Origin of the sequence: Bacillus cereus group sp. MYBK30-2 (assembly GCF_051915945.1) — a bacterium.
GTDB lineage: Bacteria > Bacillota > Bacilli > Bacillales > Bacillaceae_G > Bacillus_A > Bacillus_A paramycoides.
Window position 1 is genome coordinate 1 of sequence record NZ_JBQAFR010000004.1, and the last position, 57,671, is coordinate 57,671.

A 57,671-nucleotide genomic window follows, 5' to 3' on the forward strand; every position below is an offset into this window, starting at 1 on the left:
AGCAAGCTCTTAATCCATTCGCTCGACTTGCATGTATTAGGCACGCCGCCAGCGTTCATCCTGAGCCAGGATCAAACTCTCCAATAAAGTTAGTTTGTCTAGCATCTAAAAATAAAAATTGACGTTTCACGTTGTTTGTTTCGTTCAGTTTTCAAAGAACTTGTCCGTCGCTCAGAAGCGACTTCATCATATTAACATCTTCATTTTTCGATGTCAACAATGTTTTTTAATTTCTTTTTTGTCGTTTTCTGCGTTTCCGCATCAGCGACGTTTATTAATATACCATCATGATTTTGAAATAACAAGTGCTTTTTATAAAAAACACAAAAAAAATTCCCTTTCCCTACTTTCCTCTATAGAAAGGACCATTATCCTTTCTACTTAAAATAATTATTTTGATTGTATACAAGTTACTATACACTACCATCACCCAAGCGGTATTTCACAATAAGTTCCTGACTTTTAATCCTCTTCCTTTTAAATTTCGTAATAACCACGACTCTACTTAAGATGGAAAAGTACACATTTAAACGTAAAATAACAAAACAAGTTAGTTACAAGAAACGAAACAACTATCCTAAAGCAAAACTTTAATTAGTGCTTTTTCTCGCCAATCAGAAATCTCTCTTCCACAAATAACGAAATCCCCCTCGAAATATTAACTTAAGATTATTGTTAGAATTTTTTTACATTTAATTAATGAAGATTTCCATTTTTTGTTATATAGTAAGGAAGTGTCAAAAAAACTATAAATAAACTAATGGAGGAATTATCTTATGGATAGGTTAACAAAATTTTCATTAAAAAACCGAGCCGCTATTATTATCATGGTTTTTCTCATTTCCATACTCGGCGTTTATTCCGGTTCTAAATTACCTATGGAATTTTTACCAAGCATCGATAACCCCGCAATAACTGTTACAACATTATCTCAAGGGCTCGATGCTGAAACAATGACCAAGGACGTAACTGATCCTCTCGAAAAACAATTTCGTAATTTAGAACATATCGATGGCATCACTTCTTCCACAAACGAAGGATTATCACGCATCGACATCGCATATACATCCAAGGCAAATATGAAAGACGCGGCACGCGAAGTTGAAAAAGCAATTAATACAGTTAAATTACCTAAAGATGTAACTAAGCCTGTAGTTAGCCAATTAAACACTTCTATGATCCCACTTGCTCAAATTACCATCCAAAAGCAAAACGGATTTTCAAAAGCTGACGAAAAACAAATCGAGGAAGAAATCGTACCACAACTCGAAAGTATTGATGGTGTTGCCAATGTCATGTATTTCGGAAAGTCAACTTCCGAATTATCCATCTTACTTGATCCTAACCAGCTAAAAGATAAAAACGTAACATCAGAGCAAGTATTAAAAGTTTTACAAGGAAAAGAAACTTCCACTCCCACTGGAGCAATTACGGTTAATAAGGAAGAATACAATCTTCGTGTCATCGGGGATATAAAAAATGTAAATGACATTAAAAATATCAACGTTACACCTCAAGTAAAATTACAAGATGTCGCTCAAGTTGAACTAAAACAACATTACGATACCATCTCGCACATAAACGGTGAAGAAGGAACAGGATTAGTCATAATGAAAGAGCCGAGTAAAAACGCGGTTGCAATTGGAAAAGAGATTGATAAAAAGATTAAAAATATAAGCAAGCAATATAAAGATCAGTTTTCTATTAAACTTCTAGCTTCAACTCATGAACAAGTTGAAAATGCTGTTACTAGCATGGGAAAAGAAGTAATCCTTGGGGCAATTGCTGCAACTCTAATTATCTTAATCTTTTTACGCAGCTTCCGAACAACACTCATAGCTGTCGTCAGTATTCCATTATCTATTTTATTAACACTGTTTTTACTTCACCAATCTAACATTACACTTAACATTCTAACTCTTGGTGGCTTAGCCGTTGCCGTGGGACGTCTCGTCGATGATAGTATCGTTGTAATCGAGAACATTTTCCGTCGTTTACAAAAAGAAACCTTCTCTAAAGATATTATTCTTGATGCAACGAAAGAGGTCGCTGTCGCAATCACCTCTTCCACTTTAACAACAGTCGCAGTTTTTTTACCTATCGGTCTCGTATCAGGAGTAATCGGTAAACTCATGTTACCTATGGTATTAGCAGTTGTATATTCTATTTTATCTTCCTTAATCGTTGCATTAACAGTTGTTCCACTTATGGCTTTTTTACTACTCAAAAAAACAAAGCATCGTAAGCCGAGTTCTTCACCACGATATGTCGCTACATTAAAATGGGCTCTTTCTCATAAATTTATCATTCTACTTACTTCTTTTTTATTATTCGCAGGATCAATCGCTGCCTACATACTACTACCGAAAGCGAACATAAAGTCTGAAGATGATACAATGCTATCCGTCAACATGACATTTCCAACCGATTATGAGTCTGAAGCTAAAAAACAAAAAGCCTTTGATTTCGAAAAGAAACTACTCTCTAATCCTGATGTAACAGATGTTATTTTACGAATGGGATCCAGCGCAGAAGATGCACAATGGGGACAGACAACTAAAAACAATCTTGCAACTATATTTGTAGTCTTTAAAAAAGGATCTGACATCGACCAATATATTAAAGAGTTAAAAAAAGAACATACAGCTTTCGAACCAGCTGAACTTGATTATATAAAAACGAGTTACTCTGACGCTGGCGGCGGAAACAACTTACAATTTAACGTAACAGCTACTAACGAAACAAATTTAAAAAAGGCCGCTAACATCGTCGAAACAAAACTAAAAAGCATGGACTCTCTCTCTAAGGTAAAAACAAATATAGAAGCATCTAAAAAAGAATGGCAAATTCATATCGATCAAACAAAGGCTGAGCAACTAGGTTTAACACCAGAATTAGCAGCACAACAAGTAGCATTCCTTATGAAGAAATCACCTATCGGGGAAATCTCAATTAATAATGAAAAAGCAACGATTATGATAGAACACAAGAAGGAAGCCATTAACAAGCAAACAGATATTCTAAACACAAACATACTATCACCTATTAATGGGCCAATCCCTTTAAAAGACGTTGCAACTATTTCAGAAAAACAACTTCAAACGGAAATCTTCCATAAAGATGGAAAAGAAACGATTCAAATTACTGCAGAAGCTTCAAGTGAAGATTTAAGCAAAGTAAGCGCAGAAGTAAACAAGACGATAACCGACTTAGATTTACCTAACGGAGCAAAAGTAAATATCGCAGGTGCTACTGAATCTATGCAAGAGAACTTCACAGACTTATTTAAAATTATGGGGATTGCAATTGGGATTGTATATTTAATTATGGTTATCACATTCGGGCAAGCACGTGCTCCTTTTGCAATTTTATTCTCTTTACCATTAGCTGCTGTCGGCGGTATTTTAGGATTAATTATTTCAAGAACACCTGTTGACGTAAATTCATTGATTGGCGCATTAATGTTAATCGGGATTGTCGTTACAAATGCTATTGTATTAATAGAAAGAGTTCAACAAAATCGGGAAAACGGTATAGAAACAAGAGAAGCTTTACTAGAAGCTGGTTCCACTCGATTACGCCCAATTATTATGACAGCCATAACAACAATCGTCGCTATGCTACCACTTCTCTTCGGGCAATCTCAAGCAGGAAGTATGGTATCAAAAAGTCTAGCCGTCGTTGTAATTGGTGGCTTAGCCGTTTCAACCGTCCTTACACTAGTCGTTGTTCCTGTTATGTATGAACTATTAGATAAAATCGGGAGAAAAAGACGCTCCCGCAGAAAAATAAGTACTTCTACAGAAACACCTGATATTTAAACCCAAAAGGCGTTATCTTCAATTATGAAGATAACGCCTTTTGATCCTCTACCTACCGATATAATCCAGCACTTTTTTACCATACTGCTCTAGCGGCTCTCCAGAATCTACAATAAGATATTCACCGTTTAAAGGCCTTTTACTGCCATCCAGCCATTTTTTAAACGCTACTTCTGATTCTACTTTTGTAATTTGACTTATCTTACGGTCACGTGTTTGTAACCTACGATTAATTTCTTCTATATTATTAAGATAACATTCAATATATTTATATGTAGCACCATGTTTCTGACATAAATCTATTCCTTTTTTAACCATCCCTTCATAGAGACATGGACTATCTAATATCACACTATGCTCTTGCTCCAACAAAAAATTGATCAGTTCCCACTCAATATCATAGGAGATTCCCCCAACCACGGTTGATTCAAAACCTTTTGTCACTAATGATTTTAATAAAGCTGATTTCACGACGTCATGATCTACAATAACAGCACCTGTTAACTTAGCAATATACTTAGAAAGTGTCGATTTCCCTGATCCAGGAAACCCTGACATTTGCAGAAAAAACACATATAAACCCCTCTCTAACTCGCATCCTAATATCTATGCACTCAGTTACGTATTCAACAATTGTTACGTCCATTCCTTCTACATAAAAAAGAACCCCCTGCTTATAAACAGAGAGTTCTTCTTTGTAACTTATGCTGCTTTTACCTTCTTCGTCGTTTTACGACTTTTTTTCGTTCCTGTAAAGCGCTTGTGTAATACAGATGCTACAAAACGTGAAATGATATTGAATAGTAATACCATAATAATTAATACAGCTGCAGATTTTGTCGCAATTAACTTCGCATCTGGGATAATCCCTTCCGAATTTAACTTCCAAATGTGAACCGCTAACGTTTCAGCTGGTCTAAATGGATTTAAAGGATGCGCCGGACTTGAGAAGTCCGCTGCTGAATTTAAAATCGGAGATGTTAAACCCGCTGTGTAAATTAATGCTGCCGCTTCACCGAATATACGACCTGCCGCTAAAATAATACCTGTAATGATTTGTGGTAGTGAAGACGGAATAATAATACGAACGATTGTTTGCCACTTTGTTGCACCTAATCCAAGACTCGCCTCTTTTACATTATGAGGAACTTCTGAAATCGCATTTTCACAAACACGTGTTAAACCTGGTAAGTTTAAAATAGTTAAAGCAAGAGCACCACCCATCACTGTGTATCCCCAGCCTGTCATTGTAACGAACACTAACAAACCGAATAAACCAACAACAATAGAAGGTAACGACGCCATTGTCTCAATACACAAACGAACAAAACTTAAAAAACGCCCTTGTTTTGCATACTCCGCTAAATATATTCCAGCACCTAACCCAAGAGGAATAGATATAATAAGTGTTATAACAAGCATATAGAAAGAATTGAATAACTGCGGACCAATTCCACCACCAGCTCTTGTATTACTCGGTTCTCCGAATAAGAAACTAGGATCCCAAAATCCCCATCCCTTTTGCAGAATTTCGTACATTAAAAAAGCAAGCAAAGCTACAACTAAAGCTGCAACCGCATAAAAGATACCTGTCCAAACTTTATTTACCGTTCTTGCATTCATTATTATCGCTCACCTCTTTGACCAATCGCTCGAATTACTAAAATAAACAGGAATGAAATAACAAGTAAGATCATCGCTAAAGTCCATAGCGCATTGTTCCAAGCAGTTCCATTCAATGTATTCGTCATATCCATTGTCAGAATACCCGTTAACGTTGCTGTTGGACTATATATTCCTTCTGGTAATTTAATCGTGTTCCCGATTACCATTTGAACCGCTAACGCTTCACCAAAAGCACGCGCTAACCCTAAAACAATCCCTGTTAAAATCCCTTGTTTTGCAGCAGGAACAATAACTCGGCTAATCGCTTGCCATTTCGTCGACCCTAGACCGTAAGAAGCTTCCAAGTAATCAAACGGAACAGAGCGTATTGCATCAGAGGCAATACTAGCAATAGTAGGTAAAATCATAATACTTAGGACGATAATACCGGCAATTAAACTAAATCCCACTCCCCCAAACGAATCACGTAATAAAGGAACTAAGATCGTAACCCCTAATAATCCGTATACAACCGACGGAATACCAACTAATAATTCTAAAACAGGCTTTAATACTTTATTCCCAAACTTCGGCGAAATTAAATTCATGAATATAGCAAGAGCTATAGCAATTGGCGCACTAATAACAACAGCACCTAACGACACAAGCGTCGAACCGACAATAAAGATTACAGCACCATACGTACCTTGATCAGCATTTGGATTCCATTTTGTCGAAGTTAGCACCTCAGATAATGAGATACCACTTTGCGTGAAGGATTGAATTCCTTTGCCGCAAATAAACGCAATAATAGCTAATGTAACAAAAACAATAAAGATACCACAAAACGTAACGAGTGTTCTTCCTATATATTCACTCTTTACGTAATTAATTTGTTTTTTCCCCTTCATCACAGGACAGACCCCACTTCATAGATTGAAATGAACAGGACTGGCCTTGCAGCCAGCCCCATAAAATTTTATTACTTATTTAATTTAGACATCGGAATGTAACCCATATCTTCTACTTGTTTTTCAAAATCTTTACCTTTTACATAGTCAATGTATGCTTTTGTCGCTTCTTTTGCCTCACCTTTAGTTACCATGTACTCGTAAGACCAGAATGGATATTTACCAGCAGAGATGTTTTCAACTTTCGGTTCAGCACCATCAATTTTCACAGTTTGCAATGCACCTTTTTTATCGCCAACCATGTAAGACATTGCTAAATAGCTGATTGAACCTGGAGTAGAGTTAATCGCTTGCTCTACTGCACCATTAGAATCTTGTGTAGTACCAGTTCCATCATTAATTTTCGCATCTTTCATAACTGTTTTTTCAAATGTAGCACGTGTACCAGATGAAGCTGGACGATTAATTACGTTGATTTTTTCATCTTTTCCGCCTAACTCTTTCCAGTTCGTTACTTTTCCAGTGAAGATATCTTGCACTTGTTTTACTGTTAAGTTATCAACTTTTACATCTTTATTTACGACAAGTGCGAATGCGATACCCGCTACCTTGTTATCTACTAATTCTTTCGCTTTTTCAGCATCTTTTATTTTATCTGAAGCTGGAACATCCGAATTACCAATTTGTACTGCACCAGACGCTACTTGGTTAATCCCTGTTCCACTACCGCCACCTTGAACTTGAATAGAAACTTTTGAATTTTTCTCCATGAATTTCTTTCCAGCTTCCTCCGCAAGAGGTTGAAGAGCTGTAGAGCCAGCCGCTGCAATCGTACCTGATAATTCTTGTTTTGCATTATCGCTTCCTTTAGCAGCTTCCTTATTATCCGTACTTTCTGCTTTTCCACATCCAACTAATGCACCTGCAACAACTAAAGCCGCTAAAGAAAATTTAATACCCTTTTTCATAACCATGTCTTGTACCCCCATTTGGATTATCACTTTTCGAATTCATCTTCTTTCGAACACAAATTCATTGTAGGACAACAATATTATGTGAGTGTTAAGCAATTTTTAAGTTTAAGTAAATAGAGATAACATCCCGCAAAAGCTAGACATTCCAACATTTACAGTTAAAAAAGCCAACAAAACCCACACTAACCACGCAGTATTGTAAATTTATTCTTAACAATGTAAAGCCAATGTAAATATTTTTCTTTATTTTGCCCTTTAAGTTAAAAATATATTTACAATTCCCCTATATTTTTTAACTTTTACACTCTTACCTTATTTACATTAAGAAGAATTTCAGTAATATTTTTCGGTACAACCAAATAAATTGGAACAATTCTAAAAATAAATGAATATTTTTAAAGTACTAATTGACAGCATCATCCAATGTAGTCTACTATATTAGTAGCAAAAAGTTTACCTAAGGAAACTTTTTAAACTTAAACTAAAAATATAGAGATGAGGTAACTTTTATGGTATCGGCTAACATAAAACCACTTTCCGAATTTACAACGGGAGAGTTTGTACAAATTGAGAAGATACAATTAGAAGGAACTATGAAACGACGTTTATTAGATTTAGGCTTTATTCCTGGGGCGACGATTAAAGTATTACAACGCAGTCCACTTGGAGACCCGGTCGCTTATCAAGTAAGCAACACAACTATTGCACTGCGTAAAGAAGAAAGTTCCCTTATTTTCGGGGTATTAATAGGAGATGATTTCAGATGAGTAACCATCGCATTGCTTTAGCTGGTAACCCGAATACCGGAAAAAGTACATTATTTAATACTTTAACAGGCTTAAAACAACATACTGGAAACTGGACGGGGAAAACTGTTTTAAAAGCTGAAGGGGAATATGAGCATAACGGAAATATATATACAATAATAGATTTACCTGGAACTTACTCACTGTATTCAAATTCGGCAGATGAAGAAGTCGCACGAGATTATATTATATTTGAAAAGCCAGAAGTAACTGTGGTTGTTATAGACGCAACTGCAATGGAAAGAAATTTAAATTTAGCACTCCAAGTGATGGAAATGACAAACGATGTAGTCATTTGTATTAACTTAATTGATGAAGCAGAGAAAAAGGGAATCGTTATTGATGAAAAAAAATTAGCAAAATCACTTGGTGTACCGGTAGTTAAAATTTCAGCACGAAACCGAGTTGGTATCGGACATTTACTAAGTGTCATTGCTAAAGTAGCAACAAAAAGGCTCATTCCGACACCAATTAAAATTACTTATAATGAAAAAATTGAAAATATGATTCAAGAATTAGAACCACAAATTTATAAAGTGTTCGGCGATACGTATCCAGCACGTTGGATTGCACTACGTATTTTAGATGGAGATAAAAATTTCTTAACTACACTCCAAAAACATCATAACGAACCACTTGTAAGGGAGGTCGTAATAAATGGAATCTCACTCAGCCAGTAAAGCTCTTCCATTAGACTATATTATCCAACATGCACAAACACTCTCAAAAGAAGATATACGAGATGATATTGTCGGAGATATTTATCGAACATCTGCAAACATATGTAAAGAATCTGTTCAATATACAAATACTGATAAATTGTATCGTTCCGAAAAACTAGATAAAATTTTCACATCTCCAATCTGGGGATTCCCAATTATGCTCGGTATTTTATCTATCATTTTTTATCTTACAATTGCAGGCGCTAACGTGCCCTCTGATATGCTTGCTGAGTTCTTCGGCTGGGCAGAAGGATATTTAACATCTTGGTTCCAAGCAATGCATGCACCTGAATGGTTACATGGCATTTTAATACTTGGTTTATTCCGTGGTATCGGTGCTGTTATTAGCGTTATGTTACCACCTATGGCCATTTTCTTCCCTATGTTCGCACTATTAGAAAACTACGGATACTTACCACGTGTCGCATTTAATATGGACCGCTTATTCAAGCGATCTGGTGCACATGGTAAACAATCTTTAACAATGGCAATGGGATTTGGTTGTAATGCAGCTGCCATTATGTCGACACGTATTATTGAATCACCACGTGAACGTATGCTTGCAATCTTAACAAACAACTTCGTTCCTTGTAACGGTCGCTGGCCTATGTTAATTTTAATGGCTTCACTATTTATGGCTGCTGGTTATACAGGTAGCATGCAAACATTTGTTACTGCAAGTGTCGTAGTTGGAATGGTTGTAATTGGTGTTATTATGACATTAACCGTTTCTTGGGTACTATCAAAAACAGCTTTAAAAGGCGTTCCAACTCACTACACACTTGAGTTACCACCATACCGCAAGCCAAAAATTTGGAATACAATTGTGCGTTCAACGCTCGATAAATCAATATATGTTTTAAAACGAGCTGTGATTGTAGCTGCACCTGCCGCTGTATTAACTTGGATACTTGCTAATATTTTCGTTGGTGACACTAGCTTACTTATGCACTTTGTAAACTTCCTAGATCCATTCGCTAAAATGTTAGGACTTGACGGTTTTATTCTAGCAGCGTTTATTCTTGGACTACCAGCTAATGAAATTGTTATTCCAATTTTATTAATGTCTTACTTATCAACTGGCGCTTTAACTGAAATAGATGATTTTAATCAAATCAAAAATCTATTCTTAGAACACGGTTGGACTTGGTTAACTGCGTTAAATACAATGTTGTTCTCACTTCTTCATTTCCCATGCGGGACAACACTGGTTAACATATATAAAGAAACAAAAAGTGCAAAGTGGACATTCTTATCGTTTGCAATCCCTACCGTTATCGCCATTGTTGTTACATTCCTCTCTACACAATTGGTACATTGGTTAGGGCTTGTATAAAAGCTAAGCATACATAGAAGGTATCCCCCTTCACCATATGCTTAGTGCATAAAAGAAACCTGAAACTTATTCAGGTTTCTTTTTTTCTTTCCACGGCTGCGCTCCATACGTTGTAATTTTTTTATGAATAAAGTATATAGCTCCTGGAAGAACCGCCATCAATATCGCGCAACTAATTCCTAATCCAGTAAACAACTTACATCACCTTATTTCACTTTCTTCGGTAAAGCTGATCCCGAATGTTCAATTATAGGATGAACATGAACAATTACTTCAGCGTTACTAAAATAATTTTCACCTTGATCCCAATTCTTACTTATTTTTTTCCACTCTTTATAATTATGTCGCTTATATACTTCACCTAATCCCAATACATCTACCTTATATTTTTTTTGAACAAGTTTTACTGATTTCTGGATACGTTTCTCCATTTCCTCCGCAATATTTTTCTTTAATCGATTTTCATTCATAATTTGTTTATTATCACTAAAATGCAACTCAGCCAAGGTCCCATCTAGAGATAAATGAATATCAAACTTCGGTTTTGTAGCATTTACCGTAGATACTTTAATCTTCCGGTGTATCTTATGAATTTCATATGTAATAAGCTGGCCCTTTTTACGGATAGTAAAAAAACCTCCAATTTTTTTACCTATTACATAGTTCATTCCTAACGTTTGTTCTCCACTCAGCATTCCAACACACTTATTATCCTTTCCACGAAATAAAGCAGCCCCTTCCATCTGGACACCTTGCTTCGTTAAGCCTAAAACAGGTAGCGCAAAACTTTGCTTTGAAATCATTTTCTCCTGTACTTCACCAATTCTTGCCGCCTCAATCATTTGAGCATTTTTCGGAGGATGATCAGCTAACATATCAATGTATTTCGACGGTAAATTTTCAGGCTTTGCACTTTGTTTTAAAATAGCTTCCGCATTTTTCTTCGAAACGAACAAACGAATATTCCTTCTCATTTCATGATCACGAATATATACATCTAACGTATTTTGCAAAACATACGGGCCTGAAAGTAATTCTTTAGAAAAAATTATCACTTGTATATGTGGAAAGAATAAGGAACGACTAATTTTTTTAGCAATAATTCGTATTTGCTCAAAAACACTATCAGCTTTTGCACTAACATTAATATAATTTTTACTCTCCCCATCGCCTTGAGCACCTTGTGGCGTTAACTTACTTGGGAGTACCATTTGGTATGTGCCCTTCATCACCGGATTAGATTTCTTTTCTTTCACAATATCATAAGCCGCCCCTACTACAAATCCTCTTTCTTCGATCTCTTCTAACTCAGAACACCCACTCATCAAACTAGCCAAAACAGCACATATCATAATTTTAAGAAGGTGCTTCATTTTTACCATTCCTTCTTTTTATTTTATATACAATTAAAACTAACAAAGGCGCTAATACAACAAACCCCATATCAATCCAAGCTAAATAAGTTCCATAATGTGATAAATCGTCTAAATTACCAGGCATCATATTCACAATAAAAATAATAGGGGCACTTACGAAAATGAAAATATGCTTCTTCACTTTCGGAAACATGGCACAAAATAATAAAGATGCGACGTCATAATACATTGCTGTAGTGTTATAAATAGTAATAATCCAAATAGTAAAAAAAATCGCGTCAAATCTTTCTAAAAATCCTCCGCCAATTGCAATTTCTTTCCCTAATTCAATCGTTGGATATGTCAGTCCCCTAGTTGTCATATAGGTAAAAACACTAATACAAGTTATATAAATTAAAATGTACGAAAGCACATTTACCATCACTGCTTTTGCAACTGCCAACGGTGCTTTTTTTGCTGTGTCATTTAACATCACCGCATAAAACAAAGCTACCTCAAATCCAATAAACGTAAAAACAGAGCTTTTAACTCCTACAGCATATTGCCTTACGTCCGTTTGAAAAGCCGGTAGTAAATTATCTATTTCCATTAAGTTCACATTCAATAAAGAAAGCAATACGATTGCAATAAAAACGATAGGTAAAAATAAAACGTTTAACCTTAATAAAGCTGCTCTCGATCCTGCTACTCCATAAACAACAACTAATAGGAAAAAGAAAGACAATAGTTGTATTGGTGTATCATTAAATAAATACGTTTGTGAAATAATTGCAATCATTCGCGATTCATATGCTGTCAAAGCAGCAAACGTTAATACTAAAATGGCACTAATCGTGTATGCCACAGGCTTTGTCAAATGCGCACTCGTATATTGAACAAAGTTTTGTTTCGGGAATAGAATTGCCACCCTCGTTACAAACCATCCAAAAAATGCACATATCAATCCTCCAGCAAGCAAAATAATCCAGCCATCTGAAAATAGAGTTTGCGTAGCGACGTCTCGTGGCATAGATAATGCCCCTATACCAATAATGACTGAAGATACCGCAAAACCAAGCTCCCGGGATCCAATTTCTTCATCTCCGTATTCAAATGGTTTCAATTATTCTCGCTCCTTTGGACTTAATGTAGAGTCTTTCGTTTGTAAATATTCCGGTCTCTCTTTCAACATTGACTTCGGCAAGCGGACAATCTCTTCTTTCCAATCTTTATAAAACGCAGGAGCAATAGGCGTTGTATACGGTACCCCAACACTCTTTAAATTCGTAATATGAACGGCAAGTGCAATAAGAGCTAAAATAATTCCATACAGCCCAAAAGCAGTCGCGGCTAATACAAAAACGAAAAGTAAAACCCTAAACGTAATCGTAATGCTATACACAGGCAGTGAAAATGTAGCAATTGCTGTAACCGCAATAATAATGACTAAAAACGGATTTACAATCCCCGCACTTACTGCTGCTTCTCCAATTACAAGGCCACCTACAATCCCAATGGTTTGTCCCATCTGTTTCGGTAATCTAATTCCAGCTTCTCTTATTAATTCCATCGTCAATGCCATCATTAATGTTTCAATATAAGCAGGAAACGGTACACCTTCCCTCGCACCTGCAATTGAATAAGCCAATTTAGAAGGAATAAGTCCTTGGTGATATGAAACTAGCGCTACATACATTGCCGGCATTAAAATCGCAATTATACCGGAAATCATTCGCAAAACCCTTAATAACGTACCAATTATCCAGCGCTCATAATGATCTTCTACCGATTGAAAAATATCAACAAATACTAATGGCGCAATAAGTGCAAATGGTGATCCATCTACTAAAATGGCCGCTTTTCCCTTCGCTAATGAGGCCACAATACTATCAGGCCTTTCTGTATTCAAAAACTGCGGAAATGGCGATAAATTATTATCTTGAATTAATTGTTCAATCGTACCTGTTTCCAAAACGACATCTGTCACTATCGATTGAAGACGACGATCTAACTCTTTTACAATGTAAGGATTAATAATATCTTCTATATATACTATGGTCACTTCTTTTTGCGATCTTTTTCCCATAATATAAGATTGAAATCGTAGCTTTGGATCACGTAAACTACGGCGAATTAACATTTTATTTACATTAATATCTTCATTTAGTCCAATCCTCGGTCCACGTATTAAATCTTCTGTCACAGGTGGTTCTAGACTTCTTTTCTCCCAGGCTCTACTATTAATAACAATAGCAGTTTGAATATTATCAATTAATATAACTGTGTCTCCCGCTAAAATTGCATTAATAATATTAGGAAATGTTTTTTCAACATTTACTTCTGCGATAGAAATAAAACGATCTAATAATGTTTGGACAACGGCCGATTGCTGGGGTATTTCTTCATATTGAAGCGGGCGAATAATATATTTATAAACATTATCCTTATCTGTTAATCCACATAAAAAAACAACCGCACAACGTGTAAAACTGCCAGCAAGAGCAACTTCTCTAATCGTTAAATCATTAGGTGAACCTAACTCATCCCTGATTTCCTTCATAACTTCAAACAAGGTACTTTTCAACTCTAACAATTTCCCCACCTAACTTCCTTTTTAACAAGTTTTTAGTTAGATTCCGCTAATAGAAGTAAATATATACAAAAAAGAGCTATCTCTTTTCAAAGATAGCTCTAACATGCGAATTACTTTTCTACTATTATATTGCCCGTCTTTATAGATACACTTTTCGTGAGTCCACTCACTACAAACATCACAACAATATTAATTAACAATGCAACTATACCTACATTCAAATCTTTTATATATTGCGGTACCCCTGGAAACATCGTAGCTATAGTAGAACCAGATAAGGTGATATATGCAACAACTAACAGCCCAATTCCCATCCCCGCAATCGCACCTTGTTTCGTAATAATTTGCCGAGGAAACAAACTACATACAAGTGCAGGGAAAAGTTGTGTCACTATACTGTATCCCATTAAAAGAAGCGCCCCTATTGTTTCTCCACCTTTAAAGGTGAACAAAACAGCTACAAGCGTTACTACAGGAACAAATAATTTCGCCACTTTAGCAACTTGTCTATCTGAAGCAGATGGGACCATTGTTCGGTAAATATTTTTTGCTAACAATGTAGAAGCTGCCATAACAAGCATGGAACCTGGAACTAATGCTGTTAAAACTCCAGCACTGCCAATAATCCCAATAAACCACGGGTCAAAGGTTTGTAAAGCCAGACGGAATAATGAAAGATCTACATCCGCTCCCTTTAATCCAGGAACTTGTAATATAGCAGCAAAACCTGCAAAGAACACGAAAAGCAAAACTAAAGAATAAAGAGGCATAATCGCCGCATTTTTCCTAAATACTTTTTCATTTTTTGCAGAGAAAGCAGAGGCGAATGTATGGGGCCACATATAGAAACCGAGGGCCGTTAATATAATAGTAGAAACAAACCAAGAAATACTCATTCCTTCATCAGGTAAAGATAAAAATCCTGGTTTTGCTGCTTCTACAGCTTCGAACATCGGCTGAAATCCTCCGTAATAATGATACGGTAAATATATACCTAAAAACATAACGATAAACAGTATCATAATATCCTTCAAAGCGGCTGTCCAAGCAGAGCCGTGTATACCTGAAACCATTACATATATAGTTATAACAATAGCACCAATCCATACTGCAATAACAGGTGACACTCTTCCATACGAAGCTTCTGAAACGATAATTCCTAGTCCCTTTAACTGTAAAACAAGATATGGAATAATAGAAATAACACCAACAATTGAAACTATTACCCCAAGCATCTTACTCCTATATTTCTTCGCAAAAAAATCCGGCTGTGAAACAAGGTTATGTTCTTTTGCATACTTCCAAATCGGTGGCAATAAAAAATACGATAAAATATAAGCTAGCGCGCCATAACCTAAAATATAAAATGTAGGCGCCCCTTTACTATACGCCCAGCCACTTCCTCCTAAAAATGTGAACGTCGTATAAATTTCGCCTGCCATAAGGAGAAAAACGAAAATAGTTCCAAACCCTCTTCCGCCAACCGACCATTGTTCTAAGTTCATATCTTTTCCATGTTGTGCCCGAATCCCTAAAAATAGTGCTAGAAATAAAAATAAAATAATGATAAGTAATGCTATCATCCTATATCCCCCTTATTAGCAGGATCAAATAAGTATACAAGCCCCATACATAGAGACGTAATGAGCACTGATAATAATACCCAGAATAATAAAAATGGCATCCCCAATACGTAAGGAGTGACTGAATTCGCAAATACTGGTCCAACTACTAAACAAAGAACTGGAATAAGCGCTAGCACATGTATTTTCTTCATCTCATTCTCCTTTATTTATAAAATTCATAATGGCTGATACAAAAACTTCCACTCCAATTGGTAATGCGTCTTCGTCAATTGTAAAACGAGGATGGTGATGCGGATATATAATTCCCTTCTCTTCATTTCCTGCTCCTATAAAAAAGAATGTCCCTGGTGCCTTTTGTAAAAAGGCTGAAAAATCTTCTCCTGCCATCGTTGGTTGTAAACGCACAACCCGTTCTCTTCCAAAAAGCTGTAATGCCGTATGTTCAATAAGTTCTGTAACTTCATAATCGTTCACAACTGGTCGATATCCATATTCATAAGAAAATGTATACTTAGCACCGTAGGATTCTGTAATATGTTGTACAATCCGTTCAAGCTTCTTCTTTGTTTCTCCTCTTAATTCATGCCTTAAACTTCTCACTGTCCCTTCAATCTCCGCTTGTTCCGGAATAACATTATGAGTTGTCCCAGAATGAAATTGCGTAACAGATACTACGAGAGAATCTAACGGATTCGTGAGGCGAGATACAATTTGCTGAATTTGCGATACAATTTGTGCACCGATTGCGATACTATCAACTGTTTCGTGCGGAATTCCAGCATGTCCACCTTTTCCCTCTATCGTAATTTTAAAAACATCCGGTGCCGCCATCGCTGGACCATAAATTACACCTACTTTTCCAACCTCTAATGAAGCCCAAAGGTGAGCACCAATAATGTAATCCACACCTTCCATTACTCCCGCTGCGACCATTTCCTCTGCACCACCCGGGAAATTCTCTTCTGCATGTTGAAATAGAAAACGAATTTCCCCTTTAACTTTCTCTCTTTCCTCCACCAACTTATGTACTACACCAAGCAATATCGCCATATGACCATCGTGACCACACGCATGCATCACACCTGGATATGTAGAAATATAATCAAACTTATTTTCTTCATGAATAGGAAGAGCATCCATATCAGCACGAACTGCGATTGTTTTACCAGGCTGTTTACCAATTAGCCTTGCCATTACACTATATTTAGTAGGGCGCGAAACTTCTAAATATGGGATTTCCCGAAGTATGTCGAATACAAATCGAGATGTTTTTTCTTCTTGAAAAGATAACTCCGGATACTTATGAAAGTGCCTTCTCCACTCAATCAACTGATTCTTTAATAAAACAAGTTCCTTTGCGACATCCATTTCTCTTCTCCCCTTCTTCACTAAGTTAACTGTTATTATAACGTGAATAGTTAACTTTTAAAAGAATCTTCTGAATTTTTCAATAATAAATATTTAAAAATAAAAAGCCACCATTAAGATGACTTTTCATTATTACAAAATAGTAATTGCTTGTTTCCCCATTTGCTCCCATGACTTTTCAAACTCCGCTCGCGGAACAGCTTTACGTGGGTTATTCGCAAGAGGATCATTCATATATACAAAATTTTGATCGTATCCAATTACGATTACACTATGCTCATAATATGTAATTTTTACTTCTCCTGAACTTGTATTCCACGTCTCAAAGCTATCTTCTGAAAGTGGTTTAAACGTCGTATTCGCAATTACCCATACAGGTGATCCCGAACTAATTACTTTATATAAATCTTGCACTTCTCTACCTGTTAAATTAATGACTTTTTCGGGAACATACTTTTCTGCTAATTTAAAGATTGGTTGATGATACACACCGTACCCTAGCTCAGATTTCGTATAAATATTCCCGACAAACCCTTCATAGGGATTCCCACGCAAACCATCTTGTTCAAATGGGACACGATGAATTTCACTAGCAAGTTGCATCTTATCTACTTGTACACCTTTATGTTGCAACAACATCGCTAAACTCGTCACTTCACACCCACGAGGTAATTCAGGTAATTGCTTTATAAATGGGACATCTTCAATCATTGCACTTTCTTTCACCTCAGAGAAAAGGTCTAACCGTAATTCGTGTGCCTTTTTCATAATTTTATCTTTCTCGATAAAAAACACGGCAGCAAATATAATACCGAAAATAAAAATATATTTTAACTTTTTCATCATAAACCGAACTCCATTATATCAATTATTTTAAAGATGCAACTTCTACCATTGTACCTTTCTTCTTACTAGTTTGCTAGAAAGATTCTGTGAATTATTATTTACATATACCATTTTTAAAATTCTAATTATTTTTAATAAAAAGAAAAAACAATATACTTTTTCTGAATATTTTGCTAAAATCAAAATTGTTAACATAGTGAATGAATCACAATTCCCTTCACTACGTTAACAAACATTCTAGGATATTTAGTCATAGTTAGTTTTTCTTTTACATACTCCATTCATTTCATAACAAAATAAATCGAGTATGTTTTTCATCCCCCACTAATGATTAAAATCCCAGAATGAAATCAAGTTAACACATACAAGAAAAATACGGGGTGAGGGGCATATGAATCAACAAGTAGAACAAACAGATTTAAAACGAACAATGAAAAGTAGACACTTATTCATGATTGCACTTGGTGGAGTCATTGGAACAGGATTATTTATGGGCTCTGGACAAATCGTCCATAATGCCGGACCAGGCGGAGCTATTCTTGCATTTTTAGTCGGTGGTTTCGTTATGTATTTAACGATGTTATGTCTTGGTGAATTATCAGTAGCTATGCCAGAAGCAGGTTCATTCCAAAGTTATGCAAGCAAATTTATTTCACCTGGTTTTGGATTTGTCGTCGGTTGGATGTATTGGTTAAATTGGGCTGTTACAGTTGGAGTAGAGTTAACGACTGTTAGTATTTTAATGAAACGTTGGTTTCCAGACGTTTCTTCGTGGATTTGGTGTGTTATATTTGCAGCAGCACTCTTTCTTGTGAACGCTTTATCAGCGAAAGCATATGCAGAGACTGAGTTTTGGTTCGCTAGCGTAAAGGTTGCAACAATTGTTGTCTTTATTGTACTTGGAGGCGCAGTTATGTTCGGTTTTCTCGACTTTAATGGAAAACCAGCTCCAATGCTTCATAATTTCACTGAAAATGGCGGACTATTTCCAAATGGTGCACTAGCAGTTCTTCTTACGATGATTACAGTAAATTACTCATTCCAAGGAACTGAACTTATTGGTATTGCTTCAGGTGAAAGCGAAAACCCTGAAAAAACGATCCCAAAAGCTATAAAAAACACAATTTGGCGAACTCTATTCTTTTTCGTCTTAGCAATCTCAGTTGTTGTAGGTTTACTCCCATGGCAAGAGGCTAATCTAGTTGAAAGTCCATTTGTACTTGTATTTGATGTAGCTGGTGTTCCATATGCAGCAGACATTATGAACTTTGTTATTATTACAGCTGTATTATCTGTAGCTAACTCTGGTCTATACGCAAATTCTCGTATGCTTTGGGCGATGGCAAAACAAGGCATGGCAAGTCCAGCTTTTACAAAGCTAACTAAAAAAGGTGTACCGCTAAACGCATTAATTTTCAGCCTAATTTTTGCAAGCCTTTCTTTATTAACAAGTGTATTTGCGGCAGATACTGTCTTTTTAGTTCTAACATCTATTGCAGCAATGGCAGCTGTTGTCGTTTGGATGTCGATCGCAGCTTCACAATTTTTCTTCCGTAGAGAATTCGTGAAAAATGGCGGTGACATAAAGGATTTAAAATATCGTACACCACTTTATCCAGTAGTTCCAATCGTAGCTTTTTCACTCAATTTCATTACATTTGTTAGTTTAGCTTTCATTCCAGATCAGAGAATTGCTCTTTTTTGCGGGATTCCATTTATGATTATCTGTTACATTTTATACCAAGTAAAATATAAAAAAGTTGTCACATTTGAACAGCAACAAAATGTAACTCGGAAAATAAACTAAATATACAAAATATTCAGCTATCTTTCTTATGATAAGATAGCTTTTTTCTATTTATTGGATATGTTGGTATAACTTTATTTAACTTAAAATTTTCACAATCACGTTTTTCTCTGGAAAATAGTTTACAATGTAATCAAGTTACAAATGATATTCACCTTAAAAAGCGTGCATTTGTGTCTATTTTTTAACAATATGACAAAAACTATTGCCTTCTATAAATTAATAGGTTTATATTGTTTTATTGGCATAGTTTCAATCCAAGGAGAAAGGAGATTTTCAATCGTGCAACTAAAGAAAGCGTTTTGGAAGTTGGCTTCACTTCTTCCGTTATCATTACTTCTGTTCCTCGGTGGCTGTGATAAGAAACTCGCAGTATTAAATCCGCAAGGACCTGTTGCAAAAGCACAGTATGATTTAATTGTTTGGTCATTCGTGCTTATGTCATTAATTATCGCAATTGTATTCATTTTGTTTACAGTCATCTTGATTCGTTATCGTGAAAAACCAGAGAATATGGACTATGAGCCACCTGATCAACACGGTAACACATTATTAGAAATTATTTGGACGCTTGTTCCTGTTATTATCGTTATCGCATTATCGATTCCAACAGTAAAAGCAACTTATGCTTCGGAAGAGGTTCCGAAAGAGTCCAAACATATTAAACCAGTTGAAATTTATGTTACATCTGCAAACTGGAAATGGTTATTTAGTTACCCAGAGGAAAAAATTGAAACCGTTAACTATTTAAACATCCCAGCTGGTGTACCTATTCAATTCAAACTGACTTCTGTAGGTCCAATGAATGCTTTCTGGGTTCCAGAACTTGGTGGTATGAAATACACTATGGATGGCATGATCATGGATTTATATTTACAAGCTGATAAACCTGGTTCTTACCTAGGTCGTAGTTCGAACTTCTCTGGTGAAGGATTCACTCATATGGAATTCGAACTTGAAGCAAAAACAAAAGAAAAGTATGACAAGTGGGTAAAAGAAGTACAACAAACTGCTCCTAAACTAACAGAAGATAAGTACAACGAAATTGTTAAACCTGGTGTAGTTGGTCGTATGACATTCTCTAGTCATCACTTAAGTTATGTAGATCCAAAATCACTTGAATATTGTGATTACAACTACTACAAAAACAAAAAATAATAGCTATTATTCCAACAGATTGGAGTGAACACAGTGAAGCTTGATGAATTTTTTGTCACAGGTGACCCAATTATTTACGGTGCTGACGCATCTATCGTTCTTGTGACATTAGCGATTCTTTTCGTACTAACAAAGTACAAAAAATGGAGATGGCTTTGGGATGAATGGTTAACAACTGTTGACCATAAAAAAATAGGGACCATGTACATTATCTCTGCCGTTATAATGTTATTCCGTGGTGGTATGGATGGTTTAATGATTCGTGCCCAGTTAACATTCCCAGATACAACATATTTAAACGCTGAACACTATAACGGAATCTTTACAACACATGGTACAGTTATGATTCTTTTCATGGCAATGCCATTCGTTCTAGGATTAATGAACGTCGTTGTACCATTACAAATTGGTGCTCGTGACGTTGCATATCCGTTCTTAAATGCTTTAAGTTTCTGGTTATTCTTTATCGGAGCAATGTTATTCAACATCGCTTTCGTTATCGGTGGTTCACCAGACGCTGGGTGGACTTCTTACTTCCCAATGGCGGGTACAGAGTTTACTCCTGGTGTAGGAAATAACTTCTACGCAATCGCCTTACAGATTTCAGGTATCGGTACGTTAATGACAGGTATTAACTTCCTAGTTACGATTTTAAAAATGCGTACACCTGGCATGAAATTAATGAAAATGCCAATGTTTACATGGTCTATTTTAATTACATGTGTAATCATTATTTTCGCTTTCCCAGTATTAACAGTAGCTCTTGCATTAATGACATTTGACCGTCTATTTGATGCTCACTTCTTTACGATGGCGAGCGGCGGTATGCCAATGCTCTGGGCCAACCTATTCTGGGTATGGGGTCACCCTGAAGTATATATCGTTATTTTACCGGCATTCGGTATTTTCTCTGAAATCATTAGTACATTCTCACGTAAACGTCTATTCGGTTACAGTGCAATGGTGTACTCAATGGTCGCAATTTCTTTACTAAGTTTCGTCGTATGGCTTCACCACTTCTTCACAATGGGTGCAGGTCCAGCGGTTAACTCGTTCTTCTCGATTTCGACAATGGCGATTTCGATTCCAACCGGGGTTAAGATCTTTAACTGGTTGTTTACACTGTATAAAGGACGTATTCGTTTTACAGTTCCAATGCTTTGGTCATTGGCATTTATTCCAAACTTCGTAGTTGGTGGAGTTACAGGGGTTATGCTTGGAATGGCAGCAGCTGATTATCAGTACCATAACAGCTACTTCCTAGTTGCTCACTTCCACTACGTATTAATCGCAGGTACAGTATTTGCTATGCTTGCTGGATTCACATTCTGGTATCCAAAAATGACAGGTCATATGCTAAATGAACGCCTAGGCAAATGGACATTCTGGATCTTTATGAGCGGATTTAACATCTGTTTCTTCCCAATGTACTTCTTAGGTTTAGACGGTATGACTCGTCGTATGTACACTTACTCTGAAAGTCTTGGATGGGGTTGGTTAAACCAAATCGCATCTGTCGGCGCAGTAATGATGGGTATCGGATTCGTACTTCTTTGTTACAACGTAATTTGGAGTGCACGTCACGGTGAACGTGACGTTACTGGAGATCCATGGGACGGCCGTACACTTGAATGGGCTACTCAATCTCCTGTACAACATTACAACTTCGCGAAACTTCCTGAAATTAAAGAAGCTGATGCTTTCTGGTTCATGAAACAACGCGGAGAAACAGTTACACCAGCTGCAGAAGAATTAAAACCAATTCACATGCCAAGTAACTCTGGTGTGCCTATTATTGCGTCTGCATTCTTCGGTCTTGCAGGTTTTGCATTAGTATTTAGCTGGTTCTGGCTTGCAGCAATCGGCGGCGTTGGTATTTTAGCTTGCTTAATCTATCGTTCATTCGATTACGATGACGGTTACTACGTAAGTGTTGATGAAATCAAAAAAACAGAACATGTAGCATGAGAGGTGAAATGATATGGCGGCTTTAGATAAAAGCTTACCTTTGGAATATCAATCCGAGCAAAGCAGATTGAACATCCTAGGATTCTGGATTTTTCTTGGGGCTGAAATTATGCTGTTCGCAACACTTTTCGCCTCTTATCTAGTACTTGCTGGTCGTACGGCAGATGGCCCAACACCAGCGCAATTGTTTGAAGTTAAAACACTTTTAATTCAAACACTACTACTTTTAACAAGTAGTTTCACATGTGGTATCGCAATTCATGAAATGCGTAAACACAACCAAAAAGCAATGCTTGGATGGTTCATCTTTACATTACTTTTAGGTGCAGGTTTCCTATTCTTCGAGATCGAAGAGTTCATTATGTACGTTGGTGAAGGCGCAACAATTCAAACAAGTGCTTTCTTATCTGGATTCTTCGTTCTTCTTGGAACGCACGGAGCCCACGTAACAGGTGGTATCATTTGGGCAACTTGTGTTATCATCCAAATTTTAAAACGAGGTTTAACACCAGTTACAGCTCGTAAAGTATTCATTATCAGCTTATACTGGCATTTCCTTGATCTTGTTTGGGTCTTTATTTACACACTAGTTTACTTGAACGGGATGGTGGCGTAAATGGCTCAAAATAACAATCAAGCAAACGGGCATGCGCATAGCGGATTCCCATGGTCACACGTTTTCGGATTTATTTTATCGCTTGCACTAACGTTTCTAGCGTTATACGTGGCACTTTACACAAGTCTGCCTCTTTCAACGATATTAACAACTATCATCATAATGGCAGTTGCGCAAGCATTATTACAATTAATTATGTTCATGCACTTAAAAGAAGGAGAAGGAAGAGTTCAAATTCTTACAATGATATACAGTTTCTTCGTTGCAACAGCAACAGTTGGTCTTACTGTATGGATTTTCTTCTCAATGTAATTTGCATGAAAAAGACTGCTGAGGAATCTCAGCAGTCTTTTTTTATTATCTCCCCTATTGCATCCACATTACGGAATTAACAACAGAATCATGAAAAATATACTTATTATGACAAATGTTAAGAAAACTCTTTCTTTATGAAATCGAACCCATATGCGTTGATTTTCTACCTATAATATGGCTAAATAGGTACTATATTTATTTGAAGGGAGAGAACGCAATGGAACATCATTCTTCTGTTCTATCACTTATGGTTGTCGTTGCAATCGCGTTTTTCGTTCCCCTTTTGTTACAACGCTTTAAATTAAAAGCACTTCCTGTCGTTGTCGCAGAAATTATCGCAGGAATCTTTGTAGGTAAAAGTGGATTTAACATCATTGAGCCAGATATGTGGCTTCAAGTCTTATCAACACTAGGTTTTATCTTCCTAATGTTTTTAAGTGGTTTAGAAATTGACTTTTCTATCTTTAAACAAAAAGGGAAAAAGAATACGACAAACGAACCGAACACATTCCAAGCAGCAAGCATTATCTTCTTATTTATTTTCATTTTATCTTATGCCCTATCGTTAATATTCGTATGGCTAGGATTCGTAGACAATGCAATGTTCATGACTTTAATTATCTCAACTATTTCCTTAGGTGTTGTCGTACCAACATTAAAAGAAAATAACTTAGGAAAAACCGCAATCGGGCAAATCATTTTATTAGTCGCTGTTATTGCAGACTTAGTTACAATGATTTTACTCGCTGTATTCGTCGGATTAAATTCCGAAAGTGGCCAAAGTATGTGGCTTCTACTTCTTCTATTCGGCGCTGGTATTATAATTTACTTTATCGCAAGACGCTTTAAAAATATTCCATACCTAGAAAGCTTAAAAGCCGGTAGTGTACAAATTGATACACGAGCTGTTTTTGCACTCATCTTAATATTAGTTGGATTATCTGAATCCGTTGGGGCAGAAAATATTTTAGGAGCCTTCTTAGCAGGTGTACTCGTATCTTTATTATCACCAAATGACGATATGGTTGAAAAACTCGATTCCATCGGATATGGTTTCTTCATCCCTATTTTCTTCGTAATGGTTGGTGTAAATTTAGAAGTATGGTCTATTTTTAAAGAGCCTTCTAGTATGCTAATGATTCCAATTTTAATCGTGGGACTCTTTATTTCAAAACTATTGCCATCACTCGTCTTACGAAAATGGTACCCACGCAATATCGTACTCGGAAGTGCTATTTTGTTAACATCAACACTTTCTTTAGTTATTGCGGCTGCACAAATCGGTGAAAAGCTAGGTATCATTAGCCCAAGTTTATCAGCATCCCTTATTTTAAGTGCAGTTATTACTTGTATTTTTGCACCTATATTATTTAAAAAGATGTTTCCAAAAGTGGAAACACCAAAACCGAAAGTATCTATTATTGGCGCGAGCAGAATTACCCTTCCGTTATCACTTGATTTGAAGCGCGAAGATTATGACGTAACGCTATATATGATACGCCAGAATAAAATAAATGATGAGGAAGTAAAATCTCATGACTTCCCTATCGTGAAACTAGATGAAATCACAATCGAATCATTAACTGAACAAACAGCATTTGATGCAGACCGTGTTGTTGTTGCGACAAGTGATGATGACCAAAACTTATTATTTGCAGAACACGCAAAAGAATTAGGTGTTGAACACGTCATCGCAAGTGTAGAAGATCCCCTTCTACAAGAAAAAGCAACGCAAGAACATATCGCTGTATTCTCAACTATTAACTCTACACGTATTTTATTACGTGCACTTATTGATAAACCAAGTCTCGTCCGCTTAATTACAACAGCGAATGAAACAGTGCGTGAGGTTGAACTACGTAGCAATAAATATAATGGCTTAGCACTTCGTCGCCTTCCGTTTTTAGGTGATGTACTTGTCATTCAAATTTACCGTGGTAATAAAGCATTAATACCACATGGTGATACGAAATTACAACACGGTGACATTTTACTTGTAACAGGTTCAAAAGAACATATTGATACAATGAAAAACATACTAGAGTAGAAAAATGCCCCTCACATAATTGAGGGGCATTTTTCCAATTTCATATGGTAAAATGTTACTATCACATATTATGGGGATGAATCACATTATGTCTATTTCAACTTTAGCTCTCTTATTATTAGCGGAAGTACTCGTCGCCATTATTCTCATCGGTATTAGCATTGAAATTTGTAGTTACGGATGGAAAAAATCAAATGGAGTCAAATACACTTGTCTCTTGCTTTCACTCCTTCTTGGAACCGCTAGCATACTCGGACTTTTCGCTGCACCTGCCTATTTCTTTATACAGCTAACAGAAAAAAGCTTATAAGAAAGGATGTTAATATGATTACCGTGAAAAATATTGATGGATCTGAAACTTACGTATTACGTCAAAAAATTTTGCGCCCTAATCAGCTATTAGCAGATTGTAAATATTCTTCCGACTACGAAGTAGACACCTTCCACTTGGGTGCCTTTGTAAACGATGAACTGATTAGTATCGCTTCCTTCTCTAAAGAAATACATCCTGATTTACAAACTGGTATCCACTATCGTCTACGAGGAATGGCAACATTACCTAACTTCCGAAACCAGCATGCTGGCGGCTCCTTAATCCATAAGGCTACACAAGTCCTCCGGGAACGTAAAGCAAACATTCTATGGTGTAATGGCCGAATTACTGTAACAGATTATTACAAACGAATAGGATTCCATGAGCATGGTGAAATATTCGAGATTGATCCACTTGGACTACATAAAGTAATGTATAAAGAAATATAAGAAAAGCTTCCTGCATATTGCAGAAAGCTTTTCTTATATTTCACGTTCATCTTTCACAATTTTCATCGAATCACTCCTCTTCCTCCCAAAACAAATCATTCAATGTTTTATTTACCGCATAACAAATTTTTAAACATAAATCGAGAGACGGATTATACTTCCCCTTCTCAATTAAACTAATCGTTTGCCTTGTAACGCCTACTTTTTCTGCTAATTGTTGCTGTGTTAAATCTAACTGAACACGCGCGACTTTTATTTTACTTACAGCCATTCATGTTCCTCCTTCACCCTTTTTGAAACATATATATTCCATTTAGTAATTTATAATTTACAAAACAAATTTAAATTTTACCTTATCCCGCATTAACGGGCAGTAAAACTCTCACCTCAAAATTCGGCTGGAGCAAAGAAATTAGGTGGGAGATTAACTGCCCGTAAACGCCCGATTGGTTCAACTAATAATAAGTGGGGGATGACCCCCCACTTATTATAGTTTCACTTTATTATACACAAAAAAGGAGCCTCTCATAAGAAGCCCCCTTTCCTATCCCTATATTATAAGAATAAATGACATCCAAATAAAATTGTAAATAAGTATAGTAACGGATGCACTTCCATCCCTTTCCCCTTCACGATTTTTAAGATTGGATACACTAAAAATCCGATTGCAATTCCATTCGCAATACTAGATGTTAACGGAATACCCACGAAAATTAAAAATGCTGGTAATGCATCTTCAAATTCATTCCAATTAATATCACGAATGCTTTGTGCCATTAAGCTACCTACTATAATTAATGAAGGAGCTGTAATAGCTGCTACACTTGATAAAGAGGCAATAACAGGGCTAAAGAATGCCGTTATAATCGTTAAACAAACGACTACAATACCTGTCAATCCAGTTTTACCACCTGCCGCAATTCCGGCTGATGATTCAATTGTCGCTGCTGTAGGGCTTGTCCCAAAGATGGAACCTGTCGTCCCGCCAATTGCATCTGCAATGAACGCCTTACCAAAGCGCTTTTCAGTGTTATCTGTATTTAAACCTGCCTGTTTAATTAAACCAAGCAAAGCCCCTGTTGTATCAAATAAAAGTACAAGTAAGAATGAAAAAATAACTCCATATAACCCGTATTGAATTACATCTGAAAATGCATTGATAGGGTTTGAAACAATAATTCCTTCTGGTAAATGTGGCATTGCCACAATCTTATCCTCAAACTTCAATTGCCCCGTAAAGAAAGCAATAATCCCTGTCACAATCATACTAATAAACAATGCACCACTAACGCGTAATACCATTAATACCGCCGCTAACACTAAACCAACTAATGTTAAGATAACAGCCGGTGAATGAAAGTCTCCGATTGTAACTAAGTTAGATGGATGGTCAACGATAATACCTGAAAGTCGCAATCCGATAAAAGCAATAAATAATCCGATTCCACCTGCAATTGCATGTTTTAAACTGTCAGGAATTGCGACAATTAGCTTTTGCCTAAACGAGGTGAAAGATAATAAAAGAAAAATAATACCTGTTACAAATACTGCCGAAAACGCAATGACATATGTAATCCCCTCTGCCTGTTGAACCACAGAATAAGCAAAATATGCATTCATTCCCATAGCTGGAGCAATAACAATTGGATAGTTAGCTAAAAACGCCATACATAGCGTCCCAACAACTGTCGCAATAATAGTTGCCGTAAATGCTTGATCAAATGGTACACCTGCATCCGATAATATTTTCGGATTGATGACAAGAATATACGCAAATGTAAAAAAAGTTGTGATGCCAGCTAAAATTTCTTGCTTCACAGAAGTGTTATACTTTTGTAATTGAAACATACTTATGTACCCTTCCTACACCTGAATTATTGTCACACATTCTTTTCTTATTAGTATGTGAGAAAATGTAACACTTAATCTTAACAATCAATAAAAAGAAGAGTCAATATATTCCCTAATAGTTAGAATTTTAAGTTTAAGTCTGACAAATACAGATATAGTACAGTGTATTATGATTATTTTTGTAGCATAACAGATAGAAATGTTTTATAATTTGAAATAGTTAAATATTTAGCAAACACATTCAATTATTGTTCACTCTACAGGGGGGATTCTTCTTATGCAGCAAACAAACAAATCTGGATCTTTAAACCGTGGCTTAAAAGAACGACATATTACTTTAATGTCTCTCGGTTCAGCTATTGGCGTTGGACTATTTTTAGGATCAGCTTCCGCTATTAAACTAGCTGGCCCATCCATTTTACTAGGCTATATGATCGCCGGGCTCGTTATTTTTTTCATTATGCGTGCACTCGGAGAAATGGCAATTGAACAACCGGTTGCTGGCTCTTTTAGTAAATATGCAAATGATTACATCAGCCCACTAGCTGGGTATATTACAGGCTGGAATTACTGGTTTTTATGGGTTGTTACTTGTATGGCGGAAATTACAGCTGCAGGAATTTACATGCAGTATTGGTTCCCAGATATCCCGCGCTGGATTTGGGCATTACTAGCTCTTTTATTAATGAGTGCTTTCAACTTCTTATCTGTAAAAGTATTTGGAGAACTTGAGTTTTGGTTTGCTCTCATTAAAATTGTCACAATTATCTGTATGATAGTAGTCGGCGCTGGTATTATTCTATTCGGATTTGGAAATGGTGGCGTTGCAACTGGTATTTCAAATCTTTGGGCACATGGCGGCTGGTTCCCAAATGGATTCTCTGGATTACTACTTTCCTTACAAATGGTATTATTCGCTTATTTAGGAGTCGAACTTATCGGTGTCACAGCTGGTGAAGCTCAAAATCCAAAAAAGACACTCGCAAAAGCAATCGATAACGTATTTTGGAGAATTTTACTGTTCTACGTTGGAGCTCTATTCGTTATGATGGCAATTTTCCCGTGGAACGAACTTGGCGAGAAAGGAAGTCCGTTTGTCTTAACGTTCCAACAAATCGGTATCGCAAAGGCAGCAGGTATTATTAACTTCGTTGTGTTAACAGCAGCCCTTTCATCTTGTAACGGTGGTTTGTTTAGTACAGGCCGTATGCTATTTACATTAGCACAACAAAAGAAAGCACCTGAACGATTCGGTCGTTTAAATAAGAACGGTATTCCGAGTCAAGGAATTGTAGCAACTGCAATCGTGTTGCTCCTTGGCGTTATATTAAACTATCTCGTTCCTGCAAAAGTATTTACTTGGTTAACTAGTATTTCAACTTTCGGTGCAATTTGGACTTGGGGGATTATATTAGTCGCTCAAATTAAATTCCGTAAAGGATTACCAGCGCAAAACAAGCAAAAGTTAACGTATAAAATGCCACTATACCCATTAAGTTCATATTTCTCACTCGGCTTCCTTGTGCTTGTACTAGGTATCATGGCCTATTCAGAAGATACACGAATCGCATTAATCGTCGGTCCAATTTGGCTTATCGGCTTAGCTATCGTGTATTATATGAAAGGTTTTCATAAGATTGATGAATCATCTAATTCAAAAATTAGTTAAGTCTAAATTCTCTTCCTATTTATTAGGGAGAGATTTTTCATTTTTCGAATAAATATTTCTCAATTAAATTAACGTTATCTTTACAAAATTTAATATTTTCTATCTTTATTTCTATAGAAAAATCGATTACATTATTAAAGCAAATATTTTTATTAGGGGGATTCTTCTATGAAGAATAAAAAATGGCTTACATTTTCTTTAGCAACAGCAATTACACTTAGTATAGGGAGTTCGTATATTCCATCTACTTATGCCGAGAGCTCAGTAGATCCTGCTCCTGAAATTGCAGCGAAAGTTGTAAATCAAAACAATGGGAAAAAAGTATTATTCGATAATACTCACGGTCAAACAGCTGGGACAGCTGACTGGGTTATTGACGGAGGATTTTCTGATTTCGGAAACGGTATTGCCCAAAACGGATATCATGTAAAGGAACTTCGTAAATCAACACCTATTACATACGACGATTTAAAAAATTACAATGTGTTTATCGTCCCGGAAGCAAATATTCCTTATAAAAAATCTGAACAAGACGCAATGTTACAATACGTAAAAAATGGCGGCAGTATTTTCTTCATTGCCGATCATTATAATGCAGATCGTAATAAAAACCGCTGGGACTCTTCAGAAGTATTTAATGGATATAGACGCGGGGCATGGGATAATCCAGCAAAGGGAATGTCTAGTGAAGAAACAAATTCACTAGCTATGCAAGGAGTAGAAAGCTCTGATTGGCTATCAGACAATTTCGGTATTCGCTTCCGTTACAATGCACTGGGTGATGTTTCTGCTAAAAATATTGTCTCTCCTGAGCAATCATTTGGAATTACAAATGGAGTTTCATCTGTAGCAATGCATGCCGGTTCTACTCTTGCGATTACAAATCCAAAACTAGCAAAAGGGCTTGTATACCTTCCAGAAAACCCATCAAAATGGAATAACGCTGTTGATAGCGGCGTTTACAACGGCGGTGGTGTTGCAGAGGGGCCTTATGCTGCCATTGCAAAAGTTGGTCTTGGAAAAGCAGCCTTTATTGGTGACTCTTCTCCTGTTGAAGATGCATCGCCAAAATATGTTCGTGAAGATTCAGGTCAATCCAAGAAAACTTATGATGGGTATAAAGAAGAAAACGATGCTGTTCTATTAGAAAACATCGTGAATTGGTTAGCGAAGCAAGAAACATTTACAAGCTTAGATCAAGTGAATGGTTTACAGCTTGATGCACCTACAGCTTTACAAACATTTGAACAACCAAGTTTGTCAACAGAACCACAACCAGAACCTTGGAGCGCGCCAAATCAAGGTTATCAATGGTTTAATACCAATACTTTTAAACCAGGTTCATACGGATACAACGGCGCAGTGACAGCGCGTGATTACGTAATTACGCATCCTAGTATTCTACCGAATACTGAATTATTTCAAATAAAAATTCAAGTAAATAACTTATTACCAAATACAACATATAATAATTATTCTTTAGGTATATTCACTTCTGGCGGGACACAAGTGGCAAAAGTTCAAAATACAAACGGCACTTGGCCATCTACTTTCGGATATAGCAGTGCATTCTCTTTCACAACAAATAGCTTAGGTTCTGCTGAAAAAATTGTAAATGTGCAACTTGATTCAAATACAACTGGACAAGCAACACTTCGTCTACGTCAAAATACAACAGCGAAATATAATGAAACTGTAACGATTAATAAGAAGTAAAAGAAAAGGCAATCCGTATACGGATTGCCTTCTTTTCACTTCTCTTCTTTTGAGAAAAACATTCTTGAAATAACGATACCTATACTACCAACGATTAAGAATAACACCGCTCTGATCATCATAGACACCTCTGGTAAGTCGAGAAGGAACAACTTCCCTACTGTTACTACTAATACGACTAAACCAGCATATAATATTTCATTCATATGTCTATTCCGGCCAAACCAAACTGCAAATAATGCATATACCATCCATAATAATGATACATATACGCTAATTATACTTCCATCTGTAGAAAGAACTTCACCGATTCTAGTAATTGTAATAAATACAATTACCATTAGCCAATAGAGCGCTATAGAATACACATATTTGCCAAAACTCGCTAACATATGTTTCGCCTTTATCATGCCGTAATAAAATGTCCCTATTAAAATAATATGAGCTACAAAACCTGCTGAAATGAAATGATCAAATGAACTAAAGATTGTCTGTATCATTCCGATTGCATAAATTGTTGCACTTATATACAATTTCATGTTCTGCTTTACTTTAATAGAAGTGGCCACACCTAGGAAACCTTGTAATAATAATACGATTGCTGCATTCACTAAACTGTACTCGTATAAAATCGCTAAACTAAATGATCCCATTGCAAAACCAAATAAAAGATTTGTAAATACAGAATGTCTATTCTTCCTATATTCAAGTACGAACATAGCGGTATGCACAAATGCACTAATAACTAGCCCCCACGTTGTAAATTCAGGTATTTTTGAAATGGCTAATATAAAGAAAACTGCGTTAGTACTAAATATTGCCAAGCGTGGTTCTGGTATAAAGCTTCTCTCCGTAAACGTATGCCAAAATAATAGTAAATGAATTATTCCGTATACAACCGTTAACTGCACTTGCAAATTCCCTACTAATATTGACATAACAGCAAAGAAAACAAATAGGACAATTGCAGCAACAACATAAGAAATCATATATAAGTACTTATAACGGTTTCTCAATGCATACCATAATAAACTGATTGTTAATATCGTCTCATAGCTAAAGAAAACATACGTATTAGGAGTCGTACTATTTAACAAGAAAGGAACGAAAAATGCCCCTACCGCTACGAAAATAGCAAGGTATTCCGATCTATATCTTTTCGCTAAATAAATCCCTAAAATGACCCATATAATGTTGCAGATAAACGCAATACTTGCGGGAATAAATTCATATAAATAATGTGCTGCAAACGTCGTTAAAACAATACCTGTAATACTTCCACCAGCTAATACTAACCCTAATGCTTGCCGCTCTCTTTTAATTTGTATATCTCCTACATAATACAAACCGATAGATAGTGCTATACCAAACACAATCCGTATCGCTGGTGTTAACAACCCAGCATCTACTCCCGATTTAAACAACCAAATAACCCCAAGTAACATAATACCGACAAATATGCGTGGTAACCATGTTTGGCAAAACTTTATAATATTAAATGGTTCTGGTTTAAATGCAGATATATCTACTTGTTTTACCTCAAGTTCTTGTACTGGCTCCCTTATCGTAACTGCATCCTCTTGTAGCTTTTCATCCGTTACCGTTTCAATATATTCTGGCTTTTCCTCACTAACATTTTGTTGAACTTTATCTACTTCTATTTTTCTTTGCTGCGCTTTCAATTCAGAAAGTGTCTCTTGCATTGTTTCAATTGCTATTTCAAGTGCTTCTATTTTCTTATTTAAATCCTCCTTCATACACTCCCACCTCATCATTCATTTCAAACCTATATATTTCCAATTATCTTTATCATACTCCTAGTCTATTCATTTTCAATACTATTTTTTCCAAAAAAGAAAGGTGTTTTCCGAAATAGGAAAACACCTTGTCACTTATTTATCCCGATTGGTGAGAGATAATAATCAGTGGGGGATGGACAAAACCCCCACTGATTAAAGTTTCACTTTATTCTTATTTATAGCAATACTAACGATTATACCGAGGCAAACACCTACAAACGCTGGAATAATCCAACCTACACCTTCTGTATAAAACGGAAGATTTTCTAGTAACGGTGTCCACTTATTCATCAATACACTTTTATTTAAAATATCCATTGCACTAAATAACGCTACAATCCCAATTGTTACCGAATATACGTAGACATACTTCCCCATATATTTATGAAACAACCCTAAAATAATGAGCGTTAATGCGATCGGATATATGAATCCAAGAATCGGTACCGATACTTTTAAAATTTGTGTTAATCCTAAATTAGCTAAAACCATACTAACAAAACTTAATATAAATGCCCAAACTTTATAAGATACTTTCGGAAATACACTAGCGAAAAACTGACTACAAGACGTAACAAGTCCAATTGAAACAGAAAGACAAGCGACAGTAAAAATAAGACCTAATAAAACTACCCCGCTCTGTCCAAATAATGTCGTCATAACTTGTGCCAACACTTTCGCACCGTTATCAAATGTACCTAATGAACCACTTATTGAACCAACATATCCAAGAATGACATAAATAATAGATAATAAAAGGCCTGCTCCAATACCAGCAATACTCATGTATTTCGCTATACCTTTATCATCTTCTACACCTTTTGCACGCAAAGCATTTGCAATAACAATCCCAAAGATTAAAGCCGCTAACGCATCCATCGTTAAATATCCATCTAAAAATCCTTGGAACATAGGAGCTTGTCCATAATTTCCAGCGGGCTCTTTCACACTACCTACCGGCGTAAACATACTCTTTATAAATATAAGGGCAATCATACATAATAATAAAGGCGTTAACACCTTTCCAAACAAGCCCATTAATTTAGATGGTGATAAACTTAACCAGTAAACAATACTAAAGAAAATAACCGTGTAAAATAATAAAGCTACGCTACCCATTTCTGGGAACAACTGACCTGGTCCCATTTCAAAAGCTAAACTTCCTGCACGTGGTATACCAAGCCCAGGTCCAATAAATAAATACACAATACATGGAAAAATAATTGCAAATGAGGAATGAACTCTACCTGCTAACGTTTGAAAGCTTCCTGCTTTCGCAATAGCAATAACACCTAATATTGGGAGACCTGTTGCTGATATAATAAAACCTAACAATGCAATCCACACATGTTCTCCCGCTTCGTATCCAAGGAAAGGCGGAAATATAAGATTACCCGCTCCAAAGAACATAGAGAATAACATAAGACTAATAAGTAAAATTTCTTTTTTCTGTAACAATTTCATTTCTTTCTCCTTCTTCAATTTCATCTCAAACGGAATCAATTTCACACATAAGAAAAACGCGATAATCCGCTTCCTTACAAAGAAAACATAGTCCATAGTCTACCACAAAAGAAACACCCATTCTATAGCTACTTCCCTTTTCCAATTTATTCTAAAAAATCAACCTTAATTGACTTTCAATAGTTAATAAAGTAAAATATTAAACAAATAAAACTATTAACTTTGTTTTTGTTTGTGTCAGGAGGAAAATAACATGGAATCAGCGATACAACTAGAAAAAGAACAACAAAGAAAAAAGAAACATCCTCCCGGTTTATACTTACTCTTCTTTACAGAAATGTGGGAAAGATTTAGTTACTATGGATTACGAGGATTATTAACATTATATTTAACAACAGCTTTAGTAAGTGGTGGTCTTGGGTTTAGTCCAGCGTGGGCACTCTCTATTTACGGATTTTATACTGGAGCTTGTTATTTCACTCCATTAATCGGTGGATACTTAACAGACCGTTTTCTAGGTAGACGAAAAGCCATCACAATTGGTGGTATAACAATGGCAATCGGTAACCTTACACTATTTGCCCTGCAAAACCAAGTCGGCCTATACCTCGGATTAGCGCTTATTATTATCGGTAATGGATTCTTCAAACCTAATATCTCTACACTTGTTGGAGAATTATACGAAGAGCACGATCCAAAACGTGATAGTGCATTTACAATTTTCTATATGGGTATTAACGTCGGTTCGTTTTTAGCTCCACTCGTTTGTGGGTTTTTGTCAGAAAATTTATTCAAAACAACAGTTGATGGTGTTGTTCATTACGGATTCCGTTACGGTTTCTTAGCAGCTTCAATCGGAATGATTATTGGACAAATCTTATTTACAACACTATCTAATCGCTTCCTTGGTGATATCGGTAAAAAACCAACTCGCGATTTACAAACAACAGATGGGCAACCAACAGTAGGAAATACACCATTAACAAAAAAAGAAAAACAACATACAGCAGTTATCGTCATTTTAACGTGCTTCGTTGTCTTCTTCTGGGCTGGTTTTGAACAAGCTGGTAGTTCGTTAACATTATATACAAATAAGTTCGTTGACCGCTCCATATTCGGATGGGAAGTACCAACGTCTTGGTTCCAATCGGTCAATCCATTATTTATTATTTTACTTGCACCAGCCATTTCAGCATTATGGGCAAAACTTGCAACTAGAAAAAGTGGTGACTTAAAAATCCCAACCAAAATGGGACTTGGTATGATCTTACTCGGTATCGGTTATATCATTCTCGTTATCGCTACATTAAAAACAGGCAGTGATGAACATAACATCACAGAAAAAGCAAACTTACTATTTATCGTCTTTACGTATCTTTTCCATACGTTAGGTGAGCTATTCTTATCACCTGTCGGGCTATCGATGGTTAGTGCTCTCGCTCCAGTAAAACTTGCTTCTTTACTAATGGGCGTATGGCTAGCGAGTTCAGGTATCGCCAACATTTTAGGCGGACAGCTTGCAAGCTTTACAACTTCACTTGGATATGCTGAAGTATTCACAGTTATTGGTGCTGTGGCGATTGTTTTAGGGTGTGTTTTATTATCAATTTCTAAAAAATTAGTAAAATGGATGGATTAAAAAAAGATGAGGGATTTCCCCTCATCTTTTTTATTTCTTCGCCTTTGTTCCGACCAAATCGCCTGTAACAACAAAACGCTTAGAATTATCCTTAACAGATACACATGTAATAAGCGTTATCTCATCTTTCCCATGATCCTCTACAACTTCCCACTTATCAGGAGTTACTTCAGATACACCTGTAACAGCATACTCATACTCATTTTCATTGTCATATAAATAAATTTTATCATTCTTCTTTAAAGTTGATACATCACTAAATAAAACACCCTTTTTTGACATATTATGTCCTGCTAATGCATAGTTTCCTTTTCCCATCACTTGATTCTCTTTTACAGTTGCCGCACCTGACAGTAAATTTTTCTCAGTAGATGATTTTAAAACAGGAAGCTCTAGCGAAAGGCTCGGAATAGAGATTCGACCGATTACTTGTTTTTTATCTAACGATGCGTTCGCTACTTCTGCCAAGTCTGGTTGATTAATTTTTGAAGCATCTACAAATTCCGTTTCATGCTTTTCATATGCCATCTTTTGAACAGCTTGTACATTCGCTGTCTGTTTCTTCTCTGCCTTATATCCATCATAAAATGGCTTTCCGATTAAAACACCACCTACAACAAATAGAAGGATTGCTACTATACTATAAATTCTTTGCTTGTTCATATACAATTCCTTTCCCTTACAAAATCTTACTCTATATAAAATGATAAAATAATATTGCCATATGTACAAGTATAAGCTAAAAGAAACCTTCTTGCTGATGCAAGAAGGCTTTTTTTTAAGCTAATTTATTTCTGTATAGTGATACGTGGAAGACTGTCATTTGAATAAAGAAAATAGAAAATATAATATACAGTGGGTATTCAGGAAGATATTCATTAATAATAGGCGAAAGAGTTAAAAATCCAACTGCACAAGGTAACACATACCATAACGAAACAAAAGTTGTTCGACAAGCTTTCTCCGTAATCGCTTTTTCACGTTCATCTTCTAGTGGAAATAGTAATGGATACATCCAAAAAGATAAATTCTTATATTTTTTCTTTTGAATTCTATAAAAAATAGTAACTATAATAGCTCCAATAAATAATAAAACGAATGGTACTCCATTAAACCATACTTCAAATGGGAACTTCTCGTTTTTTATTATATCTGCTAGCTCTGTAGTAACACTATAAAATTCAACAAATGTCCAGCATGCTAATGCAGTATAAAGTACGTTTACGATATAAGAAAAACCAATTCTATTCATCCTCTTCCCCCTCCTTATTTAAAACAAACACATCTTCCATCTTTAACTGGAACACATCACAAATCGTCAAGGCTAATAGCAACGAAGGAACGTAATCCCCTTTTTCAATTGCTGCAATTGTCTGTCTTGTCACTCCAACTTTTTCTGCTAATACACTTTGCGTAAAATTAAAGCGAGCTCTTAATTCCTTCACTCTATTTAAAATGGTCAAATTTACCACCTCTCACCATTATTGTATGCTATCCTTAACAAAATGTAAACTCAACTTAACATTATTTTCACAAAAAAATCCAACTTTACTTGTTGTAAAGTTGGATTTTGGTTTAATTTAAAATTGTAACTTTAACTGTTCTTCTGCCCCAATTATTAGCTGTTGCTGAATCTGGCATTAATAAATCGATAATATGACCTTTAATCGCACTACCAGTATCTCCAGCAATCGCTGTTCCATATCCTTCTACATATACAGTAGAACCTAACGGTATAACAGCTGGATCTACAGCAATTAATTTCATGTTTGGATTTGCAGTTAAATCATGTCCTAACTTAGATTTTACAGTTTCACCCGATTTATAGCCATTTTCAGATGGATCAGCTGTATACGCAGTTGCTGTTACATAAAATTCTTTTCCACCTTGAGCTGGTTTAGTGTCTGGCTTAGATTCTGGTGCTGTATTTTTTGCTACAGGCTCTGCCGGCTTAGCTGTCTGTTCCTCTTTTTGCTTAGCTGCTGCCTTCGCTTTTGCTAACTCTTCTTGCTCAGCCTTTGCAGCTGCTTCAGCTTTTGCACGCTCTTCTGCTGCAATTCTTGCTGCTTCTTGTTCACGAGCAATTGTTTCTTGTACTGCTTTCATATTTGCTTCAACTTTTGCTTTTTCTTCTGCTGCTAAATTAATTTGGTTTGCAATCTCATTATATTTAGCTTGAACTGTTTGTAAGTTATCTTGACGCTTTTTCAAGTTATCTTGCAAATCAGCTTGTGCTTTTGCTAATTTTTGCTTATCTACTACTAAAGATGCTTCTTTTTCGTCGATTGCTTTTTTATCTTCCTCAATTTGACGAAGATCTTGTTCTTGTAGACGTAAAATTTCTTTATCTGCATCTAAAATTGTAGATACTGCATTCATACGTTGTATGAAATCAGCAAAGTTTTTTGATTCCACAACAACTTCTACTACTAAACTCGTATTTGAGCTATTTTGAACAGAAACCATACGTTTTTTCATAATATCCTTACGAGCAAGGACTTTATCTTCTAAAACGACAATATCTGCCTTTTTTTGTTCAATCTGCTTATGTGTTTCATCGATTTTACGTTGAATAGCAGCTTGATCCTCTTTATTTTTTGCAATTGTATTATTTAAATTATGTAGTTCATTTTCGATACCTTGAATTTCTTTACTAACAGCTTGCTTCTCTTGCTCTTTCTTCTGCATATCTGCATTGTTTTGTTGCAATTGCTGTTGCATATTGTTAAGTTTTTCGTCGTTTGACTCTGCTTTTACAGCGACTGTACTAGAAAGACCGATAATTCCTGCTAATACTAGACTACTGATTCGCTTAAAATAGTTCATAATCCGACTCCCTTCTTATACAGTTATACATGATTTATTTTACAGTTTGTTTACAAAACCATTAAATACAGTTTATTTTTCATGACAAAAAAAGGGAATTACGAATAAAATGTAATAGATTCTTAAATATTTAACAATTCCTATATTTAAAGATTATAAAAAATGCTAAAATCCAAATATAAAGAAATTAAAAATCTTAAAGGCGGTTGAATGAAATAAAATGTTTACTCAAAAGAAATCACTCCAACATAAAATCGATCAACTAGAAACTCGTATACATGAACTAGAAACAGAATTAAAACAAAAAGATGTGGAAAAACAAGAAATTATATCTTCTATCCATAATCGTGTACAAAGCGTTATGCAAGAGCATGAACTTGTAAATAACCAACACCATACACTCCAAAACTTAATTCAGCAATTAAATGCATGCTTTGAGAATGTTTCGGCTCGTACTACACATTCCAATGAATTAAATAACGAAATGCTACAAAAAGAACAAAGCTTAATTCAATCTATTGAAGAAATTATTGATTGCTCTAATGAGGGAAAAGAATCCGTTCATCGCTTACTCATTGTAATTAATAAATTAGGTGAACAATCTCAACGCACTTCTAATAGTATGAATCATTTAAGCGAACGCTCTAAAGAAATTGAACAAATAGTAGAAGTAATTCAAAACATTGCAGCACAAACAAATTTATTAGCGTTAAATGCAAGTATTGAAGCTGCACGTGCTGGAGAGCATGGGAAAGGATTCGCTGTTGTTGCCAATGAAGTAAGAAAACTAGCAGAAAGCACAGCAGAGAGTACAAAAAATATTGGCAACTTAACGAAAAAAATTCAAGAAGAAATTGAAAAAGCGTACGAAAATACAAAAGATAATTTACATTTAGTTGATGAAGGTGTGGAAATGAGCGCCGATACTAACGCTAGAATTGAAAATATTTTAATGATGATTCAAACATTACAAAGTGGCGCTACAAATGTTATTAAAGCTATCGAGAACCAAAAATCTTGTAATGATGATATATTACGAGAATTTACAAATACACAGCAAATGTTCCAAAAGTTAAATACTACTATTATGAACCACATTCATGATGCGGAAAAAGTCGATGTCCAATTATCGAAAAGTATTCAAGAAATAGTAGTTTCTCAGTAGTGTTAAAAATCTCCTATAACGTAATAGGGGATTTTTATTATATTTTGAATATTATTTTCTTCTCAATATTCGTCCTCTCTTTTGTTATAATAAAACAATTGTTTCTTTCGACTAATAAACAAGGAGGATGTTATGGAACAATTTTATTACATTTTAAAATATTTAATTCTTGGCCTGTTCCAAGGACTAACAGAACCAATTCCGATTTCTTCAAGCGGTCACCTCGTTTTAGCACAACATTTGCTAGGACTAGAAATAGAAGGGTTTAGCTTCGAGCTACTTGTTAATTCAGCTTCATTATTAGCTGTATTACTTATTTATAGAAATGACTTAGTTCGTCTAACAAAAAATGGTCTATCTTATATATTTACAAGAGCAGAAGATGCAAAATCAGATTTCTTCTTTATTATTTACCTTATTATTGCAACCATTCCAGCAGGTGTAATTGGAGTTTTATTCAAAGATTATATCGATCAGTACTTAAAAGGTGTTAAAATGGTTGGGATTTCTCTCCTCATTACTGCTATCGGCCTTTGGATTATTAGAAACTTGCGTGGACGTAAAAATGATGGCGATCTTTCTATGAAAGATGCAATCATTGTCGGTCTAGCACAAGCTTGCGCACTAATTCCTGGCATAAGCCGATCTGGTGCTACAATCGTAGCAGCAATGTTACTTGGTATGAAGCAAGAAACCGCTCTTCGCTTCTCATTCTTACTATATATTCCTGTCAGCTTAGGTGGTTTATTGCTAAGTATTACAGATATTGCAAAAGATCCAAATTTAGATACATTATTTGTACCTTATCTTGTTGCGTTCATCGCGACATTTATCATGACATATATTTCATTAAAATGGTTTATGAACATTATGGCAAAAGGCAATTTAAAATATTTCTCTTTCTACTGTATTATCGTAGGTGTACTCACTATCATTTTCTTATAAAGTAAAACTTACACTCTTTAAAGCAAGTCATTCTATTAAAATAGGATGACTTGCTTTTTTTATATTTCAAATTAAAATAAGTTTCATTATTTACTTTGAATTTTCTGAATAGTATAATTTTAATTACCCTCACTACTTTCCCTTACATGTATAAAGAAAATTAAAGCTCTCTCTTGTTTTTTATTATTATCGAAAAAGAGGTGTTCGTATGTTTATTGTTACTAAACTTATTCATATTAAATATGGCTATGAAAATGAAATATTTCATTCGCTTAGACAGCATTATCCATCGTCTGGCACACAAGGTTTTATTAACATAGAATTTTCGCACGTGCATCGTACAGATGCTGGCGCTGAATATATGGTTCGTATGTTATGGAAAACACAACAAGATTATCATGAGTGGCTGCCTCAAAGAAAGAGCGGTGAAACGTGGAAGCACCAAGTGCAAAATTATATCCTTTCTTCAAAATCCAATGCTTCCTATATGAAATAGAAAACCTCTTACTGCCCTCATACAGTAAGAGGTTTCTCCTTATGCATAAACTTTCTTTTCCTGACAATACAAGCGAATAACATGTGTATTTTTTTGAAATAAATCATGTGTTAAGCGAATAATAATAAAGTTTCGTTTTGTATTATCATCATGGACAAAAATCTGTTCCCCCTCCTGAAAACGCCATGCGCTTTCAAAAGTCGTAATATGATCCCCACTTATAGAAAAAAGCTCATATTGCATATCATGTACCCTCTCTCAACTTATATTATCATAATATACTTATATTAAATTTATTATAACTTAATATAAGTATAATTTGTAATTTTTTCTATTTCAAACTATTTTAACTTTGTTACAAACCCCTTTTAGAGCTATAATGATAGACGGATTTTAATTGAAAGGAGTTTCATTTTGACGACATATTTATTCCCAATCAAAACAGCATTTATTTTATTTCCTATTTTAGCAATGTTTCTCTTAATCCCTTTTTTAATATTTAATTATCGAAAATACGGTTACTTAAATAAATGGCGCTCATTTATTTTATACTCTTTATTACTCTATTTATTAAATGCCTATTTTCTTGTTATTCTGCCATTACCACAAACGTATGATACTTGTAGCCTACAACCGGCCAATACACAACATATGCAGCTCTCACCATTTTATTTCGTACAAGAGATTCGTAATCATACATCGGCAATTTTAACGCAACCAACTACTTATTTCTATTTATTAAAAGAATCTGCATTCTTACAAGTAGCTTTTAATGTTCTACTAACCGTTCCATTCGGTATTTACTTACGTTATTATTTCCGACGTAGTTTCCTACAGACAATTTGCATCTCTTTTTGTCTTTCACTATTTTTTGAAATAACACAAGTAACTGGATTATACGGTATATATAATTGTGCATATCGCTTATTCGATATCGACGACCTGTTTTTAAACACATTAGGAGGATTAATTGGTTTTATTATTGCACCAATATTTACTTACTTCCTTCCTAAAGCAAGCGAATTAGATAGTTATATTAATTTGGAAACGAAACCAGTCGGATTCATTCGTCGTCTCATCGCTATGCAAATTGATTGGATTTTCTTATCTATCGTTGTACCTGTCATTAAAAACAAAGGAAACTCTCTCTTTATTTCTAGTATTCAATCTTACACAAATATATACGAACTTATTTTCATTACATGTTCGATCTTTATTTACTTTATTATCATTCCATACTTTACGAACGGAAAAACGATTGGAAAGGCTTTGCTTCGTATTTACATTAAAGGAAAAACGGAGCGTATTACAATGAAAGAACTATTCATTCGTTACGGTATATTCTACTTTGTTTTAGGAGGAATCAATTATATTCTTTCTAGCAGTTCTATTTTAAACCGCACAGAACCTTTAATATTAATGGTTATATTACTATTCCTATTCGTAATTAACGGTCTATTTATTATTCATGTTTTATTGCATGTATTTAGCCGTGATAAATTACTATTTTACGAGCGTATAAGTCATACAAGAAATGCAATTACACTTAAAAAAGCTGACAAATAATTATTTGTCAGCTTTTTTCATAATCGTGAATAACTTTTCTGCATAAGGATTAAAAAACATTCCCGTTTCGTCTAGTGACTTCCTCACCTTTAAAAACGAATGAAATTCTGGATATATATACTGTAATTGTTCATACGTTAATGTATGCATTTTCCCCCAATGTGGGCGCCCTTCATACTTTCGAAAGATTTGCTCCACCTCACCAAAATAAGCGGCATACTTCATACCTTTATACATATGAACAGCAATATATGCTGAATCTCTTCCGTACGCTGGACTGAGCCATATATCATCACCATGCACATAGCGACATTCAATTGGGAAATGCACTTTATACTTTTTCTTTTCAATAAGATTTGAAATCTCTTCGACAGCGGCCCTCATATACTTTGAAGGGACACTATACTCCATTTCATAAAAAGGAACTGTACGCGATGTAGCAAACACTTCATAGCTTGGTCCAATTATTTTTGTATTAGGTACAGCCTTGGCTGATAATTGACTTACTCCTTTACTAATAGAAGGAAACCACTTACACCCTTTAGATAGTAAAGAAAAGATCCTATTCTCAAGTAGTTCCACCTTGAGTTTATGCCACTTCAAATCAGTTCCTTTACTCGTTGTTTCATTTGTAAGTTTCACTTGAACTTCATCTGAATAAGGAAAAACGAAAAATTCAAAATGACGATTTCGTTTATATTCTTCCAGTTTATCCATTACTACAGAAAAAGACTGTTTTTCACTTTTGTAAACAAGTGAGTACGCTGGAATAACTTTCAGTTTAACCTTCACAATGATACCGAGCATTCCAAGTGATAACTGGAACGCTTTCCAATATTCGTAGTTCTCTCCTTCAGAGCAAACAATACTCTCACCTGTAGACAAAACTGCTGTAATTTCTATCACTTGTGTTGATAAACTTCCAAATGTAGCACCGGTCCCATGAGTTCCTGTACTAATTGCCCCTGCAATAGATTGCGAATCAATGTCCCCTAAGTTCTCTTGCCCATAACCTTTCTCCTCAAGTAATTTTCCTAAATCATGTAGTTTTGTTCCCGCCCACACTTCTACTGTCATCTTCTCTGAATCCACATTCGTAATCCCACTCAATTCATCTAAAGAAATTAAAATTTCTTCTGTTTGAACGAGGGGTGTAAAAGAATGTCCTGAACCAACAACCCGGATTTTCTTCCCCTTTTCTTGTGCAAGTCTCACCACTTCTACTACATCTTGTATACTTTCAGGATACATCGTATACTGCGGAGTTCCTTCTATATTACCTGTCCAATTTTTCCATTTTTGTCCCTTTACAGAAAGCATTGGTTATCCCCCCGATATGTTGAATACTCTCCAACAATTTCCCCTTGTTTAATACGATACAAAACAGGAAAGCGCTCACATAATTCCCCAGCCTTACTATGACGAAGCAATATAGTATCTCCTATATACAATTGTTCCTCACCGTTGTAATAAACCGGCGTTTGCACTTCGCCAGCGCCTTCTAACGCTAATAACTTTGCACCATCTGGTTTCCAAACCTCAGGCTCTTTATCCTTACCAACTGCACCTGAAGCAATATACCCTCCACCTAGGCAAGTATAAATATACCGGTCAGGTTTACGTACAACTTGTAAAGCAAATCCAACAGCTGGCTGAAATTTTACTTCTTTATAATAATCAAACAGTTTGGGCGAATAAAAAGCAGAGCCTACAGTAATCTCCGTAACTGAGTTATCTTGCTCGGTTGATTTTATACTTCCGGTTCCTCCTCCATTTACAAACCTTAGTTCAACACCAAGATTTTGTATTTCTTTTACGATATTTCCTCTTCTTTTATTAATTTCTAGTACTGATTTCCTCTTTAAATACGAAATAAGTTTATTTTGAAGCCATTGTTTTGGCATATCATCTCCAACCCCAGCGATTTGAGCTTCATAGCCCATTACACCATCTAAGATTAAATATGGTGATGCCTTCACCTTTTCTACTATTTTTAAAGCATTCTGGACTTCTTTTACCGGAGATCTTCTTACACCAAAATGAAATCGAAAAAAACGACTACTCATATCAATATCTAAACAAACTCGAAAACACCCACTAGACTTCTCAGCAATTTTTTCTAAATAAACAATATGTTCTTCGCAATCCACCATACAAGTAATAATAAAACCTTGCTTTGTAAGTAGACTAATTTCATATAAAGCCCTTTCATTATAAGCAGGATACCCTAGCAATAAATCATTAAATCCTTGTTCAATTAAAAATAAAGCTTCTCTAGGTGAAAAGCACATAATACCTTGAAAACAATCATTTGTAGCTAAAATCTTTTTCATAATTGAAACAGAACGTAATGATTTACTCGCTATACGAATCTTTTTATGACCACTTAACTTAATAATAGATTGAATATTTCTCTCTAAAGCCACTTCATCTAAAAATGCACACGGTAATGGAAGCTCTTTAAAAATACTTCTATCCACATCTTTCTCTCCTCTTCTATATATGTCTTATACATATTGGAAAGAAAGATTGATTTTCCTGTTTTCAAATAAAAAAAGTTTCTTCTTCACGAAGAAACTTTTTTGACTACTTCATAGAAATAGTCGCCTCTACTGGATAATGATCAGGGTAATCATTATACGTATATTTTTGGAACCATGATGTAACAGACCATTCTGGAGACTTTGGCTGCAACACTTTATTTTCTATACGTACTGGATTTGCATGGTCTTTACTAGAAACAATGTAATCTAAATATTCTGCTGGAGCATCTGGGAAATTATACTTTGCAATACTATTTGTCGTTGCATCCCAAGTTGCTGTATGTCCTGTATAAGATGGTACAGACGCATTTAATGTTTTAAACATAGATGCATACTCTGAATTGCTATTATTCTCAGCATTTATTTTATTCACATTCATATCGCCACCAATTAACACATACTCATTATTCGGTATATTTTTATTCTTAATAAACTCTTGAACTTCTTGTAGCTGTTTTGTACGTACAGATGCTGGCGAAGTTTTTCCACACATACTATCTTCAGCTTGTAAATGCGTCCCAATTACATGAACGAAACGATCATTTTTCTTAACTTTTGTGTATACGAATCCTTTATTTGATAAGTTATCTGGCCCGCATCCTTTTTCAAATACATATTGAATCTTTTCAACAATCGGCCATTTACTTACAATAGCTACACCGCCATCTTCAGGGGTCGAAGATGAATAGTTTCCTAACGTTTTATCCCATTCGTTTCCATTACTACGACCTAATACCGCTGTTTGGTTTGGATATTCTTTCTTTAAATTCCCTAACAAACGATCTGAAGCGCTATTATCAAATGCTTCATTTAATATAACAACATCTTGATTTTTCATATAATCCGCTGCCCCAATTAAATCAGCACGCTGGCTTTGTCCCCAGTTCGGATATAAATTCGTTGATAACATGTATACATTATGAGTCATCACTTTTAGTGTATCATTTTGATTTGTAGACATTTCCGCTTGAGCAGAAGATCCGCTATATAAAGCTCCTAGGCCAATTCCAAAGCTAAGTACACCTTTTAGCAACTTACTTTTCACGTTTCATAACCTCCATGTACTGTATATTGATAAAAAGGCCAAATACTCTATTCGGAGATTTGACCTTTTTCAAATACTTAACGATTTACATACGTATCAAACCAAAGCTGAATATATCCAGCAGTTACGCGTTGTGCATCCATTAAGCGCTTACCTGTCATCGGTGTAACTTCAGCGCGCCATTTATCTGCATATTCTTGTGATACAGCTGCTTTCACGAACCAATCTTTCGTATTATCATTTACAATACCAGAGTAATCTTGTTTCGCTACTACTGCCGCTCCATGAATCCAATCTTCAGGGTTCGTACCTTTCCAGTTCCAATATCCATTTCCATCCGTTACTTTATAATTATCTTTTATCGTATCTACAAAGTTTTCATATTTAGAATGGAATCCTTGTGGATACGAAAGATTTGTAAAGTTTGCCGCGTGCATCGGTTGATTTACATCTCCTAAATAATGAAGAGATAACCCTAAATAGAAGAATGCTTGTTTCATATCTTTATTTTTGTATGAATCACCAGCTAATGTAAAATACTTAGCCCCTGTTTCCTTTGCCTGTTTTGCAAATGGAATATACGTTTTCCCATTGTCAGGATCATAGAAGTGTGAAGCAAATGTACTATTATCATAATAAGGATTTTCATAGTCAGCAGCATAAATACCGTTCTCTAACTCCGTACGCCATTCATTTAATAGTGCAACTTGATCTTGTTTTACGAGTGTTGTATTACGAGACATAATATCAATTGCACGGTTTACAATCCATAAATGAGAATTTACACCTTCTTTATGTTTATCTTCAGCAGACCAGCGCGGAATAACTCCAACTCTCTGTCCTCCATCGTTTTCATGAGCAAATGCCACGCTTTGTAATGGCGCTACTAACGTAATAGCTGCTGCTAAAGCAAGAACTTTCTTTTTCATCTGAAATCCTCCATTTTATAATTGAATTATTGTAAGTATTTTGTTAGGATCCTACGATGTCTTCCGGTTAACCTATGACTAGAATATCCCACCTTTCACTAAAATTCTATTAATAAATTAAAATATGCAAATGTTCATATCACTATAACTTTATACATAGTGAATATAATGATTGAATGCACTTACATTGTAATAAAGTATTGTTAAGCTACTGCAAATACACATATAAACTATTGTAAAAAAAGAGTAAAGCAATTACATGCTTTACTCTTTTTTTCTATTCGATAATATACTTGGCAATTGTACATTAACTGCTAATTTATGAATAAACCCAAACACTAGTCCAATCCCGATAAATATGTATATTATCGTAAATACCTTCCCAAAATCAGTTTGAGGACTAAAATTCCCATCACCGACAGTAGTCAACGTCACGACACTAAAATATAAAGCATCAAGAGGACGTAATCCTTCAACCGTGCTATAAAAGATCGTACCAGATATTAAGGTCAAGATTGTTAATACGAATAACACTTGAAATTCTTTATCTTTCCACGCTCGTAAACAGGCTCTTAGCATCCGTTTCAATGTTAAAAAAAACGAAAGCATCCAACTCCCCCTCCCAAACAAAAGTACATTTAGTCAAAGGAAAGTCTATCACCTTTCAGTATAGAAAAAAAGTAGCCCTCTTCTATTTCTAGAAAAGGGCTACTTTTTTCGATTCTCTATTATTTAGGTGAAACAAGAATTTTCACTTGTGTTTTATCTTTTACAAGCGCTTCAAATCCTTCTTCAACAACTTGATCCACTGTAATTTTTTTCGTAATTAATTTCTCTGCTTGAATTTGGCCAGAGCTAATTAATTTAATAACAGATGGGAAAATATGACGATATCCAAGAATACCAATCACTTCTTTTTCTTTTAGCACAAGGTTGTTCGGAGTAATTGTCGCATCTTTTTCCCACACACTAACAATTACAGTTTGACCTTCAAAGCTTGTACTTTCAATTGCTTGACGAAGTACAACTTCAACACCTGTTACTTCAAAGCTAACATTAACACCTAAACCATTTGTTAAGTTACGAATTTCTGCTAGTACATCTTGAGTTGCTGGGTTTAATACGTAATCAGCACCTGCTAATTTAGCTAGCTCTTGACGTTCTTTAGAAAGTTCCACTGCGATAACAGGAGTTGCCCCTGCTGCTTTTGCTGCTTGGATTACAAGAAGCCCGATTGGACCACAACCAAATACCGCTACAGCTTCTCCTTCTTTTAATTTACTTTGACGTACTGCATGAACTGCTACTGCTGCTGGTTCTACAAGTGCACCTTGTTCATACGTCATTTCATCTGGAATATGATGAACCATATCTTCTGGTACTACTGTATATTCAGAGAAACCACCGCCGTCTCCACCAAGACCGTGGAAAACAAGTTGTTCACAAACATTGTAATGTCCATGTTTACAAGCTTCACATTTACCACAAGAATAAATTGGTTCTACAACAACGCGGTCTCCCACTTTATGAGATGTAACTCCTTCACCAATTTCTACTACCTCACCACTAAACTCATGACCTAAAATAACCGGTGCTTTCACATGTGTTAATGGATGTTCTTCTGTTGGAATAAAAATAGGTCCTGCTAAATATTCATGCAAGTCTGTTCCACAAATACCACACCATTTAACTTTAATCTTAACTGCTCCTGGTCTTATAGTTGGTTCTGGTACTTCTTCTACTCGTACATCACGTTGATTATGCCAAAGTAATGCTTTCATTTTATACATCCCTCTCTATGTATATACTTAACATGGTGAAGTTTACAAATCTATTATAATACTTCTATCCATATATTTCAAAAAAACAATCTCATTTCCACTAATTTTTAACAAATAACGTTCAATATTTTGTCACTTTGTACTTTTTTCCACATCTGTTAATTCAATTTCATTGCAGTTGAAATTAGCATTATGCCATAATAGCATAGGAGAGGTGAATATCGCTTGAAATATTTTATTTACTTTATTGTTATCGTAGCGTTTTTAGATACATTTTCACAATTACCTATTATGAGTACTTTCGCTCAAAGTCTTGGAGGAACCCCTCTAATTATCGGGCTAGTTGTCGGTATGTACTCATTCGCTAATATGATTGGTAATATTATTGCTGGAGCTGCTGTCGATAAATTTGGTGCAAAAAAAATACTTTATATAAGCATGGGAATTACGAGTTTCATAGTCTTGTTATACACCGTTGTTCAAAGTGGTGAACAACTATTAGTTGTGCGCTTTATGCACGGTTTTAGTGACGGATTTTTAATTCCTGCTGCCTTTACATTTTTATCAAAACAATCGAATTCAGCAAGGCAGGGAAAAGCTATGGCTCTGTCTGGTGCTGCTGTTGGAACAGCGGCAATCGTAGGACCTGCTTTCAGTGGCATTATGAAAGCAACTGCTGGCATAGAGTGGGTTTTCATTACCATTTCTATTTTAATGGTTCTTGGTACAATCGTATCTCTATTCTTCTTACCAAATAACGTATCAAGGAAAGATACATCAAGAACTCAAATGATGAACAAAGAAGATATGATTGAACTATTAAAATCAGAGCCGTTATTACAAGCATATATTGGTGCTTTTACATTAATGTTTTCGCAAGGAATTGTCACGTATATGCTACCAGTAAAAGTTGAGGCGTTAGCACTTAAAGCATCTACAACAGGCATGATGTTAAGTGTGTTCGGAATTACCGCTATCCTCTTCTTCTTACTTCCAACAAATCGTATTTACGATCGATTTAATCGATCAAAACTAATGCTAATCGGGATTACAGTAATGGCATTAGCATTATCTTTACTCGGATTATTTGCAACAAAAGGTATGCTCTTTATCGTTATGATGATTTATGGAACTGGATTCGCTATTCTCTTCCCATCAATTAATGCCTTACTTGTTGAAAATACGACGGATGATAATCGCGGGAAAGCATTCGGATTGTTTTATGCATTCTTCTCATTAGGAGTTGTTGCTGGCTCCTTTACAGTCGGAGCCATCGGTGCATCACCTAGCGCCAGCTTCATTATCGGGACGGCGTTCTTATTAACATTTGCCGGAATGATTTATGTAAGAAGCAAAGTAAAAAAGACAATGATGGGATAACTCCATCATTGTCTTTTTTTTTAATGCATATTGATATGACCCGTAATATAACGGAAGAGTTGGGATAATGCCAATTAATTTAAATACAAAAGGCAACAATACTTCGACAATTTCCTCGGAAATATTTCCTTTCCCCACATAATTTGATACACTACACATGGATAAACAGTTGTATTACATAAGCTAAAATAATAACTTAATGTACAAATAAAAGCACACTCTTCATATGAAGAGTGTGCTTTTATTTTATTAACGTCTAATCCAAACAGCCCCTGCCGATTTATCCTCTGCTTGTCCAACAACTTGGAATTTAAGTCCAAGGTTTGGAACTTTTCGTCCTGCATCAGCAATTTGTTTGTTACTATACACTTTAGAATCATCAAAAGTTGTAACACCTTGTAACCCAGCATAATTAAACTGCCCGCGTGTTAATGAATTCACATTCCATGCCGGCGTTTGATCAAATGAAAATGCAGCGTCTGCAATTTGCATTCCAGTATTACCGTACGCTGGTTTCCCGTTTAAATTACCAACAAGCGCTTCCGGATGAGAGTCCACAACACCAAGGAACCCTTCACCTGGATGTACCCCAACCCAGTTATCTTTGAAACTATCATCTGCATACCAAACGACAAGACCTGTATTATACACCGGACCTCTTCCCGCTTTTAATCCATTATCTGATCCGGCATAGTTTCTCCACTCTAAATAATAATAATGTGGCTTCTGTTCTGTCCCATCGGAAACAACGAATCCATTTAACTTCATTTTAGACTGTCCTTCTACATCATCTGAAAATACTACTTGTCCATCAACTGTTACATTTACATTATCCATTGCGAAACCTTTATACGTTAAAGCTGGATCTGTAATATAGTCGAATTGTAGTTTAACTTTCTTCCCTTTAAATTGACTCAAATCGTATGATTTATCAATCCATTTGCCATCTGTTGTATCTTTATCTTCTTGGACTACCTTTTCTCCCAATCTATCAATTAATGTTTTCGTTCCATCTTCAGTTACAGCATGTACTTCGATGAAATCACACTCTGCTTCTAGTTCATAATTTGCTTTATAATCAAATTTTGCATTTGTTCCTTTTGTTAAATCGAAGAACGGTGTTTCTAATGTCGTATGAATATCATCGCCTCTCGTACTATAGTATGCATACTTTCCAAATCCAGGTTTAATTGTTTCAATACTCTTACCTGGTAAATTGACACGTACGACACCTGGACGATTTGATTTTGTAACACTTTGATCAATATATGTAGGAACTCCTAGACCACTCTTAATTTTATCGTAATCTACTTCTAAAATTTTTGCCCAGTTGCCACCCATGTTCTTTTGTAAGAAGTCTTTATTTTGTGGTGAAAAACTAGTTGGCTCTGTTCCAGCGATTTTCCCTGTCCAACTACCTCCACTCATTAACGACCAAGCTTCAACAGGTGATCCAGCTCCAGTATACTTCGTATCATACTCATCTGGTAAACCAAGGTCATGTCCGAATTCATGTGCAAACACACCTACTGCACCATCTTCTGGTTCAATTGTGTAATCATGAGCCGCTACTTTTCCACCCCAATAAGGTACTTTAGATGTTGTTCCTTCAATCGCTACTGGATCTCTTGCTAATTTAGAGCGATGTGACCAAATTGCATCATCTCCTAACTTACCACCACCAGCTTCTTGACCAACACCAGCATGAATTACCATTAAATGATCAATTACTCCATCAGGTTCATTTTGATTACCATCGCCATTTGTATCATATCTGTCAAATTGATCAAATTGAGATAAATCTAACCCTTTCTCAGCTGCTGCATTTAAAGCTTCTTTCACTAGATCACGTGCACCCTTTGGTCCTTTATTATCATGCCCACTACTACCATCAGCCCCGTAATCAGCAGCTTTTCCTGGAACAGTTAGCCACTCCGTTACATATCCGTCTGTCGTATAACTACCACCAGACTGCTCTTCATAATATTGTTTAAATGTTTTTACTTTCGAACCATCAAATAATGTGTAAGGCTCATTACCAAATAACATTTTTTGATAATGTTCCCTACTAAAATCTTTCGAGTACATATAACCTGGTGTTTGCTCAATATTATTATGTTTATAATCACTAAACTCAACGAGTAACACTAGCACTTTATCCGTACGAACAGGTCCATTATATGGAACTTGTTTCGCCTTAGAAGTTGGAACTTTCCCATCTAATTGTTTTTTATTTGGCTCTGGCTTTTGCTCTGGGCTAACATTTTTTTCAGCTTTCTTTACCTTTTCCTTTTCTTCCATCTTTTTCTCTTTTACCTTTTTTACGAAATCCGATGCTTCTTTAGCAGCATCATCTGGAAGAATTTCTTTATTTGCCTGATCCCCTTGTTTCTTTTCAATATATTGCTCTACAGCTTTTTTCGTCTCTTCTTTTGATGATGCTGGATTAATTGTTCCTCTTTCTTTCAACGCTTCCGCTAAACGATCTTCTTGAATTAAATTATGATCAATTGGCGTCGTAGACACATTTTCTTTTGCTTTCACTGGCATTTCTGCGTATGCTAGCGGAGCACTCATTACAGCTGTGCATCCGATGATTGTCGCAATTGCTAATGACGACAATACTTTAAATGGTGCTTTTCTTCTCATTTTAACCATCCCCTTATATAAATCTTAAAATTCAGATAAAAATACGTAATCTATCCTCCCTTGTATATAAAAAGGCATAATTCTATAAACGTTAAACCTTCTGTTATAGAATCATGCCCTCCAGTTTTCTGGTCAGACTCTCTATCCTTTTATCCCGCTATTTGCGGGCAGTAAGACTCCCACCTCAAAATTCGGCGAATGCGAGGAAGTTAGGTGGGAGATAACTGCCCGTAAAAGCCCGATTGGTTCAACTAATAATCAGTGGGGGATGGACAAAACCCCCACTGATTAAAGTTTCACTTTATATCGAAATATGAAAAATAAAGAGTGATTTGTATATATTAAATAGCTTATATTAAAAATTTGAAAGATAATATGCAAAATTGCATGAAAATTCTTTTAAATAAAAAAAGAACCCAAGTTATTTAAACTTGGGTTCTCCATTTCTTATTATTGCCCTTGTGTTTTCTCCCAATCAGCTAAGAATTTCTCAATTCCTTGATCTGTTAATGGGTGCTTCACTAATGAAGCAATTACGTTTGCTGGGATTGTTGCAATATGTGCACCATTTAATGCTGCGTCAGTTACGTGAACGCTGTGACGTACAGATGCTGCAATGATTTCTGTTTCAATACCGTGAATTGCAAAGATTTCTGCGATTTGGCGAATTAAGTCCATACCGTTATGACCGATATCATCTAAACGACCTAAGAACGGTGAAACGTATGTCGCACCAGCACGAGCTGCAAGTAATGCTTGAACTGCTGAGAATACTAATGTAACGTTTGTACGAATTCCTAAATCAGAGAATGCTTTTACTGCTTTTAAACCTTCTGTTGTCATTGGAACTTTTACAACAACGTTTGGAGCAATTTTCGCTAATTCTTTTCCTTCTTCGATCATTTTATCAGCTTCTAAGCTAATTACTTCTGCACTTACAGGACCTTCTATAAAGCTGCAAATTTCACGAATACGCTCATGGAAATCTACGCCCTCTTTTGCTACAAGTGATGGATTTGTCGTTACTCCAGCTACTACACCTAATGCATTTGCCTCTTTAATTTCGTTAACGTTTGCTGTATCAATAAAGAATTTCATTTGTTATTCTTCCTTCCTAATTTTCATTTTATATTTATTTATTTTTTCTTAATAAGCTCTAATTCAATCGGAATAAATTTGTCCACCTTTTTCCCTTGTGTTATCTCTTTTGCTGTTTCCATCGCCTTCTCTCCGATTAATTCCGGTTTTTGAGCGACTGTTGCTGCCATGCGTCCATCTTTAACCGCTTTCACAGCATCGTCTGTTGCATCAAATCCAACAACGACTACATCCGTTTTACCAGCAGATTTTAATGCCTCAAGTGCACCTAATGCCATCTCATCGTTATGAGCAAATACTGCTTTTATATTGCTATTTGCTTGCAAAATATTTTCCATAACAGATAATCCTTTTGCACGATCGAAATCAGCTGCTTGTTTTGCTACTACTTTTAAAGACTTATCAGCTACGTTATGGAATCCTTTCCCTCTCTCACGAGCTGCAGACGATCCAGGGATTCCTTCTAACTCAGCGACGTTTGTTCCTTCACCAACTAATTCCCGAATGTAATCACCAGCCATTTGACCACCTTCGACATTGTTGGAAGCAATGTGAGAAACAACTTTACCTGAATTCGCAACTCGGTCTACTGTAATAACAGGAACATTCGCTGCATTGGCTGCACTTACCGCTGAAGCAACGGCATCTGAATCGGTTGGATTAATAACAACTACATCGACACCTTTTTGAATTAAATCTTCAACATCATTTGTTTGCTTCGCTGCATCATTTTGTGCATCAACAGCGATTAATTCAATGCCGCTATCTTTCGCTTTCTTTTCTGCACCTTTTTTCAACGTGACGAAAAATGGATTATTTAAAGTTGAAACAGAAAATCCAACTTTAATAGTTTTATTTCGACCTTTATCGCTAGAATCCTTTGCCCATTCTGGTGGTTCCATTGAACAACCAGCAGTAACTACCATGATGCATGCAACGAGTATCAGTAACCATTTTTTCATGAATTGCCCCTCCATTACGCTTCTTTTCGACGATCAATTAGTACAGCTAGTAAGATTACAAGTCCTTTTACAACTTGTTGGAAGAAAGAAGATACACCTAATAAATTTAAACCGTTATTTAGTACACCAATAATAAGTACACCGATGAATGTACCAACAATCCATCCTCTTCCACCTGAAAGACTCGTTCCTCCTAACACAACTGCTGCAATTGCATCTAATTCGTAAGAAGTACCAGCAGTCGGCTGTGCAGAATCTAGTCTTGATGTTAAGACAATACCTGCAAGCGCTGCCAAAATTCCGGAAAGACCGTAAATCATTACTTTAATTCTCGTAACATTAATACCTGATAAAGCTGCCGCTTCTTCATTTCCACCAATCGCAAACGTACGGCGACCAAACGTTGTTTTCTTTAAAATAAAGTACAGTACTGCAAAAGCGATCATCATTGTAACGGCTGGCACAGGAATACCAAGGAAATAACCACGGCCAAACATTTGGAACATTAAATGATCACCAAGCCCAGTGATCGGACGTCCGTCCATGTAAACAAGCGTCAACCCGCGAAAAATGGTCATTGTTGCTAAAGTTGCAATAAAAGGAGCTACTTTTCCCTTCGCAATAATGATACCGTTTACAATCCCCATTACAAGACCTGCTAATAATCCAACTGCCATTGCAAGGAACGGATCCATGCCACTTGCCATCATTCCGGCAACAAGTGCACTTGATAATGCTAAAATAGAACCTACCGATAAGTCAATACCCCCTGTTAAAATAACGAAGGTCATTCCAAATGCAATGAGTGCATTAATCGATACTTGGCGCAGTATATTAAATAAATTTGGAATTTCAATAAATGCTGGATTTAAAGCTGTAATTACTACGATAATCAACACTAAACCGATTAAAGAACCGAGTTGTTGTAATACATTCCCCTTCTTAGCCATATCTTACTCTCCCCCTGTAGCTAGTGCCATAATAGACTCTTGTGATGCCTGATCTTTCTCTAAAATACCACCGATTTTTCCTTCATGAATGACAAGAACACGATCACTCATTCCTAAAACTTCTGGAAGCTCAGACGATACCATAATAACGGCATCTCCTTGCTCGGTAAGCTTATTCATAATAGAGTAAATTTCTTTTTTAGCCCCAACATCTACACCTCTCGTTGGTTCATCTAAAATGAGTAACTGCGGATGAATACCTAGCCATTTTGCAATTACAATCTTTTGCTGATTTCCACCAGAAAGAGATTTTACAGCTTGCTCTCCGTTTGCTGCTTTCACCTTAAGAAGCTTCATCATATCCTCTGTAAATTGCTGTTCTAAACCTTTATTAACAACGCTTCCCTTTGAAAGACTCTCTAAATTTGGTAAAGCTAAATTTTCACGAATCGAAAAATCTAACACAAGCCCTTCAGATTTTCTATCCTCTGTAATAAAAGCAATTCGTTGCCTAATCGCATCTATTGGGCTATCAATTTTCACTTCTTGTCCATTCATAAAAATTTGTCCTGAATCAAGCGGTTCATATCCAAATATTGCTT

51 protein-coding genes, 1 rRNA gene and 1 pseudogene (1 of these 53 running past the window's edge) are annotated in these 57,671 nt (G+C 35.7%); 20 read left to right on the forward strand and 33 right to left on the reverse strand.

Annotated elements, in window-relative coordinates; genetic code table 11:
• Positions 1–87, reverse strand: a 16S ribosomal RNA gene (locus ACTFQM_RS21440); the annotation flags it as partial.
• A 689-nt stretch (positions 88–776) separates the two neighbouring features.
• Here ACTFQM_RS21440 and ACTFQM_RS21445 point away from each other — a divergent pair.
• Entirely contained in the window at positions 777–3,821 is a 3,045-nt protein-coding gene (locus ACTFQM_RS21445; protein ID WP_440036186.1) for an efflux RND transporter permease subunit, read from the forward strand.
• A gap of 48 nt (positions 3,822–3,869) precedes the next feature.
• On the opposite strand, the gene ACTFQM_RS21450 is transcribed toward ACTFQM_RS21445, so the two are convergent.
• The 4 genes from ACTFQM_RS21450 to ACTFQM_RS21465 form a co-directional block, all read right to left on the reverse strand.
• Complete coding sequence (locus ACTFQM_RS21450) at positions 3,870–4,394, reverse strand: AAA family ATPase (RefSeq protein WP_440036188.1); 525 nt, start codon at positions 4,392–4,394, stop codon at positions 3,870–3,872.
• A gap of 129 nt (positions 4,395–4,523) precedes the next feature.
• The gene (pstA, locus tag ACTFQM_RS21455) at positions 4,524–5,444 is read right to left on the reverse strand and encodes a phosphate ABC transporter permease PstA (protein WP_002174930.1); all 921 of its coding nucleotides are present in this window, start codon (positions 5,442–5,444) and stop codon (positions 4,524–4,526) included.
• Positions 5,445–5,446: 2 nt separating this feature from the next.
• A complete protein-coding gene (pstC, locus tag ACTFQM_RS21460; RefSeq protein ID WP_002174929.1) occupies positions 5,447–6,337 on the reverse strand; it encodes a phosphate ABC transporter permease subunit PstC in 891 nt (296 codons plus the stop codon).
• Positions 6,338–6,408: 71 nt separating this feature from the next.
• A complete protein-coding gene (locus tag ACTFQM_RS21465) occupies positions 6,409–7,311 on the reverse strand; it encodes a phosphate ABC transporter substrate-binding protein PstS family protein (RefSeq protein ID WP_048370834.1) in 903 nt (300 codons plus the stop codon).
• Positions 7,312–7,820: 509 nt separating this feature from the next.
• Here ACTFQM_RS21465 and ACTFQM_RS21470 point away from each other — a divergent pair.
• Genes ACTFQM_RS21470 through ACTFQM_RS21480 form a run of 3 tightly spaced genes read left to right on the forward strand, consistent with a single transcriptional unit; the run spans position 7,821 to position 10,175 of the window.
• Entirely contained in the window at positions 7,821–8,078 is a 258-nt protein-coding gene (locus ACTFQM_RS21470; protein ID WP_440036189.1) for a FeoA family protein, read from the forward strand.
• Complete coding sequence (locus tag ACTFQM_RS21475; RefSeq protein ID WP_178941081.1) at positions 8,075–8,797, forward strand: FeoB small GTPase domain-containing protein; 723 nt, start codon at positions 8,075–8,077, stop codon at positions 8,795–8,797. Before ACTFQM_RS21470 ends, ACTFQM_RS21475 begins: the two co-directional genes overlap by 4 nt.
• Positions 8,775–10,175 (forward strand): nucleoside recognition domain-containing protein, encoded by a 1,401-nt coding sequence (locus ACTFQM_RS21480; RefSeq protein ID WP_048370831.1) that lies wholly within the window; start codon positions 8,775–8,777, stop codon positions 10,173–10,175. The genes ACTFQM_RS21475 and ACTFQM_RS21480 overlap by 23 nt, the downstream gene beginning before the upstream one ends.
• 66 nt (positions 10,176–10,241) lie before the next feature.
• Here the strand turns inward: ACTFQM_RS21480 and ACTFQM_RS21485 are convergent, their stop codons facing one another.
• The 8 genes from ACTFQM_RS21485 to ACTFQM_RS21520 all read right to left on the reverse strand — a co-directional run bounded on the left by ACTFQM_RS21485 (position 10,242) and on the right by ACTFQM_RS21520 (position 17,920).
• Positions 10,242–10,370 carry a hypothetical protein gene (locus ACTFQM_RS21485; protein ID WP_082147787.1) on the reverse strand — a complete coding sequence of 43 codons (129 nt, stop codon included), beginning with the start codon at positions 10,368–10,370 and terminating at the stop codon, positions 10,242–10,244.
• Between the two features lie 11 nt (positions 10,371–10,381).
• Positions 10,382–11,548: a Ger(x)C family spore germination protein gene (locus ACTFQM_RS21490; protein ID WP_440036190.1), complete on the reverse strand. Its 1,167-nt coding sequence runs from the start codon at positions 11,546–11,548 to the stop codon at positions 10,382–10,384.
• Positions 11,532–12,653, reverse strand: coding sequence for an endospore germination permease (locus tag ACTFQM_RS21495; RefSeq protein ID WP_440036192.1), 1,122 nt, complete (start codon positions 12,651–12,653; stop codon positions 11,532–11,534). The genes ACTFQM_RS21490 and ACTFQM_RS21495 overlap by 17 nt, the downstream gene beginning before the upstream one ends.
• Positions 12,654–14,132: a spore germination protein gene (locus tag ACTFQM_RS21500; protein WP_440036194.1), complete on the reverse strand. Its 1,479-nt coding sequence runs from the start codon at positions 14,130–14,132 to the stop codon at positions 12,654–12,656.
• 101 nt (positions 14,133–14,233) lie between these two features.
• Positions 14,234–15,706: a sodium:solute symporter family protein gene (locus tag ACTFQM_RS21505; RefSeq protein WP_440036196.1), complete on the reverse strand. Its 1,473-nt coding sequence runs from the start codon at positions 15,704–15,706 to the stop codon at positions 14,234–14,236.
• Positions 15,703–15,900 carry a DUF3311 domain-containing protein gene (locus tag ACTFQM_RS21510; RefSeq protein ID WP_002174920.1) on the reverse strand — a complete coding sequence of 66 codons (198 nt, stop codon included), beginning with the start codon at positions 15,898–15,900 and terminating at the stop codon, positions 15,703–15,705. Before ACTFQM_RS21510 ends, ACTFQM_RS21505 begins: the two co-directional genes overlap by 4 nt.
• A 1-nt stretch (position 15,901) precedes the next feature.
• Positions 15,902–17,077, reverse strand: coding sequence for an amidohydrolase (locus ACTFQM_RS21515; protein WP_440036198.1), 1,176 nt, complete (start codon positions 17,075–17,077; stop codon positions 15,902–15,904).
• A 132-nt stretch (positions 17,078–17,209) separates the two neighbouring features.
• Positions 17,210–17,920 (reverse strand): C39 family peptidase, encoded by a 711-nt coding sequence (locus ACTFQM_RS21520; protein WP_440036318.1) that lies wholly within the window; start codon positions 17,918–17,920, stop codon positions 17,210–17,212.
• 394 nt (positions 17,921–18,314) lie between these two features.
• Here ACTFQM_RS21520 and ACTFQM_RS21525 point away from each other — a divergent pair, with 394 nt between their 5' ends.
• The 8 genes from ACTFQM_RS21525 to ACTFQM_RS21560 all read left to right on the forward strand — a co-directional run bounded on the left by ACTFQM_RS21525 (position 18,315) and on the right by ACTFQM_RS21560 (position 26,596).
• A complete protein-coding gene (locus ACTFQM_RS21525) occupies positions 18,315–19,730 on the forward strand; it encodes an amino acid permease (protein ID WP_178941086.1) in 1,416 nt (471 codons plus the stop codon).
• Positions 19,731–20,012: 282 nt separating this feature from the next.
• The gene (locus ACTFQM_RS21530) at positions 20,013–20,888 is read left to right on the forward strand and encodes a cytochrome aa3 quinol oxidase subunit II (protein ID WP_071717605.1); all 876 of its coding nucleotides are present in this window, start codon (positions 20,013–20,015) and stop codon (positions 20,886–20,888) included.
• Positions 20,889–20,921: 33 nt separating this feature from the next.
• Positions 20,922–22,856 (forward strand): cytochrome aa3 quinol oxidase subunit I, encoded by a 1,935-nt coding sequence (gene qoxB, locus ACTFQM_RS21535; protein ID WP_440036200.1) that lies wholly within the window; start codon positions 20,922–20,924, stop codon positions 22,854–22,856.
• 13 nt (positions 22,857–22,869) lie between these two features.
• Entirely contained in the window at positions 22,870–23,472 is a 603-nt protein-coding gene (qoxC, locus tag ACTFQM_RS21540) for a cytochrome aa3 quinol oxidase subunit III (protein ID WP_002174913.1), read from the forward strand.
• A complete protein-coding gene (gene qoxD / locus ACTFQM_RS21545) occupies positions 23,473–23,784 on the forward strand; it encodes a cytochrome aa3 quinol oxidase subunit IV (protein WP_002174911.1) in 312 nt (103 codons plus the stop codon).
• Positions 23,785–24,004: 220 nt separating this feature from the next.
• Positions 24,005–25,834: a monovalent cation:proton antiporter family protein gene (locus ACTFQM_RS21550; RefSeq protein WP_440036201.1), complete on the forward strand. Its 1,830-nt coding sequence runs from the start codon at positions 24,005–24,007 to the stop codon at positions 25,832–25,834.
• Positions 25,835–25,886: 52 nt separating this feature from the next.
• A complete protein-coding gene (locus tag ACTFQM_RS21555; RefSeq protein WP_440036202.1) occupies positions 25,887–26,144 on the forward strand; it encodes a DUF4022 family protein in 258 nt (85 codons plus the stop codon).
• 14 nt (positions 26,145–26,158) lie between these two features.
• Positions 26,159–26,596: a GNAT family N-acetyltransferase gene (locus ACTFQM_RS21560; RefSeq protein WP_440036203.1), complete on the forward strand. Its 438-nt coding sequence runs from the start codon at positions 26,159–26,161 to the stop codon at positions 26,594–26,596.
• A gap of 70 nt (positions 26,597–26,666) precedes the next feature.
• Here ACTFQM_RS21560 and ACTFQM_RS21565 read toward each other — a convergent pair whose 3' ends face one another.
• Positions 26,667–26,867, reverse strand: a complete 201-nt coding sequence (locus ACTFQM_RS21565) for a helix-turn-helix transcriptional regulator (protein ID WP_000301185.1) — start codon at positions 26,865–26,867, stop codon at positions 26,667–26,669.
• Positions 26,868–27,151: 284 nt separating this feature from the next.
• The gene (locus ACTFQM_RS21570; RefSeq protein ID WP_002174906.1) at positions 27,152–28,444 is read right to left on the reverse strand and encodes an NCS2 family permease; all 1,293 of its coding nucleotides are present in this window, start codon (positions 28,442–28,444) and stop codon (positions 27,152–27,154) included.
• A 280-nt stretch (positions 28,445–28,724) separates the two neighbouring features.
• Here ACTFQM_RS21570 and ACTFQM_RS21575 point away from each other — a divergent pair, with 280 nt between their 5' ends.
• Positions 28,725–30,116, forward strand: coding sequence for an amino acid permease (locus ACTFQM_RS21575; RefSeq protein ID WP_440036204.1), 1,392 nt, complete (start codon positions 28,725–28,727; stop codon positions 30,114–30,116).
• 168 nt (positions 30,117–30,284) lie between these two features.
• The gene (locus tag ACTFQM_RS21580) at positions 30,285–31,832 is read left to right on the forward strand and encodes a DNA-binding protein (protein WP_440036205.1); all 1,548 of its coding nucleotides are present in this window, start codon (positions 30,285–30,287) and stop codon (positions 31,830–31,832) included.
• A 35-nt stretch (positions 31,833–31,867) separates the two neighbouring features.
• Here the strand turns inward: ACTFQM_RS21580 and ACTFQM_RS21585 are convergent, their stop codons facing one another.
• Positions 31,868–33,589, reverse strand: coding sequence for a DUF2339 domain-containing protein (locus tag ACTFQM_RS21585; protein WP_440036206.1), 1,722 nt, complete (start codon positions 33,587–33,589; stop codon positions 31,868–31,870).
• A 195-nt stretch (positions 33,590–33,784) separates the two neighbouring features.
• Positions 33,785–35,095 carry a branched-chain amino acid transport system II carrier protein BrnQ1 gene (brnQ1, locus tag ACTFQM_RS21590; protein WP_440036207.1) on the reverse strand — a complete coding sequence of 437 codons (1,311 nt, stop codon included), beginning with the start codon at positions 35,093–35,095 and terminating at the stop codon, positions 33,785–33,787.
• Between the two features lie 253 nt (positions 35,096–35,348).
• Between brnQ1 and ACTFQM_RS21595 the strand changes: the two genes are divergently transcribed.
• Positions 35,349–36,734, forward strand: coding sequence for a peptide MFS transporter (locus ACTFQM_RS21595; RefSeq protein ID WP_002174901.1), 1,386 nt, complete (start codon positions 35,349–35,351; stop codon positions 36,732–36,734).
• Between the two features lie 30 nt (positions 36,735–36,764).
• Here the strand turns inward: ACTFQM_RS21595 and ACTFQM_RS21600 are convergent, their stop codons facing one another.
• The 4 genes from ACTFQM_RS21600 to ACTFQM_RS21615 form a co-directional block, all read right to left on the reverse strand.
• Positions 36,765–37,397 carry a class A sortase gene (locus ACTFQM_RS21600; RefSeq protein ID WP_440036209.1) on the reverse strand — a complete coding sequence of 211 codons (633 nt, stop codon included), beginning with the start codon at positions 37,395–37,397 and terminating at the stop codon, positions 36,765–36,767.
• Positions 37,398–37,512: 115 nt separating this feature from the next.
• A complete protein-coding gene (locus ACTFQM_RS21605; RefSeq protein WP_178941090.1) occupies positions 37,513–37,986 on the reverse strand; it encodes a DUF2178 domain-containing protein in 474 nt (157 codons plus the stop codon).
• Positions 37,979–38,197 carry a helix-turn-helix transcriptional regulator gene (locus tag ACTFQM_RS21610; RefSeq protein ID WP_000154019.1) on the reverse strand — a complete coding sequence of 73 codons (219 nt, stop codon included), beginning with the start codon at positions 38,195–38,197 and terminating at the stop codon, positions 37,979–37,981. Before ACTFQM_RS21610 ends, ACTFQM_RS21605 begins: the two co-directional genes overlap by 8 nt.
• Before the next feature lie 112 nt (positions 38,198–38,309).
• Entirely contained in the window at positions 38,310–39,560 is a 1,251-nt protein-coding gene (locus ACTFQM_RS21615; protein ID WP_098790090.1) for a 3D domain-containing protein, read from the reverse strand.
• Positions 39,561–40,206: 646 nt separating this feature from the next.
• Between ACTFQM_RS21615 and ACTFQM_RS21620 the strand changes: the two are divergent.
• From ACTFQM_RS21620 to ACTFQM_RS21630, 3 genes and pseudogenes are all read left to right on the forward strand, one after another.
• Positions 40,207–40,725 (forward strand): annotated as a pseudogene (locus tag ACTFQM_RS21620) (methyl-accepting chemotaxis protein); the annotation flags it as partial.
• 132 nt (positions 40,726–40,857) lie between these two features.
• Entirely contained in the window at positions 40,858–41,670 is an 813-nt protein-coding gene (locus ACTFQM_RS21625; protein ID WP_002174896.1) for an undecaprenyl-diphosphate phosphatase, read from the forward strand.
• A 208-nt stretch (positions 41,671–41,878) separates the two neighbouring features.
• Positions 41,879–42,166 (forward strand): hypothetical protein, encoded by a 288-nt coding sequence (locus ACTFQM_RS21630; RefSeq protein WP_002174895.1) that lies wholly within the window; start codon positions 41,879–41,881, stop codon positions 42,164–42,166.
• Positions 42,167–42,205: 39 nt separating this feature from the next.
• Here ACTFQM_RS21630 and ACTFQM_RS21635 read toward each other — a convergent pair whose 3' ends face one another.
• Positions 42,206–42,409, reverse strand: coding sequence for a hypothetical protein (locus tag ACTFQM_RS21635; RefSeq protein WP_002174894.1), 204 nt, complete (start codon positions 42,407–42,409; stop codon positions 42,206–42,208).
• Positions 42,410–42,580: 171 nt separating this feature from the next.
• Between ACTFQM_RS21635 and ACTFQM_RS21640 the strand changes: the two genes are divergently transcribed.
• A complete protein-coding gene (locus ACTFQM_RS21640; protein ID WP_440036210.1) occupies positions 42,581–43,732 on the forward strand; it encodes a VanZ family protein in 1,152 nt (383 codons plus the stop codon).
• On the opposite strand, the gene ACTFQM_RS21645 is transcribed toward ACTFQM_RS21640, so the two are convergent.
• The 6 genes from ACTFQM_RS21645 to bdhA all read right to left on the reverse strand — a co-directional run bounded on the left by ACTFQM_RS21645 (position 43,733) and on the right by bdhA (position 50,030).
• The gene (locus ACTFQM_RS21645; RefSeq protein WP_440036212.1) at positions 43,733–45,052 is read right to left on the reverse strand and encodes a D-arabinono-1,4-lactone oxidase; all 1,320 of its coding nucleotides are present in this window, start codon (positions 45,050–45,052) and stop codon (positions 43,733–43,735) included. It lies immediately after the preceding gene.
• Positions 45,040–46,212, reverse strand: a complete 1,173-nt coding sequence (locus ACTFQM_RS21650) for an amino acid deaminase/aldolase (RefSeq protein WP_440036213.1) — start codon at positions 46,210–46,212, stop codon at positions 45,040–45,042. The genes ACTFQM_RS21645 and ACTFQM_RS21650 overlap by 13 nt, the downstream gene beginning before the upstream one ends.
• A 106-nt stretch (positions 46,213–46,318) precedes the next feature.
• The gene (gene sph, locus ACTFQM_RS21655; RefSeq protein ID WP_440036215.1) at positions 46,319–47,320 is read right to left on the reverse strand and encodes a sphingomyelin phosphodiesterase; all 1,002 of its coding nucleotides are present in this window, start codon (positions 47,318–47,320) and stop codon (positions 46,319–46,321) included.
• Between the two features lie 77 nt (positions 47,321–47,397).
• Complete coding sequence (cerA, locus tag ACTFQM_RS21660) at positions 47,398–48,249, reverse strand: phospholipase CerA (protein WP_440036216.1); 852 nt, start codon at positions 48,247–48,249, stop codon at positions 47,398–47,400.
• A gap of 264 nt (positions 48,250–48,513) precedes the next feature.
• Positions 48,514–48,858: a potassium channel family protein gene (locus ACTFQM_RS21665; RefSeq protein ID WP_440036218.1), complete on the reverse strand. Its 345-nt coding sequence runs from the start codon at positions 48,856–48,858 to the stop codon at positions 48,514–48,516.
• 119 nt (positions 48,859–48,977) lie between these two features.
• Positions 48,978–50,030 carry a (R,R)-butanediol dehydrogenase gene (gene bdhA / locus ACTFQM_RS21670; protein ID WP_327907817.1) on the reverse strand — a complete coding sequence of 351 codons (1,053 nt, stop codon included), beginning with the start codon at positions 50,028–50,030 and terminating at the stop codon, positions 48,978–48,980.
• A gap of 225 nt (positions 50,031–50,255) precedes the next feature.
• On the opposite strand from bdhA, the gene ACTFQM_RS21675 reads away from it, so the two are divergent.
• Complete coding sequence (locus tag ACTFQM_RS21675) at positions 50,256–51,410, forward strand: MFS transporter (RefSeq protein WP_440036219.1); 1,155 nt, start codon at positions 50,256–50,258, stop codon at positions 51,408–51,410.
• Positions 51,411–51,659: 249 nt separating this feature from the next.
• On the opposite strand, the gene inhA2 is transcribed toward ACTFQM_RS21675, so the two are convergent.
• The 5 genes from inhA2 to rbsA form a co-directional block, all read right to left on the reverse strand.
• Positions 51,660–54,059, reverse strand: a complete 2,400-nt coding sequence (inhA2, locus tag ACTFQM_RS21680) for a M6 family metalloprotease immune inhibitor InhA2 (RefSeq protein WP_440036220.1) — start codon at positions 54,057–54,059, stop codon at positions 51,660–51,662.
• Positions 54,060–54,509: 450 nt separating this feature from the next.
• A complete protein-coding gene (gene fsa / locus ACTFQM_RS21685; RefSeq protein ID WP_025149827.1) occupies positions 54,510–55,157 on the reverse strand; it encodes a fructose-6-phosphate aldolase in 648 nt (215 codons plus the stop codon).
• 38 nt (positions 55,158–55,195) lie between these two features.
• Entirely contained in the window at positions 55,196–56,119 is a 924-nt protein-coding gene (gene rbsB, locus ACTFQM_RS21690; RefSeq protein WP_440036222.1) for a ribose ABC transporter substrate-binding protein RbsB, read from the reverse strand.
• A 14-nt stretch (positions 56,120–56,133) separates the two neighbouring features.
• On the reverse strand, positions 56,134–57,069 hold the full coding sequence (locus ACTFQM_RS21695; RefSeq protein WP_001074641.1) for an ABC transporter permease subunit: 936 nt from the start codon (positions 57,067–57,069) through the stop codon (positions 56,134–56,136).
• A 3-nt stretch (positions 57,070–57,072) separates the two neighbouring features.
• A protein-coding gene (gene rbsA, locus ACTFQM_RS21700) for a ribose ABC transporter ATP-binding protein RbsA (RefSeq protein ID WP_440036223.1) crosses the window boundary here: on the reverse strand, positions 57,073–57,671 show its 3' end. The gene runs 886 nt beyond the window's last position; only the last 599 of its 1,485 coding nucleotides appear in the window; the start codon falls outside the window, past its right edge; it ends in the stop codon at positions 57,073–57,075.

Bases quoted from the DNA above. Each gene is read 5' to 3' on its own strand.
- qoxC (WP_002174913.1), top strand. From the start codon at position 22,870: ATGGCGGCTTTAGATAAAAGCTTACCTTTGGAATATCAATCCGAGCAA.
- ACTFQM_RS21555 (WP_440036202.1), top strand. From the start codon at position 25,887: ATGTTACTATCACATATTATGGGGATGAATCACATTATGTCTATTTCA.
- qoxD (WP_002174911.1), top strand. From the start codon at position 23,473: ATGGCTCAAAATAACAATCAAGCAAACGGGCATGCGCATAGCGGATTC.
- ACTFQM_RS21635 (WP_002174894.1), bottom strand. From the start codon at position 42,409: ATGCAATATGAGCTTTTTTCTATAAGTGGGGATCATATTACGACTTTT.
- rbsB (WP_440036222.1), bottom strand. From the start codon at position 56,119: ATGAAAAAATGGTTACTGATACTCGTTGCATGCATCATGGTAGTTACT.
- ACTFQM_RS21490 (WP_440036190.1), bottom strand. From the start codon at position 11,548: ATGAAGCACCTTCTTAAAATTATGATATGTGCTGTTTTGGCTAGTTTG.
- ACTFQM_RS21575 (WP_440036204.1), top strand. From the start codon at position 28,725: ATGCAGCAAACAAACAAATCTGGATCTTTAAACCGTGGCTTAAAAGAA.
- ACTFQM_RS21595 (WP_002174901.1), top strand. From the start codon at position 35,349: ATGGAATCAGCGATACAACTAGAAAAAGAACAACAAAGAAAAAAGAAA.
- ACTFQM_RS21605 (WP_178941090.1), bottom strand. From the start codon at position 37,986: ATGAATAGAATTGGTTTTTCTTATATCGTAAACGTACTTTATACTGCA.
- ACTFQM_RS21625 (WP_002174896.1), top strand. From the start codon at position 40,858: ATGGAACAATTTTATTACATTTTAAAATATTTAATTCTTGGCCTGTTC.
- ACTFQM_RS21580 (WP_440036205.1), top strand. From the start codon at position 30,285: ATGAAGAATAAAAAATGGCTTACATTTTCTTTAGCAACAGCAATTACA.
- ACTFQM_RS21505 (WP_440036196.1), bottom strand. From the start codon at position 15,706: ATGATAGCATTACTTATCATTATTTTATTTTTATTTCTAGCACTATTT.
- ACTFQM_RS21510 (WP_002174920.1), bottom strand. From the start codon at position 15,900: ATGAAGAAAATACATGTGCTAGCGCTTATTCCAGTTCTTTGTTTAGTA.
- ACTFQM_RS21665 (WP_440036218.1), bottom strand. From the start codon at position 48,858: ATGCTTTCGTTTTTTTTAACATTGAAACGGATGCTAAGAGCCTGTTTA.
- ACTFQM_RS21565 (WP_000301185.1), bottom strand. From the start codon at position 26,867: ATGGCTGTAAGTAAAATAAAAGTCGCGCGTGTTCAGTTAGATTTAACA.
- ACTFQM_RS21560 (WP_440036203.1), top strand. From the start codon at position 26,159: ATGATTACCGTGAAAAATATTGATGGATCTGAAACTTACGTATTACGT.
- brnQ1 (WP_440036207.1), bottom strand. From the start codon at position 35,095: ATGAAATTGTTACAGAAAAAAGAAATTTTACTTATTAGTCTTATGTTA.
- fsa (WP_025149827.1), bottom strand. From the start codon at position 55,157: ATGAAATTCTTTATTGATACAGCAAACGTTAACGAAATTAAAGAGGCA.
- ACTFQM_RS21525 (WP_178941086.1), top strand. From the start codon at position 18,315: ATGAATCAACAAGTAGAACAAACAGATTTAAAACGAACAATGAAAAGT.
- ACTFQM_RS21515 (WP_440036198.1), bottom strand. From the start codon at position 17,077: ATGGATGTCGCAAAGGAACTTGTTTTATTAAAGAATCAGTTGATTGAG.
- ACTFQM_RS21570 (WP_002174906.1), bottom strand. From the start codon at position 28,444: ATGTTTCAATTACAAAAGTATAACACTTCTGTGAAGCAAGAAATTTTA.
- ACTFQM_RS21645 (WP_440036212.1), bottom strand. From the start codon at position 45,052: ATGCTTTCTGTAAAGGGACAAAAATGGAAAAATTGGACAGGTAATATA.
- ACTFQM_RS21475 (WP_178941081.1), top strand. From the start codon at position 8,075: ATGAGTAACCATCGCATTGCTTTAGCTGGTAACCCGAATACCGGAAAA.
- inhA2 (WP_440036220.1), bottom strand. From the start codon at position 54,059: ATGAGAAGAAAAGCACCATTTAAAGTATTGTCGTCATTAGCAATTGCG.
- ACTFQM_RS21550 (WP_440036201.1), top strand. From the start codon at position 24,005: ATGGAACATCATTCTTCTGTTCTATCACTTATGGTTGTCGTTGCAATC.
- ACTFQM_RS21695 (WP_001074641.1), bottom strand. From the start codon at position 57,069: ATGGCTAAGAAGGGGAATGTATTACAACAACTCGGTTCTTTAATCGGT.
- bdhA (WP_327907817.1), bottom strand. From the start codon at position 50,030: ATGAAAGCATTACTTTGGCATAATCAACGTGATGTACGAGTAGAAGAA.
- ACTFQM_RS21480 (WP_048370831.1), top strand. From the start codon at position 8,775: ATGGAATCTCACTCAGCCAGTAAAGCTCTTCCATTAGACTATATTATC.
- ACTFQM_RS21520 (WP_440036318.1), bottom strand. From the start codon at position 17,920: ATGAAAAAGTTAAAATATATTTTTATTTTCGGTATTATATTTGCTGCC.
- ACTFQM_RS21615 (WP_098790090.1), bottom strand. From the start codon at position 39,560: ATGAACTATTTTAAGCGAATCAGTAGTCTAGTATTAGCAGGAATTATC.
- ACTFQM_RS21465 (WP_048370834.1), bottom strand. From the start codon at position 7,311: ATGGTTATGAAAAAGGGTATTAAATTTTCTTTAGCGGCTTTAGTTGTT.
- cerA (WP_440036216.1), bottom strand. From the start codon at position 48,249: ATGAAAAAGAAAGTTCTTGCTTTAGCAGCAGCTATTACGTTAGTAGCG.
- pstA (WP_002174930.1), bottom strand. From the start codon at position 5,444: ATGAATGCAAGAACGGTAAATAAAGTTTGGACAGGTATCTTTTATGCG.
- ACTFQM_RS21470 (WP_440036189.1), top strand. From the start codon at position 7,821: ATGGTATCGGCTAACATAAAACCACTTTCCGAATTTACAACGGGAGAG.
- ACTFQM_RS21585 (WP_440036206.1), bottom strand. From the start codon at position 33,589: ATGAAGGAGGATTTAAATAAGAAAATAGAAGCACTTGAAATAGCAATT.
- ACTFQM_RS21445 (WP_440036186.1), top strand. From the start codon at position 777: ATGGATAGGTTAACAAAATTTTCATTAAAAAACCGAGCCGCTATTATT.
- pstC (WP_002174929.1), bottom strand. From the start codon at position 6,337: ATGAAGGGGAAAAAACAAATTAATTACGTAAAGAGTGAATATATAGGA.
- ACTFQM_RS21600 (WP_440036209.1), bottom strand. From the start codon at position 37,397: ATGAACAAGCAAAGAATTTATAGTATAGTAGCAATCCTTCTATTTGTT.
- ACTFQM_RS21630 (WP_002174895.1), top strand. From the start codon at position 41,879: ATGTTTATTGTTACTAAACTTATTCATATTAAATATGGCTATGAAAAT.